The organism is Novacetimonas pomaceti (assembly GCF_003207955.1).
Taxonomy (GTDB): Bacteria; Pseudomonadota; Alphaproteobacteria; order Acetobacterales; family Acetobacteraceae; genus Novacetimonas; species Novacetimonas pomaceti.
Window position 1 is genome coordinate 113,380 of sequence record NZ_NOXG01000005.1, and the last position, 41,028, is coordinate 154,407.

The 41,028-nt window shown below is 63.4% G+C and carries 33 protein-coding genes (1 of these 33 only partly in view); 10 read left to right on the plus strand and 23 right to left on the minus strand.

Features of this window, described 5'->3' with window-relative positions; all coding sequences use genetic code 11:
* The 3 genes from CFR71_RS07470 to CFR71_RS07480 all read left to right on the plus strand — a co-directional run.
* Positions 1-62 carry the end of a molybdenum cofactor biosynthesis protein MoaE gene (locus CFR71_RS07470; protein ID WP_110529576.1) on the plus strand. Its footprint begins 403 nt before the window's first position, so the window shows 62 of its 465 coding nt (coding positions 404-465); the start codon falls outside the window, past its left edge; its stop codon occupies positions 60-62.
* Between the two features lie 246 nt (positions 63-308).
* The gene (locus CFR71_RS07475; protein ID WP_110529440.1) at positions 309-2,255 is read left to right on the plus strand and encodes a ribonucleoside-diphosphate reductase subunit alpha; all 1,947 of its coding nucleotides are present in this window, start codon (positions 309-311) and stop codon (positions 2,253-2,255) included.
* Positions 2,256-2,469: 214 nt separating this feature from the next.
* Positions 2,470-3,474, plus strand: a complete 1,005-nt coding sequence (locus tag CFR71_RS07480; RefSeq protein WP_110529443.1) for a ribonucleotide-diphosphate reductase subunit beta — start codon at positions 2,470-2,472, stop codon at positions 3,472-3,474.
* 12 nt (positions 3,475-3,486) lie between these two features.
* On the opposite strand, the gene CFR71_RS07485 is transcribed toward CFR71_RS07480, so the two are convergent.
* Entirely contained in the window at positions 3,487-4,245 is a 759-nt protein-coding gene (locus CFR71_RS07485; protein ID WP_239020301.1) for a tRNA1(Val) (adenine(37)-N6)-methyltransferase, read from the minus strand.
* Between the two features lie 194 nt (positions 4,246-4,439).
* Between CFR71_RS07485 and CFR71_RS07490 the strand changes: the two genes are divergently transcribed.
* Positions 4,440-5,444 carry a polyprenyl synthetase family protein gene (locus CFR71_RS07490; protein WP_110529449.1) on the plus strand — a complete coding sequence of 335 codons (1,005 nt, stop codon included), beginning with the start codon at positions 4,440-4,442 and terminating at the stop codon, positions 5,442-5,444.
* Positions 5,445-5,461: 17 nt separating this feature from the next.
* Here the strand turns inward: CFR71_RS07490 and CFR71_RS07495 are convergent, their stop codons facing one another.
* Together CFR71_RS07495 and CFR71_RS07500 are read right to left on the minus strand one after the other, a co-directional pair.
* Positions 5,462-6,271: a glutamate racemase gene (locus CFR71_RS07495; protein WP_110529452.1), complete on the minus strand. Its 810-nt coding sequence runs from the start codon at positions 6,269-6,271 to the stop codon at positions 5,462-5,464.
* A gap of 16 nt (positions 6,272-6,287) precedes the next feature.
* Positions 6,288-7,049 (minus strand): orotate phosphoribosyltransferase, encoded by a 762-nt coding sequence (locus CFR71_RS07500; RefSeq protein WP_110529455.1) that lies wholly within the window; start codon positions 7,047-7,049, stop codon positions 6,288-6,290.
* A gap of 234 nt (positions 7,050-7,283) precedes the next feature.
* Between CFR71_RS07500 and CFR71_RS07505 the strand changes: the two genes are divergently transcribed.
* Positions 7,284-7,523: a hypothetical protein gene (locus CFR71_RS07505; RefSeq protein WP_110529458.1), complete on the plus strand. Its 240-nt coding sequence runs from the start codon at positions 7,284-7,286 to the stop codon at positions 7,521-7,523.
* A 192-nt stretch (positions 7,524-7,715) separates the two neighbouring features.
* Here the strand turns inward: CFR71_RS07505 and gltA are convergent, their stop codons facing one another.
* The 4 genes from gltA to CFR71_RS07525 all read right to left on the minus strand — a co-directional run bounded on the left by gltA (position 7,716) and on the right by CFR71_RS07525 (position 10,930).
* Complete coding sequence (gene gltA / locus CFR71_RS07510; protein WP_110529461.1) at positions 7,716-9,014, minus strand: citrate synthase; 1,299 nt, start codon at positions 9,012-9,014, stop codon at positions 7,716-7,718.
* Positions 9,015-9,225: 211 nt separating this feature from the next.
* A complete protein-coding gene (locus CFR71_RS07515) occupies positions 9,226-9,777 on the minus strand; it encodes a SixA phosphatase family protein (protein WP_110529464.1) in 552 nt (183 codons plus the stop codon).
* An 11-nt stretch (positions 9,778-9,788) separates the two neighbouring features.
* Complete coding sequence (locus CFR71_RS07520; protein WP_110529467.1) at positions 9,789-10,124, minus strand: chorismate mutase; 336 nt, start codon at positions 10,122-10,124, stop codon at positions 9,789-9,791.
* Positions 10,125-10,183: 59 nt separating this feature from the next.
* Entirely contained in the window at positions 10,184-10,930 is a 747-nt protein-coding gene (locus CFR71_RS07525) for a metallophosphoesterase (RefSeq protein WP_110529579.1), read from the minus strand.
* 681 nt (positions 10,931-11,611) lie between these two features.
* Between CFR71_RS07525 and CFR71_RS07530 the strand changes: the two genes are divergently transcribed.
* Complete coding sequence (locus CFR71_RS07530; protein ID WP_110529582.1) at positions 11,612-13,132, plus strand: acetyl-CoA hydrolase/transferase family protein; 1,521 nt, start codon at positions 11,612-11,614, stop codon at positions 13,130-13,132.
* A gap of 87 nt (positions 13,133-13,219) precedes the next feature.
* Here the strand turns inward: CFR71_RS07530 and CFR71_RS07535 are convergent, their stop codons facing one another.
* From CFR71_RS07535 to miaB, 6 genes are all read right to left on the minus strand, one after another.
* Complete coding sequence (locus tag CFR71_RS07535; RefSeq protein ID WP_110529470.1) at positions 13,220-17,773, minus strand: AAA family ATPase; 4,554 nt, start codon at positions 17,771-17,773, stop codon at positions 13,220-13,222.
* 23 nt (positions 17,774-17,796) lie between these two features.
* Positions 17,797-18,417 (minus strand): thioredoxin domain-containing protein, encoded by a 621-nt coding sequence (locus CFR71_RS07540; protein WP_110529473.1) that lies wholly within the window; start codon positions 18,415-18,417, stop codon positions 17,797-17,799.
* A gap of 156 nt (positions 18,418-18,573) precedes the next feature.
* The gene (locus CFR71_RS07545) at positions 18,574-19,503 is read right to left on the minus strand and encodes a hemolysin family protein (protein ID WP_110529476.1); all 930 of its coding nucleotides are present in this window, start codon (positions 19,501-19,503) and stop codon (positions 18,574-18,576) included.
* Entirely contained in the window at positions 19,500-20,093 is a 594-nt protein-coding gene (gene ybeY, locus CFR71_RS07550) for an rRNA maturation RNase YbeY (protein WP_110529479.1), read from the minus strand. The genes CFR71_RS07545 and ybeY overlap by 4 nt, the downstream gene beginning before the upstream one ends.
* The gene (locus tag CFR71_RS07555) at positions 20,077-21,213 is read right to left on the minus strand and encodes a PhoH family protein (protein ID WP_206059791.1); all 1,137 of its coding nucleotides are present in this window, start codon (positions 21,211-21,213) and stop codon (positions 20,077-20,079) included. The genes ybeY and CFR71_RS07555 overlap by 17 nt, the downstream gene beginning before the upstream one ends.
* Before the next feature lie 17 nt (positions 21,214-21,230).
* On the minus strand, positions 21,231-22,625 hold the full coding sequence (gene miaB / locus CFR71_RS07560) for a tRNA (N6-isopentenyl adenosine(37)-C2)-methylthiotransferase MiaB (protein ID WP_110529588.1): 1,395 nt from the start codon (positions 22,623-22,625) through the stop codon (positions 21,231-21,233).
* A 900-nt stretch (positions 22,626-23,525) separates the two neighbouring features.
* Between miaB and CFR71_RS07565 the strand changes: the two genes are divergently transcribed.
* Both CFR71_RS07565 and CFR71_RS07570 read left to right on the plus strand, forming a co-directional pair.
* Positions 23,526-25,403: an autotransporter assembly complex protein TamA gene (locus CFR71_RS07565; protein WP_110529591.1), complete on the plus strand. Its 1,878-nt coding sequence runs from the start codon at positions 23,526-23,528 to the stop codon at positions 25,401-25,403.
* Entirely contained in the window at positions 25,403-29,593 is a 4,191-nt protein-coding gene (locus tag CFR71_RS07570; RefSeq protein WP_110529483.1) for a translocation/assembly module TamB domain-containing protein, read from the plus strand. Before CFR71_RS07565 ends, CFR71_RS07570 begins: the two co-directional genes overlap by 1 nt.
* A 108-nt stretch (positions 29,594-29,701) precedes the next feature.
* Here the strand turns inward: CFR71_RS07570 and CFR71_RS07575 are convergent, their stop codons facing one another.
* Both CFR71_RS07575 and CFR71_RS07580 read right to left on the minus strand, forming a co-directional pair.
* Positions 29,702-30,298, minus strand: coding sequence for a CarD family transcriptional regulator (locus CFR71_RS07575; protein WP_110529486.1), 597 nt, complete (start codon positions 30,296-30,298; stop codon positions 29,702-29,704).
* Between the two features lie 74 nt (positions 30,299-30,372).
* Positions 30,373-31,248, minus strand: coding sequence for a bestrophin family protein (locus CFR71_RS07580; protein ID WP_110529489.1), 876 nt, complete (start codon positions 31,246-31,248; stop codon positions 30,373-30,375).
* A 244-nt stretch (positions 31,249-31,492) separates the two neighbouring features.
* On the opposite strand from CFR71_RS07580, the gene CFR71_RS07585 reads away from it, so the two are divergent.
* Both CFR71_RS07585 and fghA read left to right on the plus strand, forming a co-directional pair.
* Entirely contained in the window at positions 31,493-32,608 is a 1,116-nt protein-coding gene (locus tag CFR71_RS07585) for an S-(hydroxymethyl)glutathione dehydrogenase/class III alcohol dehydrogenase (protein ID WP_110529492.1), read from the plus strand.
* 2 nt (positions 32,609-32,610) lie between these two features.
* The gene (fghA, locus tag CFR71_RS07590; protein ID WP_239019343.1) at positions 32,611-33,489 is read left to right on the plus strand and encodes an S-formylglutathione hydrolase; all 879 of its coding nucleotides are present in this window, start codon (positions 32,611-32,613) and stop codon (positions 33,487-33,489) included.
* A 56-nt stretch (positions 33,490-33,545) separates the two neighbouring features.
* Here the strand turns inward: fghA and CFR71_RS07595 are convergent, their stop codons facing one another.
* The 8 genes from CFR71_RS07595 to dxs form a co-directional block, all read right to left on the minus strand.
* Positions 33,546-33,965 (minus strand): secondary thiamine-phosphate synthase enzyme YjbQ, encoded by a 420-nt coding sequence (locus CFR71_RS07595; RefSeq protein ID WP_110529498.1) that lies wholly within the window; start codon positions 33,963-33,965, stop codon positions 33,546-33,548.
* A 14-nt stretch (positions 33,966-33,979) separates the two neighbouring features.
* Positions 33,980-34,975 carry a tryptophan--tRNA ligase gene (trpS, locus tag CFR71_RS07600; RefSeq protein WP_110529501.1) on the minus strand — a complete coding sequence of 332 codons (996 nt, stop codon included), beginning with the start codon at positions 34,973-34,975 and terminating at the stop codon, positions 33,980-33,982.
* Positions 34,976-35,022: 47 nt separating this feature from the next.
* Positions 35,023-35,508: a c-type cytochrome gene (locus CFR71_RS07605; protein ID WP_110529504.1), complete on the minus strand. Its 486-nt coding sequence runs from the start codon at positions 35,506-35,508 to the stop codon at positions 35,023-35,025.
* A 109-nt stretch (positions 35,509-35,617) separates the two neighbouring features.
* Entirely contained in the window at positions 35,618-36,112 is a 495-nt protein-coding gene (locus CFR71_RS07610; RefSeq protein WP_110529507.1) for an FKBP-type peptidyl-prolyl cis-trans isomerase, read from the minus strand.
* Positions 36,113-36,153: 41 nt separating this feature from the next.
* On the minus strand, positions 36,154-37,383 hold the full coding sequence (locus tag CFR71_RS07615) for an argininosuccinate synthase (RefSeq protein WP_110529511.1): 1,230 nt from the start codon (positions 37,381-37,383) through the stop codon (positions 36,154-36,156).
* A 156-nt stretch (positions 37,384-37,539) separates the two neighbouring features.
* Complete coding sequence (rlmN, locus tag CFR71_RS07620; protein ID WP_110529514.1) at positions 37,540-38,775, minus strand: 23S rRNA (adenine(2503)-C(2))-methyltransferase RlmN; 1,236 nt, start codon at positions 38,773-38,775, stop codon at positions 37,540-37,542.
* A 95-nt stretch (positions 38,776-38,870) separates the two neighbouring features.
* Complete coding sequence (locus CFR71_RS07625; RefSeq protein ID WP_110529517.1) at positions 38,871-39,611, minus strand: TlyA family RNA methyltransferase; 741 nt, start codon at positions 39,609-39,611, stop codon at positions 38,871-38,873.
* Between the two features lie 15 nt (positions 39,612-39,626).
* Positions 39,627-41,028 (minus strand): 1-deoxy-D-xylulose-5-phosphate synthase (dxs, locus tag CFR71_RS07630; protein WP_110529594.1); only part of this gene is annotated, 1,402 nt, incomplete at its 5' end.

The following is a 41,028-nucleotide window of genomic DNA, read 5'->3' on the forward strand; positions in this document are numbered from 1 at the left end:
GGGTGCAGCCCCGCGAACAGGATGCGCAGAACCTGATGCGATGGGGGGAGGGGGACGCCTGACGAGCGGGCGTTTCGCGAGATGGTTTCCCCAAAACCCGACTTAAAAATATCTTTTTTACCCTTGACGAGGATTGTCCAAGAGTCGGGAAAGCTGATCCCATCATGTAGCTGCTCCCGCTCATATATGTAGTGCGCGGGGCGGCGTTTTGGTCCATATATAGCGCCATAACGCAATGACCGGACAGACACGCCACGGGATTTTCCGATCCCGTGACGTGTCGCGGCCAGCTTATGGAGTTTAAGTGGATGAGTCTGGACGGCATCTCCGGTTCTACGGTCGAACATCACAGTGACGAACAGGATGTCATCCAGGGAAAGGACGCAGCCACCATGCCAGAGATGTTTGATGATGTCGTCCATCTGCCGGACGGCTTTCCCGTCCGCGTTGACCGCAGCCGTGACGCCCTGCTGACCGCTTTTGGCAAGGCGACGCTGGATAACCGCTATCTGCTGCCGGGCGAGGGGTATCAGGACCTGTTCGGGCGCGTGGCGTCCTATTACGGCGCGGACGAGGGACATGCGCAGCGGCTGTACGACTACATTTCGCGTCACTGGTTCATGCCGGCGACGCCCGTCCTGTCGAATGGGGGCACGACGCGCGGACTGCCGATCTCATGCTTCCTGAACGAGGCCAATGACAGCCTGCGCGGCATCGTTGACCTGTGGAATGAAAATGTCTGGCTGGCCTCCAAGGGGGGCGGGATCGGATCCTACTGGGGCAACCTGCGCTCGATCGGTGAAAATGTCGGGCGCAATGGCAAGACATCGGGAGTCATTCCGTTCATCCGGGTGATGGACAGCCTGACCCTGGCCATCAGTCAGGGCTCCCTGCGTCGCGGGTCGGCTGCCGTCTACCTGCCGGTCTGGCATCCGGAAATCGAGGAATTCATCGAACTGCGCCGCCCCACGGGCGGCGATCCCAACCGCAAGGCGCTCAACTTGCACCATGGGGTCCTGATTTCCGACGCGTTCATGCGCGCCGTTGCCGATGACGAGGAATGGGCCCTGCTGTCGCCAAAGGATGGCAGCCACATCCGCAAGGTTTCGGCCCGGGCGCTGTGGATCCGCATCCTGACCGCCCGCATGGAACAGGGCGAGCCCTACATCATCTATTCCGACCACGTGAACAACGCACGTCCCCAGCATCACAAGCTGGCGGGGCTGGAGGTCAAGACCTCCAACCTGTGCGCGGAAATCACCCTGCCCACCGGCATGGACCACCATGGCAAGGAGCGCACGGCCGTGTGCTGCCTGTCCTCGCTGAACCTCGAGACATGGGACGAGTGGAAAGACAATCCACAGTTCATCGAGGACGTGATGCTGTTCCTCGACAATGTCCTGCAGGATTTCATCGACCGCGCGCCCGACGACATGGCGCGGGCGAAATACGCCGCGGCGCGCGAACGCTCGGTCGGGCTGGGCGTCATGGGTTTCCACAGCTTCCTCCAGGCCAAGAACATCCCGTTCGAAAGCGTGATCGCCAAGGTGTGGAACAGGCGGATTTTCGAACATATCCGCAAGGAAGCCGACGCCGCGTCCCGCAATCTGGCCCAGACGCGCGGGGCCTGTCCGGATGCCGCCGAATATGGCGTCATGGAGCGGTTTTCCAACAAGATGGCCATTGCGCCCACGGCGTCCATTTCCATCATCGCGGGCAACGCGAGCCCCGGCATCGAACCGATCGCGGCCAATGTCTTCCTGCAAAAGACGCTGTCGGGATCGTTTACGGTGCGCAACCGCCACCTCGACCGGCTTCTGACGCAAAAGGGGCAGAACACTGACGAGGTCTGGTCCTCCATCACCCTGAACAAGGGCAGTGTCCAGCATCTCGATTTCCTGACACAGCATGAAAAGGACGTCTTCAAGACCGCCTTTGAACTGGACCAGCGCTGGGTTGTCGAACATGCAGCCGACCGCGCGCCCTTCATCTGCCAGGCGCAGTCGATCAACCTGTTCCTGCCGGCCAACGTGCACAAGCGCGACCTGCACCAGATCCACTACCTGGCATGGAAACGCGGCGTGAAATCGCTGTATTACTGTCGTTCGCTGTCGGTCCAGCGGGCCGACGCCGTCAGTGATGGCAAGGGAAAGAACGATATCATGCAGAAGGAAAGCGATGCCGTCCTGCCACCGCTGCCGCCTGCCGCTGCAGCGTCCTCGACCGATTACGAGGAATGCCTTGCCTGCCAGTAAGAGCATTCATGCCAAACAACCGTTTGATAAAAAATAAAAGTTCCCGGGCGCTGTCTTTTTTCAAAAAGACAGTGTTCTTCGAAGCTTTTTGAGAAAAGCTTCACCAAAACCCTGACAGTTTGCACAATGCTTCCCGAACCGGTTTTTCAGGTTGCGTCTGGCTACTCTAATCGATAAGCGGTGAACCTATTTGGCTTCAGATAGGGTGAGCACCATGAGCGATACATCATCCGGCCCGGGCATCCAGGCCGAGCAGCATTTCGACCTGCTGACCGCGAACCCGGTTTACAAGCCCTTCCGCTACCCCTGGGCATATGATGCGTGGCTGACGCAGCAGCAGGTCCACTGGCTGCCCGAAGAGGTGCCGCTGGCCGATGACGTCAAGGACTGGCATCGCAGCCTGACGGAAAGCGAACGCCATCTGGTCACGCAGATTTTCCGCTTCTTCACGCAGTCCGACGTGGAAGTGAACAACTGCTACATGAAGCATTACAGCCAGGTCTTCAAACCGACCGAAGTGCTGATGATGCTGTCGGCGTTTTCCAATATCGAGACGATCCATATCGCGGCCTACAGCCATCTGCTTGATACGATCGGCATGCCCGAAGCCGAATATTCCGCATTTCTGAAATACAAGGAAATGAAGGACAAATATGACTACATGCAGAAATTCTCGGTCACGAACAAATACGAAATCGCCCGCACGCTGGCGGCTTTCGGCGCGTTTACCGAGGGACTGCAGCTTTTCGCCTCGTTCGCGATCCTTCTGAATTTCCCACGTTTCAACAAGCTCAAGGGCATGGGGCAGATCGTTTCGTGGTCGGTGCGCGATGAAACGCTGCACTGCATCTCGATGGCGCGGCTATTTCGGGTCTTCATCCAGGAAAACCCCGAAATCTGGACGGACAGGCTGCAGGACGACATCCGCCAGATCTGCCGCGATATCGTGGAACACGAAGACGCCTTCATCGACCTGGCGTTCGAAATGGGGGCTGTCGAAGGGCTCGATGCGGATCAGGTCAAGCAGTATATCCGCTTTGTCGCCAATCGCAGGCTGGGACAACTGGGCCTGGACGGGCTGTATGACATCGCCACCAACCCGCTGCCTTGGGTGGACGAGATGGTCAATGCGGTGGAGCATGCCAACTTCTTCGAAAACCGTTCCACCGAATACAGCCGCGCGGCCACGGCCGGCACGTGGGACGAAGCCTTCAGCTGACACGACATCGCGTCAGGGCAGCAATGCCTGCCCGTCGCGCAGGATGGCGCGCGCTTCATCGGTAAAGGCACCATCCGCGTGATGCAGCACGATGCCCGGCAGCAGCCGGGCAGGGGCGCGGGATGCCATGCGCCCGCGAAGCAGGACGATCTTTGCCGCAACACCCTGACGGGGCCAGCAGGGGAAGACCGTAATATCGCCCAGCCGGCTGTCATCCATGGCGCTGATCGCGTGATCGAGCAGACGCGCCGGAAGGGCAAGCGTCAGCGTGCCGTGATGACGCAGCTGCGCCGACAGGCTGCCGACCCATTTTGCCAGATCCGCCCTGGGCAGCCGCCGCGCCATGTCCCGGCGCCCCACGGGGGAGGAGGTACTGGCATGGTCATGCCATGGGGGATTGGCAAAGGCATGGTCGATCCGACGGATGGCCGGACCACTCAGCAGGCTGTCATCGGGCATGAGCGGAAGGGTCGCATGCAGGATTCGAATCGAATCGAATCCATTCTCCCTCAGGTTGGCCTGCGCCAGCGCCACGGTGGGGGAATCGCATTCCAGGCCGATGCCCGCGATCGCCGGCACCCGCGATGCCAGACACATCAGTCCCGCACCCGCGCCACAGCCGCCCTCCACGACGCAGTCCCCGCGTCGGGCGGGCACACATGCGGCCATCAGGACGGGCTCCAGCCCCGTGCGGTTGCCATCACGAAACTGTTTGTAATGGATCCGCCCGTCAAGGAGCGTTCCCTGTGTCACTACGGGCATCGTATCCATGCGCGAGACCACCGTCATACGTGCGCATTGAGCATTCGGTTTCGTCCTCCGGCTTGACCGGCTTTCCGGCGCCGCTCATATACTCTGATACATCGAACCTTCGGAACCGGGAGAATAACCTTTTGGGCCTAGCAGTTACTCTGCCGGAAACCGACAGAACGGCAAGTCAGAAAGACAAAGGGGCCCGACGCCCGATGGCAGACGGATCTGAGGTTGCCCTGCGCGACCTGGCGGAATATCTCGCCGATGACATGGCAGCGTGCAATCGCGCGATCGTGGAGCGCATGGACAGTCCTGTCGCGCTGATCCCGCAGCTCGCCGCGCATCTCGTTGCGGCGGGGGGAAAGCGGCTGCGTCCGTTGCTGACACTGGCGTCGGCGCGACTGTGTGGATACAAATCCGATGCCACGCACCAGCGTCACGTCGCGCTGGCGGCGTGCGTGGAGTTCATCCATACCGCGACCCTGCTGCATGACGACGTCGTGGATGAAAGCACCCTGCGACGCGGGCTGGCCAGCGCCAATGCCATTTTCGGCAACAAGGCATCCGTCCTGGTGGGTGATTTCCTGTTCGCGCGGTCATTCCAGCTGATGACGGACGATGGTTCCCTGAAGGTCATGAACATCCTCTCCTCTGCCTCCGCGACCATCGCAGAAGGGGAGGTGCTGCAGATGTCCACGCAGAATGACCTTTCGACCAATGTGGAAAAATATCTGGAAGTCATTCACGGCAAGACGGCGGCCCTGTTCGCCGCCGCCTGCCGTGTCGGCGCCGTGGTCGCGGACCAGCCGCTGAAGGCGGAAGAGGCGCTTGATTCCTACGGCACCAATCTGGGCATGGCATTCCAGCTGGTGGATGACGCGCTGGATTACGCGGCCGATCAGGCCACATTGGGCAAGACGATCGGCGATGATTTCCGCGAAGGCAAAATCACCCTGCCGGTCCTGACCGCCTATGCCGCGGGCAATGAGGAAGACAGGGCCTTCTGGCGACGCGTCATTGAAGAAAGCGATCAGAAACCCGGCGATCTGGAACATGCCTTTGACCTGATCGCGCGGACGAACGCCATTGGCGTCACGCTCGACCATGCCACGCGCTATGCCACCGCGGCGTCAGAGGCGCTGGACATCTTCCCGCCATCGCGCCTGAAGCAGCTGCTGCAGGATACGGCTTCCTATACCGTCAGCCGCCTGCGCTAAAGGGCGGGCCCCGGTTTTCAGGTCCGTTCCGCAAAGGGACGGACCGCCGCGTATCCCATGCGCCGCAGCCCGGGCATCAGGGCCGACACATCATCGGGCAGGGCGGTAAAGAAAGCCTCGCCATGATGGGGAAAGGCTGTTTCCGTATTTCCGATATCGCGGCTCAGCCTTGCCGCCTGCCGGGATACCGCTTCCGCCGGATCAATCCATCTGATGCCCGGCCGTCCCAATCGTCGAAAGCGGTCCAGCAGGAAGGTGTAGTGGGTGCATCCCAGTCCCACGACATCAATGGCGTCGCCCCCCGGCTGGGAAAACAGTCCCTCCATCTCCGCCAGGACGGCATGATCGGAAACCGGTCGGCCCCGGAATGCCAGTTCAGCCAGATCCGCGAGATTGCGGGCCCCATAGGCGACAAGCCTGCGATCAGGGGCAAAGCGCGCCTGCAACATGCGCAGGTAGGGACGGCTTACGGTCGCCCGTGTCGCCAGCAGGCCGATCGTACCGCTGCGTGTCAGGTCGGCCGCCCATTTGATGGGCGGGACACATCCCACGAAGGGCAGCAGGCTGTAGCGCGCGCGCAACGCATCCAGCGCAAGCGTGCTGGCGGTGTTGCAGGCGATGACCACCAGATCCGGCCGTAACCGCTCCATGGCGCATCCCACAAGTGCCACGATATGGCTGACCAGGAAATCATCCGGCTGCTCCCCATAGGGAAAGACAGCCGTATCCGCGAGATAATCGATACAGGCATCGGGGATTTCGTTCCTGAGACACCTTACGATTCCCAGACCGCCAATCCCCGAGTCAAAAGCCAGGATCCGTACCACCGGTCACGCCGTAAGTTCAGGAGGCCTTGTCCGCCGCCACCTTGCGGGCCAGGGCTTCCTCGGCGCTGGCAACGCCGCCATGTTTTGCGGACCACGCACAGGGGTTTTCAAGGAAGCGCCTGACCTCCGTCGCGTCCTTTTCAGAGAAATAGGGCTTCCCCGCACAGGCTTCCAGAATATCCCACCATGTGCACAGGGCATGCAGGGTAATATTCATGTCGGCCAGCGTCTGGTACGCGCCGGGGAAGACACCATAGAAAAAGACAACGAAGGTATGGTCCACGATGGCGCCGGCATCACGCAGGGCCTGGGCGAAACGCACCTTCGACGATCCGTCTGTCGTCAGATCTTCGACCAGAAGGGTACGCATGTTTTCCGGCACATCGCCCTCGATCTGGGCATTGCGGCCAAAGCCCTTGGGTTTCTTGCGCACATAGGCCATCGGCGCCATCATGCGGTCGGCAATCCACGCCGCGAAGGGAATCCCCGCCGTTTCCCCGCCAACCACCGCATCGATGCTTTCATACCCGACATGGCGACCGATCTTCTCGACCCCCAGTTCCATGATCTTCTGGCGGGCACGAGGGAAGAAAATGATCCGGCGACAGTCGATATAGACAGGCGATTTCCAGCCGGACGTCAGGGTATAGGGTTCGTCAGGACGGAAATTGACGGCCTTGATTTCCAGCAGCAGACGCGCCGTTGTCAGCGCCGCATCCCGATCCCATGCGGTCGAACCGGTTGAAAGACCTGCGCCATTTCCTGTTGCGTCGTGCATTTACCCTGCCTCCGGACCAATGAATGTAAAATATTGCAAAGACGCTTACCGGGAAAGGCTTGGAAAATCCATAATTAGCGCGCGTCACTGGAACATTCTGCTCCCCCGCCTGCATTTTCCTGACAAAACATGAATTTGAAACCGGGAAAGAAGAGTTCTATTGATTTGTGGCAGGGTTATCCATTAAACTTCCGTCAGTTAATAATAATTCTCATTTTCGGGTGGTGTCTTATCGTGGGTTCTGAAACAAGCCATATCGTTCGCAATTGTGAACGGGCCGTTGTTACCGCCTATCAGGAACTGCGTCAGGTCGGGACAACTGATGTGTCCGCCTTTCACGCCTGTACGACGTTGTATCGCATTCACCATCCCGAAGCATCGCTGAACGAAGCACGACGCCTGGTGTCCGAATGGATCGACCATCATGTCGTCCATCACAAGCAGGGCCCCACCGCCGGCTGCGACTGCGGCTGAGGCATCCGGCATTGCCAGAACGTGTGGCAGCGGAACGGGCCGCCACACAGAAGGGCAGGGGCCAGTAATTTCCATACCTGCATGCATACTGAAAAGGGCCTTTCCCATATGGCGGGAAAGGCCCTTTTTCATTGACCACCTCATGACCGTCGCAACTCCCCGGCCCATTTCCGGGCCGGGGAACGCGCGATATCAGGGGCGTTCGGAGAAGGGGACGAAATCGCGCTGCGGCGATCCGACATACAGCTGACGGGGACGACCGATACGCTGGCCGGGTTCCTCGATCATTTCCTTCCACTGGCTGATCCAGCCCGTCGTGCGCGCGACCGCGAACAGCACGGTGAACATGCTGGTGGGAATGCCCATCGCCTTGAGGATGATGCCGGAATAGAAATCGACATTGGGATACAGGCTGCGCTTGACGAAATATTCGTCATGGATCGCGATCTTTTCCAGCTCGATCGCCAGGTCCAGCAACGGATCGTCCTTGATCCCCAGTTCGCCCAGAACCTCGTGACAGGTCGCCTGCATGATCTTGGCACGCGGATCGAAGTTCTTGTACACGCGATGGCCAAAGCCCATCAGCCGCACGCCGCTGCTCTTGTCCTTCACCTTGGCGATGAAGTCGGGGATGTTGTCCTTGTGCCCGATGGAGGCCAGCATCTTCAGCACGGCTTCGTTCGCGCCACCATGCGCGGGTCCCCACAGGGCCGCGATGCCAGCGGAAATGCACGCGAACGGATTGGCGCCCGTGGACCCGGCCAGCCGCACCGTCGAGGTGGAGGCATTCTGCTCATGATCGGCATGCAGGATCAGGATGCGGTCCATGGCGCGGGCCAGAACCGGATTGATCTTGTACGGTTCGCTGGGAACCGCGAACATCATGGACAGGAAGTTCTCGGCATAGGACAGGTCATTGCGCGGATAGATGAACGTATCACCCTGCGTATAGCGGTAGGCCCATGCCGCGATGGTCGGGATCTTGGCGATAATACGCATGGCCGACAGGTTGCGGCTGGCGGCATTCGAGATGTCGATCCCGTCATGATAGAAGGACGACAGCGCGCCAACGGTGCCACACAGGATGGCCATCGGATGCGCGTCACGACGGAACCCGTTGAAGAAGTTACGGATCTGTTCATGCAGCAGGGTATGATGCTTGATATCGGTTACAAACGCATCATAAGCCTTCTGGTCCGGAAGCTCCCCGTTCAGGAGGAGATAGGCGACCTCCATGAAGGTGGCCTTTTCCGCCAGCTGCGCGATCGGATACCCACGATGCAGCAGAATGCCCTTTTCACCGTCGATAAAGGTGATCTTGCTGGTGCACGACGCCGTTTCGCCATATCCGGGATCAAAGGTGAACACGCCAGCCTGGGCAGGCAGCTTGCGGATATCAACAACATCCGGCCCCAGCGTGCCGGACAGAACCGGCAGCGTTGCGCTTTTTTCGCCTAGCGAGATAGTCGCGGTTTTTCCTGACTCGCTCATCAAACACTTCCTCCTGGTCGTCCGCCGTCGCTGTCGCGGCATGGCGAAACGTGTCTCCAACCTTGGGGCAGTCTGTCGTTCTGGCGACAGTTTCGTTCCCGCCCGCATTTTATGTGCCTGCCGGCTCCATGCGGATGACGACAGGCGTTGAAATCGAGATAAGGACGAAATGCCACTCATGGCAATCCGGGGCAGCCATGCCCCTCAGGCATCAGTCACACAGGGCGCGATAGAACGTAATGGCGTGATTTTGGGCGGTATTCCACGGAATTGCGCTGAAAAAGCACGCTATCGCGGCAGGTGGGAAGCCAAGGGAGAGGGAAGGCGGGACATGGCCCGAACCATGACATCCCGCCAGTTCCATCGCCAGGTTACCGATCCCGGGATTGTGCGATAAGACGATGATATTATTGTATTTTTCGTCCACTTCCCACAGCATGTCCCGGATACGGTCCGCACTGGTTTCATAAAGTGCGTTCACATATTGGACATCGGGGGAATGATCTCCGAAAAATGATCCCATTTCCTCCCATGTCTGGCGCGTGCGCAGGGCGGGACTGACCAGTGCCAGATCGGGAACAAACCCGGCAGCACGCAGTTCCCGCCCCCGCAGATGCGCAACGGAACGTCCCTGCGGCGTCAGGGGCCGCCTGAAATCGGCATGCGGGCCAAAATCGCCAAAACCGGCGGGCGCCGCCTGCGCATGGCGCATCAGGACCAGTCGGTGCGCGGCCTGCCGCCAGGCATCATCGGGTTCGGACATGACGGAAAATATCAGGACTGTGGCCGTTCATCGGCGCGACGTGCGATCGCCTCATGATGGCGGATGACTTCGCGTATGATGAACGCAAGGAATTTTTCAGCGAAATCCGGGTCGAGGTTGGCGCTTTTCGCCAGTGCCCGCAGGCGCGCGACCTGTTGTGCCTCGCGCGCCGGATCGGCGGGGGGCATGTGATGCCGGGCCTTGAGGCGCCCGACCGCCTGGGTATGGCGAAAACGTTCCGCCAGCAGGTAAATCAGCGCGGCATCGATGTTATCAATGCTGCGGCGCAGTTCCAGCAGCGCATCACGTGCTTCATCCGGCGCCGTGGCAACGGGGGTTTCATTCATTATGGGTCAGGGCTCCCGACTGGACAGGTGGGTCATCTCTCTACTTTCTTTCGCAACGCTCACGACGCGGGAAAAGGAATATCGATCGCGGGAAGGTCGATCCATGCCAGATGCCCGCCCTTGCCGGCACCGGTGTCGGTAAAGATGGCGGTTCCCCCGTTGCGGCCGTTGCGCACCCACGGCCGTCCGTCGGTCGAACGCCGGTCATGTCCGCAATAGACGGTATAGCCCGCGGGGATATGATCGACCCAGTTCAGGCGCCGTTCGGGATAGCCGTCTTTCTGCATGCGCCCCGTCGTTTCGCCAAACAGGGCCCGCGAGAGCAGGGGGGTCACCGTTCCCAGGCCGGGCGGTGGCGCCTCATCAAGCATGCGGACGTGAAAGCCGCCATGAACGAAGACATATTTCCCCAGCACGATCCACGCCGGCGCCATGGCAAGGTCATCCAGCGCGCGCTGACGGACATCCTCGTTTTCCGGCAGCAGAAACTGGGTCAGGGTTTCCATCAGGGGCGGGTCGCGCCGCATCTTGCGCCCATGCAGCGCGCGGGCGAGCTTGCGGTCATGATTGCCCAGTACGAACAGCCCGCGCCGTTCATCGATCAGCTGCTGCATCAGGCGGAAGGTACCGACGCTGTCAGGCCCATAATCGACCAGATCGCCCAGCTGGATCAGGAACCTGTCGGTCGCCGCCGCGTGCCGGAAGGCGTGCAGGTCGCCATGCACGTCCCCCACGATCCGGATGCGACGCCCCCCGATCAGGCGGGCGATTGCCTCCCTGTCGGGGGCGGGCGCGTATTGCGGCATGGCGGGGGCGGCGAAGGCGGAAGAAAACATCCGGGCAGGGGCATCAGGGGAAACGCCACCCGTAACGACATGATGAGAGGGCAATCGACGTCTCAAACGAAAATCCTCTCCCTGCATTATGGCGGGCGGCCGTTCGCCGCCTGCCGACTGAAATACCCGACCGGATGCCCTCACAGGCGTTCATGGGAAACATTATCCATCAGGATAACGCTCCTTGCACCATCGGGAAACACAGGGATGCCGTGTTTCATGTTCCCACGATGCCGCATATCGACAGGAAATTAATGCTTCGGATGACCAAGCCCCGCGAAATACGCATATGAAAGTTGCAAATTATTATATCCGGTTCGGAAACTAGAGCAATCGTGAACTCCCCGACCGACATGGCGCCCGAGTGTCACACGCTTTTGTTGTGACGCATGGAACAAGACAGAGAACAGATATCAGGAGGGAAGCCGGGACGTATTCCTCCCGTTCGCCTGCCGCGTAACAATCCTGTAAGGGAGAGCGAAAGGGCATGGACCGATCCAACGGTCCGGCACAGGGAAATGCGTGAAGGTGGTTCGCGCGGAACATGGGATGGATGACAATCCCGCGCCGCGCGCCGGCCGCCACCAGGGACAACCAGCCCGGCGCGATACATGCGCTGGTGCAAACAAAAAAGACTTTGAGGGAAAGTTCATGATCGACCATACCCGAATCCGGAATGCGGCGCTCCGGGCCAAGATCACGACCGCTGAACAGGCCGCGTCGTTCATCAAGCCCGGAATGACGGTGGGTACCAGCGGCTTTACCGGGGCAGGCTACCCAAAGGCGGTCCCCGAGGCCCTGGCGGCCCTGATGGAAAGTGAACACGCGAGGGGGAACGATTTCCGGATCCGTCTTCTGACGGGTGCGTCCACCGGCCCGGAACTTGATGGCGCGCTGGCCAAGGTCAACGGCATCTCCTTCCGCATGCCCTACAACTCGGACCCGACGCTGCGCGCGCGCATCAACAAGGGCGAGACCGAATATCTCGACATGCATCTCAGCCATGTCGCGCCGATGGCATGGGCCGGATTCTTCGGACAGATCGACACCGCGATCATCGAGGCCACCGCCATCCGCGAAGATGGCAGCATTGTGCCGTCCTCTTCCGTCGGCAACAGCAAGACCTGGCTGGACACGGCCAAGCAGGTCATCATCGAAGTCAACAGCTGGCAGGACAGCGCGCTGGAGGGGATGCATGATATCTGGACCGGCACGGCCCTGCCGCCGCATCGCCAGCCCATCCCCCTGATCCGCCCGGATGATCGCATCGGCGATACGTTCCTGCGCGTCGATCCGGACAAGATCGTGGCGATTGTCGAAACCCACGCCCCCGACCGGAACGCCCCGTTCTCCCCCCCCGACGCCACGGCGAAGGCCATTGCCGGCCACCTGATGGAATTCTTCCGTCATGAGGTATCGCGTGGCCGCCTGCCGCCCTCGCTGCTGCCGCTGCAGTCCGGCGTGGGCAACGTCGCCAATGCCGTGATGGGCGGCCTTGAGGAAGGTCCCTTTGAAAACCTGACCGCGTTTACCGAGGTGATCCAGGACGGCATGCTGGGCATGCTGGAGACGGGCAAGATGCGCGTCGCGTCGGCCACCGCGTTCTCCCTCAGCCCCGATGCGGCGGAATCCCTGAACAAGCGCATGCGGGAATTCCAGAAAAAGATCATCCTGCGTCCGCAGGACATCAGCAACCATCCCGGCCTGATCCGTCGCCTGGGCTGCATCGCGATGAACGGCCTGATCGAATCCGACATCTATGGCAACGTCAATTCCACCCAGATCATGGGGTCGAAGATCCAGAACGGAATCGGCGGATCGGGTGATTTCGCCCGCAATGCCTACATCTCCGTCTTCATGACGCCTTCGACGGCAAAGGGTGGCAAGATTTCCGCAATCGTGCCGATGGCGTCGCATGTCGATCACATCACGCAGGATTCGCAGGTCCTGGTCACGGAACAGGGACTGGCGGACCTGCGTGGCCTGTCGCCGAAACAGCGCGCGGAAGTCATCATCGCCAACTGCGCGCATCCCGACTATCGCCCGATGCTGCAGGATTATTACAAGCGCGCCCGCGCGGGATCGTTCGGACAGCAGTCGCCGCACCTGCTGACCGAAGCCCTGTCGTGGCATCAGCGCTTTATCGAAACAGGCTCCATGCTGCCTGCCTGATCGATAACGACGTCAGCCCGCCCCCATTACAGGGGCGGGCTGGCCTGCCGTTTTTCATGATTGCCGGCGGCACGCCCGCCGCCGGCGCTATACGGTTTCCGGCGCGTTCGCCCTGTCCTGCGCGACCATTTCCGACGCGCGTTCAAGGTCGATCGACAGAACCCGGCTGACCCCGCGTTCCTGCATGGTCACGCCATACAGGCGGTCCATGTGCGCCATCGTCAGCTGATGATGCGTCACAACCAGGAACCGCGTCCCGGCTTCGGCCACCATGTCGCCCAGCAATCCGCAGAACCTGCCGACATTCGCATCGTCCAGCGGCGCGTCCACTTCGTCCAGCACGCAGATTGGCGCCGGATTGCAGCGGAATACCGCGAAAATCAGGGACAGGGCCGTCAGCGCCTGCTCCCCCCCCGACAGCAGCGACAGCGTCGCCAGCTTCTTGCCCGGCGGCTGCGCGTAGATTTCGAGGCCCGCCTGCAGCGGATCATCATTCCCGACCATTCCCAGATGAGCGCGCCCGCCGTTGAACATCCGGGTGAACAGCGCCTGAAAATGCTGATCGATCCGGGAAAAAACCGCCATCAGGCGCTCGCGTCCCTCACGGTTGAGGTTCCCGATCGTCCCGCGCAGCCGGGCAATGGCGGATTCCAGTTCGCCACGTTCCGTCATGATGGTGCCGATCTGCTCTTGCGCCTCGTTCGCTTCGATTTCCGCGCGCAGGTTCACCGGCCCCAGCTCGTCACGCTGACGCTCAAGACGACCGACCTTGCGCCGCAGGCCGGCCTCGGCCGTTTCACTCAGGTCGGTGGGGACAATCCCGGCGGGCGGCTGCGATTCCGCCAGAAGCTGCGCGAGGATGGCCTCGGCCTGTTCCTGCCGGCCCTCGGCGCGCAGCACGTCCTCACGCATGCGGATCATGGCCGCATCCGCCTTTTCGCGCGCGCCCTGCGCTGCGGACAGGACATTCTCCGCCGTCTTCAGGGCTTCGGCAGACTGGTTGTAACGGTGTTCCGCCGTGGACAGATCCGTGGAAATGGCTTCGCGCCGGTGAATGATCTCCTCCGGCTGGACGGCCACCCGTCCGTGTTCCTCCCCGGCGGTGCGCAGGCGGTCCTGCGTAACGGTGACCTCCTGCGAGGTGGTCGCGACGCGGCCGCGCCATTCCTCCATCCCAGCGCTGGAGGAAGCGAGGCGCTGCGTCAGGGCTGCTTCCTCGGTTTCGAGACGCCCCAGCAGGTCACGCAATTCCTGCTCCGCCTGGCGCGTACCGGCCAGACGGGTCCGCAGTTCCTCCACCTCGCGCGACAGCACCTCCGGATCGGGCAGGGCGGCCTGATCGGCGGCGAGACGGTCACAGACTTCCGTGGCGGCTGAAACTTCGCGTTTCAGCTCCTCGATACGGGGTTCCCGTGCGTCAAGGAGGCTCTGGATTTCATGCTGGCGATGACCCGCCTGCGTCCGCTCATGCGTGCTGGCCTCAAGGGTCCTGTGCGTCACATCGCGATTTTCCTGCGCGGCGGACAGGCCACGCGCTGCAGATTCCGCAGCGGCCTCCGCCTGCTGCTGCGCGGATGCCGCATGTTCTTGCGGGGGCAGGGCGGCCTGATAGGCACGCGCCTTTTCATGGTCCTGGCCGGCCTGCTCAAGGTCCTGCGCCATGCGCGCCAGCGCGGGCAGGATCGCCTGAAGACGGGTTTCCGCCTCCCCATGGCGGTTGATCGCCTCATTCAGGACACGCTGGGTAGTTTCCTGTGCGACCTGCGCCTTCTGGCGTGCCTGTCGCGCCGCCGTTTCATCCTGCCGCGCCTTTGCCGCCGCCTGCGCCGCGCGATCCATTTCCGCCTGCATCAGGGCAGGGGCGGGCAGGGCGGCTTCTTCCTGCTCAGCCCTTTCAAGGGTCTGGCGTGCTTCCGCATCAGCGCCACGCGCATTTTCCAGTTGCAGCGCAATGGTGTCGAGCCGCGCGCGAATGGCGGCGTCCTGCCGGCTGAGCTCCGCCTCCTGACGGCGCAGAAGCACCAGTTGCTCCTCCACACGGGCGCGTTGGCCACGCGCGTCGTTCATGGCCGCCGTCGCGGCTTCCATCGCCGATTTCGCATCCTGCGCGGCCTGCCTGCGGGCAGGCAGTTCATTGCGAAGACGCTCCTGCCCGGCACGGATATCGCGCAGGCGGCTGATCTGGCGCAGCTTCAGCGCCGCGCGGCTGGGCAGGGTATCCGACAGGCAATACCCGTCCCAGCGCCACAGCGCCCCACTGCGCGTCACCAGACATTGCCCGGGCGCAAGCTGCCCCTGCAGTGCATCGCCATCCGCCGTGTCGTCAATCAGGCCGGCAAAGGCCAGGATACGTCCCAGCGCGTCCGGCGCGTCGATCAACGTCGCCAGCGGGCGCACGCCGCCACCCGGAAAGGCGGGGGGCGCCAGTTCCGGCAGGTCACGCCACCGTCGCGCGGCAGCCGATGAAACCGATGCGTCGAGCCCTTCGGACAGGACCACGGCCAGCGCCGTTTCCAGTCCCTCGGGGATATGAAGCAGGGTCGCGACATCCTGTCCGTCCCGGCCATCTTCCGCTTCGCCATCCGCCGCCAGTGCCTTGGCCAGCCCATCGGCCTCCGCCTCCATGCCGGTCAGGGCGGTTTCCAGTTCAGCCAGACGTCGCGCCTGATCCTCGCTGTCGGTGCGGCAGCGGACAATGGCCTGTTCCGCCGCCTTCAGGGTTTCTTCGGCGCTGGCATGGTCCGCCTCGGCGGCTTCGCGCGCCATGACCGCCTGTTCCAGTTTTCCCGGCGGCAGGGCCTCGCGCCCGATCCGGGCGGATTCCTCCGTCAGCGAGGCAAGCTCCGCCCCCGCGCGGGCGCTGGCGGAGCGGGCGGAACGTGTCGCCTGTTCCAGCGCATCGCGCCGCGAGGTGGCCTGCTCCATCCGGGCCCGGACCTCGATTTCGGCGGCCGAGGTCTCGGCGCGGGCGATTTCGGCCTGTTCCAGCGCCTCACGCGCGGCGGCAAACGCATCCGCCGACGCGGCCGCGTCGGCCCGCAACCGCGCGAAATGGTCCTCGGGCACCAGCGCCTCACGCGCCCGTGCCTCGCGCTCGGATAATGCGGCATGATCGCGTTGCAGGGTTTCCAGACGCGTCGTGGCCTGCGCCAGCGCCTGGGCGGCCTGTTCATGCTGGCGCCGCGTTTCGGCGGCTTCGTTGCGCGCGATGTTCGCCTTCAGCACCGCGTCGGAATGAAGCTGCATCGCCTCATCAAGGTCCGTGCGGGCCTGCGTCGCGGCCTGCGTCGCGGCGGCGACCTGTGCATCCAGCGCCGCGAGTTTTTCCTCGCCGGGCATTTCGGTCCGCAGCCGTGCCACCTCGGCCGCGATTTCGTCATGCCGCGCCTGCAGGTGGGCACGGCGTTCGTTTGCCTCGGCCCGGGCCTGTTCCATCTGGGCAAAGCGCAGCTGTGCCTCACGCGCCATGACGCTGGCTTTTTCAAGGGCCCCGGCACATTCACGGGCCTGTGCCTCCGCATGCGCCAGTTCGTCACGCGCCTGCGTCCTGCGCTGCGGCAGCGTCTCAAGGGCGGCCTTCGTCTCGGCCTGTTCGGTTTCCAGCCGTTCCAGCATGGCGCGCGCATCGCCCTGACGCGCAAGGGCGGCCTCGTGATCGGCGCGGCACTGTTCCAGGCGGGCATGCGCGTCTTCCACGGCGGCATTGGCGCGCGCGACCTCGGCTGCGATGTTTTCCGCCATGACCCGGTGGCGTTCCAGCAGGCTGCGCTGGGTATCCGCCTGCGTGCGCAGTTCCGGCAGCGCCTGCGTCGCCTCGAACTGGGCGATGGTTGCGTCTTCGGCTTCCTGCTCTGCCGCGATCAGCGCCTGACGTGTCGCATGCAGGTGATCCCGGGCCTGAACGACGGCGTTGCGTGCCCGCGCGTGCAGCAGGGCGAGCAGCAGCGTCTCGCTCTCCCTCAACCCCTGGGAGAGTTCGCGATACCGCGCCGCCTGCGTTGCCTGCGCCTGAAGATCGCCCAGCCGCGCCTCCAGCTGCAGACGCAGGTCCTCGGCGCGTTCAAGGTTGGCTTCGGTGGCGCGTAATTTCAGTTCCGCCTCATGCCGCCGCCCATGCAGCCCGGTGATGCCGGCAGCTTCCTCAAGGATGGTGCGCCGCTCTTCGGGGCGGGCATTCACCAGCGCGGACACGCGTCCCTGGCTGACCATGGCCGACGAACGCGCGCCGGACGCCAGGTCGGCAAACAGCGTCTGCACGTCACGCGCGCGCATCGCCCTGCCATTGACGCGGTATCCACTGCCCGCGCCGCGTTCGGCACGGCGGGTGACCTGAAGTTCGTCCTGCCCCTGAAAAGGCGGCGGCGCGACCTGCGCCGTTCCCTCCAGCGACAGGGTGACTTCGGCCGTATTGCGCGCGGGCCGTGCCGCGGTGCCGGCGAAAATCAGGTCATCCATTTCCCCGCCGCGCAGGGACCGCGCGGACGTCTCGCCCATGGCCCAGCGCAGGGCCTCCACCACATTCGACTTGCCACAGCCATTCGGACCGACAATTCCCGTAAGCCCGGGAAGGATTTCGATGGAGGCCGGATCGGCGAAGCTCTTGAATCCGGCGATGCGAAGTCGGGCGAAACGTGCTGTCATGAAGGAACCGGCTGGCTTGGGGATCAGGAAAGGGACGCGACCTTCTGGGCGAACTGCTCGTACGTCAGTTCCTGCGACACCTGTTCCTTGTCATTGAAGCGGAAGGTCGGCGTGCCGTCGATCTTGTACTGGGCCTGCGCGCGATCTTCCTCGTCCATGATTGCATGGCGCAGCTTGTCATCGGCCAGCGTCTGCTGGAACTGGTCCGCCGACATGCCGGCCAGAGCCGCCATCTTGCGCAGTTCCTCCTGCGGATTGACATCCTTGCCAAAGGCCCAGCGATCCTGACTGGCGAGCAGGGCCAGCACGAAGGCCTCGTACCGTTCACCCGGCAACGCGCGCGCGATCATCGCGGCCGACAGCGCGACCTGGTCGAGGGGGAAGTCACGGAAAATGTAATAGACCTTTCCCGTATCGATCAGCTTGCTGCGGATCTCGGGGAAGACTTCCTCGGCAAAGCGGGCGCAATGGGTGCATGTCAGGGAAAACCATTCCTCCACATGCACCTTGGCCGACGGGTTGCCCAGCGCGCGGATGGCAAGGCGCGGATCACTGGCCTGCGCGTGCGCGACCGACGCCACGCCCGTGCCAAGCAGGAGGGCCGGGGCGGCGGAAGCAAGCAGTGTGCGACGTTTCATAAGCATTGCGGGGGACCCTCCGGGTGGGAAAATGCATCTCGATCAGGCAAAGAACTGTCAAAGTCCCGATGCGTCAAGGCCAATGACGCCATGTCGGCGCGAAGTCGCGGCCGACATGGCGTGGCCCCTGCCGCTGACGCACCGGACGGGGACGCGCGGCCTTCACTTCCCCGGCGCTGGCACCGGGTCGGGGACGGGGTCCACGACCGGGCGGACCCGCAGTTTGCGGATGTGACGCGCATCGGCATCCAGAATCCGGAATACGGTCCCGCTTTCATGCGTCACGACCTCGCCACGGGTGGGAACATGCCCGGCAAGGCGGAAGACAAGCCCACCCACCGTTTCAATTTCCGCCTCCCGCTCGTCCTGGGTCAGAATCGGGCCTGTGCGCAATTCGAACTGGGCGATGGGCAGGCGCGCATCGACGTCGAATGTCCCGTCGCTGCGTTCCTGCAGCATGGCCACCGTGGGTTCGTCATGTTCATCAGAAATGTCGCCCACGATGGTTTCGATCAGGTCCTCGATGGTGACCAGCCCATCGATGCCGCCATATTCATCGATCACCAGCGCCAGATGCACATGCCGAAGCCGCATCTGCAGCAGCAGGTCCAGCACCGGAAGCTGGGGCGCGACCATGAGGGGCTGGCGCAGCAGGGGTTCGATGCTGAAGGCCTCGCTGGTGCCGACATAGGCGATGAGGTCCTTTACGTGGATCATGCCGACGATATCGTCGAGCTGGTCGCGATAGACCGGCATGCGCGAATGGTTTTCCCGCCGCATCATGGCCAGTGCCTCGTCAAGGCTGATGGACACGGGCATGGCAACGATATCGGCGCGCGGGATCATGACGTCGTCGGCGGTAATGCCGCGCAGGCGCAGGACATTCGCCAGAAGCGCGCGTTCCTGTCGGTCCAGTTCCGATGACGGGGATTCCGTCGTGTCATCCGCCGCCGCGTCGGCTTCCTTGACCAGGGCCGCGATGGAATGGCGCAGGCCCTGTTCATTGCGTCGCCGGCCGAACAGGGACAGGAACCCCCGAGATCGCGGGGGAGGGGTGTCATCGCCGGGTTCCGAAGATGAAGGGCGGCTCATCGTGCGCCTCCATCCGCGCGGCCGCTGCGGTGCTTCCAGGGATTGGCAATCCCCATCCTTCCCAGAATGCGCGCCTCTTCCATCTCCATGGCGCGTGCATCGCCCGCGTGATGGTGGTCGTATCCCGAAAGATGCAGCACGCCATGGACCAGCAGGTGCAGCATGTGGCTGCGCACCGTGCGTCCCGCCGCCATGGCCTCGCGCCGGACCGTGGAGAAGGCGAGGATGATATCACCGCCCCACGCGCCCCCCTGCGGGCCGGCCGGGGCATATTCGAATGTCAGGACATTTGTCGGCCTGTTCCTGCCACGGTGAAGGTAATTCAGCCGTTGCACCATCCGGTCATCGGCAAGGATCACCGATACCGGTCCCGACACGCCAAGGTCATGCATCGTGGCCATGACCGCCCGCGTGACCTGTGCTGCCGGATCGCGCATCGCGCCATACCAGCGCCGGTCCATGATGCGGACGTCTATGTCCTCCCACAAGGGAGGTTGGGGAACCGGCCCGTCATCCGGACCGGTCGCCCTGCTGTCTTCATGCGCCCCGTCCACCTCGGGAAGGGGGGCTGTTCTACTTCGCGGTTCCATTGTTCTCCTGCCGCGATCTGGCGCGCGTGGCTTCCCTGCTTGCCTCGGCGCGCTGATCGTATGCGTCCACTATACGCGCAACCAGCGGGTGACGCACTACGTCACGCGATTCAAACCGTGTCATGGCGATCCCCGGCAGACCCTCCAGCGTCTCCACAGCCTCACGCAGGCCCGATGTCACGCCGCGTGGAAGGTCGATCTGGCTCAGATCGCCGGTGATGACCATGCGCGTGCCGGTACCCATGCGGGTAAGGAACATCTTCATCTGGGCCGATGTCGTATTCTGCGCCTCGTCAAGGATGACGAAGCTGTGGGCCAGCGTGCGCCCCCGCATGAAGGCGAGGGGGGCGACCTCGATCTCGCCCGTCGCCATGCGGCGCATGACCTGATCGCCCGGCATCATGTCATGCAGCGCGTCATAGAGCGGGCGCAGGTAGGGATCGATCTTGTCCTTCATGTCCCCCGGCAGGAAGCCCAGACGCTCCCCGGCTTCCACGGCAGGGCGCGACAGGACGATGCGGTCCACCTGTCCGGCCTGCAGCATCGCGACAGCCTGCGCGACGGCGAGATAGGTCTTCCCCGTGCCGGCCGGCCCGATGCCGAACACCATTTCCTGCCGCGCCAGCATGTCCATGTAACGCGCCTGCCCCGCCGAGCGCGGGGCGATCGCGCCACGGCGCGTCATGATGGTGGGCAGGTCCGCCATGCGGGGGGATGCGGCCTCCTGCCGCGCGACGGGGGAAGCTGGGGCCATGAATCTGACATCCTGATGGGAATCCGGGGCGGAAAAAAGCTGGGCCGACATGCGGATGGCGGCGTCCACCTCTCCGCTGTCGAGGGCATGGCCCGCCTGCAGCCTGCGGTAAAGGGAGGTAAGGGCGGACTGTGTCACCGCCACCCGTTCGGGGCCGCCGGTAATGGCGATCCGGTTGCCCCGGCATGACAGACGCACCTCGAACCCGCGCTCAAGATGCAGAAGATGACGGTCATGATCCCCGACAAGCTGGGCGAGGAGGATATTGTCATCGAACTGCATCGTTACCGTATGCCCCCCGGACGGGTGGGGCATGCCGGTAACGGAAGAAGACCGGCCGTCCTCGGGACGGCGGGACGGGATCATGGATGCCGCATGTTCTCTCAAGCCTTGCCTGTCTCCCCTGTCAGAACACCACCGAGCGAGTTGGTGTAGAGCTTCACGATATCGACTTCCGCCACCTGACCGATCAGGCTGTCGGGACCATCGACATGCACTGCCTGCAGATACGGGCTTTTTCCCGAAACCTGTCCCGGCTTGCGACCCCGGCCGGTGAACAGGACGGACACGCGCTGTCCCACCGTCGCCGCGTTGAAGGCATCCTGCTGTTCACGCAGCAGCGCCTGAAGTTTCTGCAACCGCGCGTCCTTGACCTCCTCGGGCACCTGTCCGCCCGCGCCCGACGCCGGGGTTCCGGGCCGGGGGGAATATTTGAACGAGTATGCCTGAGCAAAGCCCACGTCGCGGATCAGTTGCATCGTCTGTTCAAAATCATCCTCGGTTTCGCCCGGATGGCCGACGATGAAATCCGATGACAGGGCAAGGTCGGGTCGCGCCGCGCGCAGGCGCATCACCAGGTCACGGTATTCCTGCGCGGTATGTCCCCGGTTCATCGCCGCCAGCACCCGGTCCGACCCGGACTGCACCGGCAGGTGCAGGAACGGCATCAGGGCAGGCTGGTCGCCATGCGCCGCGATGAGGTCGCCTTCCATGTCGCGCGGATGCGATGTCGTGTAACGGATGCGTTCGACCCCGATCCCGTCAGCCAGTTCCGCCGTCAGGCGCGCCAGCCCCCAGATCGCGCCATCCGGTCCCTCGCCATGATAGGCGTTGACGTTCTGCCCCAGAAGCGTGATTTCCTTCACGCCATGCGCCACAAGCCTGCGCGCCTCCTCCAGCACGGCGGCCACGGGACGGCTGGCTTCCGCCCCACGGGTATAGGGCACGACGCAGAAGGAACAGAACTTGTCGCATCCTTCCTGAATGGTCAGGAAGGCGGCCCCTCCGGCCGGGACCTCGCGCTCGGGCGGCAGGAAGTCGAATTTCTGCTCCACAGGGAAATCCGTCTCGATGACGGCCCCTGCGGCGCGGGCGGCGCGGGCGACCATTTCGGGCAGGCGATGATAGGTCTGCGGCCCCAGCACGATGTCGACATACGGCGCGCGGGCCAGTATCTCCCGCCCCTCCGCCTGCGCCACGCATCCCGCGACGGCCAGGACGGTGTTGTGCCCGGCCTGCGCGCGCGCTTCCTTGACCAGACGCAGCCGGCCGAGTTCGGAAAACACCTTTTCCGCCGCGCGGTCGCGGATATGACATGTATTGAGGATGATCATGTCGGCGTCGTCGGGCGCGTCCACCGCCTTGTACCCAAGCGGACGCAGCACGTCGGTCATGCGCGCGCTGTCATAGACGTTCATCTGACAGCCCCATGTAATGACATGCAGCCCGCGTGCCTGTTTACCGGACTGCGCGCTGGGAACGCATGGAAGGGGGGACATCTCATTCACGCGAACGGGTTCCTTGACATCGTGCGGGACAATCCCGCGTGGCGGCGCAAACACATCGGGTGTGTCGTGCGGATGGTCAAGACCCGAAACCACATGTCATAAAGGATGAAGACCCCATATCGTGACATTATCCCCCGATCAGGACGATCGATCCAAATCTCCCGTCCCGCCAATCATGGCGGATGGGGCAGGGGATTTGTCAAGGACGCCGTGCATGCGGCGCACAGATTTCACGGCAATGACGCAAAGGGATGATCAGGGGCGGCGGATCATCACGTTGTGGCCATATTTTCCCTGTAGCCTGCGGCGGGGTCGAAATGTACCCCAGGGACTGCGGGGACCGGATCGCGCGTCCCGGCCTGACATCCGCCCCCGCATTCAGATGGTCACGGACATGTCGCCACCGACCGGCAGGGGGCATGTTGCAGGCGTCCATTACAAGGCAGGACGTTCCACAGTAACGTCATCATCTGGACACACGATGAATGCCTGATGGGGTCATCTGATTGAAAATTCTTCTCCATTCCACTGAAACCCGCCCATAATTCCATAATGTTCCAACGATACCGGCGCGGACCCTGTCGCAACCGGCGACCCGGCCGTTACCATCATCCCTCCACGACATGTCCGCAGCCGGCCGCAGGCGAATATGGGTTTGAATATGCATCACGGGAATGGCAGATATCGAAGGGAGGGGTTCCCTCCATCATCATGAGCAGACTCCATGTCTGAGCGGCATCACGCAGGTGGGCGAATGACAGAACCGAGAACGGGGACAACTTGACGTTTTTTCGTCATTTTCTGACGACACGGCGTTTCCGGCCTGCGCCGGACGAAACCGGAACTCCGATCTGTGGTTCACTGTGGCGGTCCCATGCACGGCTGTGGGGCATGGCCCTGACGGTTCTGTGGGCGGGCATGACGGGCGCGCGCGCGGCGGATCCGCAACCCTATGTCACGGTCATCCGTCCCACCGGCAATGCCGACCTTGACGCCGCCGTGCGGGCTTCGTCCGACCTGCTGGGCCTGCAGAAGACACATACCGTCAGCCCGTTCGCCCTGGTGGGACGCATCCACAATGACTATGCCCGCATCCGCAGCGCGCTGGAAAGCTTTGGCTATTACGCGCCGGACATACGCATCCAGGCGGCCATTGCCTCCAAGACCGGCGGGGGGACGCCACAGGACGGGCACGATCCCGACCTGCCGGAATGGATGCAGGCCATCCCGGCGGACCAGAAGCTCGAACTGACCATCTCCATCACCAGGGGAACGCAGTTCCATATCGGCGCCATAACCCTCAACCCGGCAAAGGGACAGCCGCCTGTGCGGCTGGACGATCATGAAAATGCCGCGCTGGGCATAAAGACGGGCGATCCCGCAATCGCCGCCAATATCCTCAGGGCGCAGTCACAGCTGCAGACGACACTGGCGGAAGAGGGTTACGCGCTGGCGGATGTCAGCACGCCGCAGGCCTGGCTTCGCCCGCAGACCAGGACCATCGACCTTGCCTTTACCATCATGCGCGGGCCGGTCGTCAATCTGGGGGCGTTCGGTTTCGGCGGCCTGCGCCGGACCCATCCCGCCTATGTCGTGCGGCGCCTGACCATTGCGCCGGGCGAACTGTACCAGCCCTCGCGCATCGAGGCCGCGCGGCAGGGCCTGTCGTCAATGGGGGTGTTTTCCGACGTTCAGGTGCGCCATGACCAGCACCTTGCCTCTGACGGGACGCTGCCGCTGGATTTCAGCTTCGTTGAATCAAAGCGCCACAGCGTGGGGGTCGAAGGCGGGTATTCGACGGATCTTGGCGGTCGCGCCGGCGTGTCGTGGACGCATCGCAACCTGTTTGGCAATGCCGAGCGCCTGCGCCTGACCGCGCTGGTGACGGGGCTGGGCGGTTCCGCGGAACAGGGGCTGGGCTATGACGTGTATGCGGACCTGATGAAGCCGGATTTCGGGTCGCGCAACCAGAATCTCAGCGCCCGGATCGAATGGATCCGCCAGCTTCTGTATTCCTATCGCCAGACGGCGCTTCTGGCCCGCGCGGGCGTGGTGCGACGCGTCAGCTCCCACTGGAACGTCGCCTTTGGCGGGGAGATCGAACAGGAACGCATCGACCAGATGTCGCAGACGAACGACTATTTCATCGCTTCGCTGCCGCTCAGCGCGACCTATGACGGGACTGGCGTCGACAACCCGATCACCCCCGCCACGCATGGCGTGCGCATCAACATGAACGTCACGCCTTCGGTGTCGCTGGAACACCGGACGTCCTTCTTCGCGATCATGCAGGCCACGATTTCCACCTATTTCGACCTGAAGCATCTGGGGCTGTCGCGGCCGGGACGCAGCGTTTTCGCCGTGCGCGGGACGATCGGCAACGTGGAAGGGGCGTCGACCTTCGACATCCCGCCCGACCAGCGGCTGTATGCCGGTGGCAGCGCGACGGTGCGCGGTTACCGTTACCAGGGGGTGGGGCCGCAGTTCCCCCACAGCCGCTATGCCATTGGCGGGACGTCCATGGATGCCGGCTCCCTTGAATACCGTCAGCGCATCTTGCAGAAATTCGGGGCTGTCGGCTTTATCGACGTGGGACAGGTCGCGGACGGCAGCACGCCGTTCAAGGGCACGCTGCGCGCAGGCGCGGGGGCGGGGGCACGCTATTACACGCCCATCGGCCCGGTACGCCTTGACATCGCCGTCCCGCTGAACCGTCCGCCCCGTGGCGACAAATGGGAGCTGTATGTCGGGCTGGGAGAAACGTTCTGATGAGCGATGAGCACAAGCCTGTCCGGACCTTCACCATGCGCGCGGTGCTGAAAATCGCGGGGCTGGTCATCGCAGTGCCGACAGGACTGGTGGTGCTGGCGGTTGCCCTGATCCTGGTGGGGGCCAATACCGGCATGGGCCGCCATGAAATCGAACGTCGCCTGCCCGGACTTACGGGGGGCAGCGTCCGGCTATCCGGGCTGTCGGGCCGGTTTCCCGACGCCCTGCGCATCGCGCATCTGGAACTCGACGACTATCGCGGCACATGGCTTGCGATCGACAATCTGGCGCTGGACTGGTCCCCCACGCGGCTGCTCCTGCGCCGGGCGGTGGTCGATGACATCTCCATCGCGCATCTCTCCATCCCGAGGCTGAGCGAGGAAGACCCCGCGCATCCTTCGCCGCCGTCCCGGCCGGGCAATGACAACCTCCATATCGGGGTTGATATCCGCCACGCCCATATCGCGCGCATCGACGTCGGCGCGCCGCTTGCACGCGTCCCATCGACATTCAGCCTGGATGGCCATGCCCGGCTGGCGGATATCGCCCCGGTCCTTGACGGCATCTCGGTCGCCACGCTGCCCTCGGCCGACATCGACCTTTCGGTCCGGCGCCTGGATCATCCGGGGCTGCTGTCGGTGCGCACCCGTCTGGATACCGGGACGCTTGCGCTGGACCTGCACGCGCATGAGGAACGCGAAGGCTTCCTGACCACGCTGAGCAACCTGCCCATGCTGGCGCCGCTGGACCTCGACCTGAGCATGAGCGGCCCGCGCGACCGCAGCAACCTTGTCTTTGCCATGCAGGCAGGCGCGGCGCAGGCCCATATCAGGGGACAGGTCGGCCTGATCCATCATGCGATGCACCTGAACGCCACGCTGGATGCGCCTGCGATGATGCTGGGACCGGACACGGGATGGCAGTCCATCGCCCTGCGGACCGATCTGGGCGGAACGCTGGAACGCCCCACGGGCCGGGGCAGCCTTGATATCGGGCAGCTGAATCAGGGGGCGATCGGATTCAATACGCTGCATGCCACCTTTAGCGGCCTGACGGGGCAGACGGCGCAGGATGCCGTGAACGTGCATGCGGACATTGACGGACTGCGCATACCCGGCGCGCATCCCACCATATTCGCGGCACGGCCCGTGTCGATCGATCTGGCATGGCATCCCGATGCGCAGGGATCACCTGCGGATATCACGCTGAATCACGACCTGCTGCGCATCAGGGGCAGCATCCGCACCGCCATCCCCCGGCGCGGAACGCTGGCGATCGACCTGCCTGACCTCTCCCCCCTTGCGGGGCTTGCCTCGACCACGCTGGATGGGAACGCGCATCTGCAGACGGACTTTGACGTGCCCGGCGCCAGAATGCCCGGCCATGCCGCGCTGGATGGTCAGGTATCGATCACGGGCGGGCAGCCTCAGGCGGTCGGCCTGATCGGCAGGGAAGGCCACCTGCAGGTCATGGCCGACCTGTCGCCTGCGGATGCCGCCCCACGCAGCGTGCATGTAAGAACCCTGAAGATAGATGGTCATGCGCTCCATCTGGATGCGGGCGACGGGACGATCACCCTGGCATCGCCGACACAGCTCGACCTGCGGGCCCGGCTCATGCTTGATGACCTTCAGAAACTTGCCCCCTCCCTGCGGGGGCAGAGCGACATGACCCTGACGGCCACGGGGCCTGTCGATGACCTTGCCGCCGTCCTGCACGCGGAAACGCAGATCGGGACACCCCAGATCCAGCCCGCGGGACACCTGACGACAGACCTGAATTTCCGGCACCTGCCTGCAGTAAGGGAAGGGGAGGCCAAGATAACGGGGACGCTGGACCACGCGCCGGTCGCCCTTGACGCCGCCCTTGCGACCGGCACGGACGAGGTGCGCCACCTGCGTCTGGCGCAGCTTTCATGGAAAAGCCTGTCGGGGCAGGCGGACATGTCCCTGCCAAAGGGACATCTGGTGCCATCGGGCACGATGGACGTGCGCATGGCACGGCTGGCGGACTGGCGTGACCTGCTGGGACACAGCATCACGGGATATGTCACGACTGGCATCCATACCAGCGCGCGGACCGATCAGGCCCCCCCGATCGTATCGGTGAAGCTGGATGGCGCCATCGGATCGCCCTGGGCGAATATCCGTCGCCTGACGCTGGGCGGCACCGTCAGGGACCCGGTGGATGCCCCGCATCCCGATCTGGACCTGGTGGTGGATGATGCCGACATATCCGACATCCACGCCAACGCCCATGTGACGGCCAGGGGGCCGCTGAATGCGCTGCTGGTCAGCGCGACATCGCGCCTGTCCACGAAACAGGTCGGCCCCGCCGCCCTTGATACCGCGATGCTGCTGGATGTGCCGGAACACAAGGTCACGGCCCGCACCCTGCTTGCCGAAGCACGGGGGGAACGGCTGCAGCTGCTGGGGCCCGCCACCATCAGTTATGGCGCGACGATGGGCGTCGACCATCTGCGCGCGACATTCTCCGCGCCACAGGGACAGGCCGCGGGCATTGATATCGCAGGCGGCATCAGGCCAGCGCTGGACCTGAAGGCTGATATCACGCACGTAACTCCGTCCCTGCTGCGCCCCTTCATGCCCACATTGCGCGCTGATGGCGAAATCTCCGCGCAGGCACGCCTGACCGGGACGCTGGCGCGTCCGGGGGGGCGCATCTCGCTTCGGGCGGATGGCCTGAAATACCATACGGATTATACGTCTTCCCTGGCGGCCGCCAACCTGGACGCCACTGCGATCCTGAATGGCGCGCAGGCCCAGATCGATGCCAGCCTGAATGCCGGCCGCCAGATCAGCCTGACGCTGAAGGGAAGCGCCCCGACAAACATGAACGGGGCGCTGGCGCTGCATTCTGGTGGCGTAATGGATCTGGCGGCGGCCAATGCCTATCTGGGGGCGCAGGCACGTCAGGCGGGGGGACAGCTGCGGATGAACGTGGACGTGCGCGGCACGCCACGCAGCCCCCTTGTCACAGGCACGCTCGACCTTGCGGACGGCACGTTCCATGACTACGCGCAGGGGATCCAGCTTTCCGACATAAAGGGAAGCGTGCTGGCGCAGGGCAGTCGCCTTGTCATACAGTCACTCGGCGCGAATGCGGGCAAAGGCACCATTACGGCGGCCGGCTCCTACGGCCTGCTGGAACCCGGGCAGCCCCTTGACCTGACGATCACGGCCAAAAATGCCCGCCCCCTGGCAAGCGACCTCATTACCGCGACGCTGGATACGAACCTCAGCATAAAGGGGCAGCTGGCCTCGCGCATCAATGTGGCCGGGGGCATCAACCTGTCGCGCGTGGATGTCAATATTCCGGATTCACTGCCCACGTCGGTCGCGCATCTGAATGTCATCCGCCCGACCGACATCTCGACCGTCGCGCAGCCCCATGAATCCCCGCTGGTTGTGGGGCTGAATCTGGATGTCCGTTCACCGGGACAGTTCTTCGTGCGTGGACACGGCCTGAATACGGAGATGCACGGTCACCTGCAGGTGGGCGGCACAAGCGATACCCCCCTGATCACCGGGGCATTCGCCATGACGCGGGGGAGCTTCGCACTGGGCGGGTTCTCGCTCAATTTCAGCAAGGGCAACGTGGGCTTCGACGGAATCGGCGTAACGCACAGCATCGACCCCAGCCTTGATTTCGTCGCGGAACGCAGTACGAACGAAGGGGTCGCGCGCCTCAATGTCGGAGGATATGCCAGCGCGCCGAAAATCACCTTTTCCTCCACCCCGCCACTGTCACAGGACCAGATACTGGCGATCCTGCTGTTCGGGACCGATTCACAGTCGCTGTCCGCCACGCAGATGGCGCAGGTCGCCTCTGCCATCGCCACGATCAGCGGCGGCTCGGCCTTTGACCCGCTGGGCATTGTCCGAAAGACGCTGCATCTCGACCGTCTTCAGATGAGCAGTTCGTCCAACGGTTCGGGCGGCAATGACACCGGCAGCATCGAGGCCGGGAAGTACGTCATGCGCGGGGTCTATGTCGGGGCCAAGCAGGCGACCTCCGGCTCGGGAACGCAGGCACAGGTGCAGGTGGACCTTACCAAACGGCTCAAGTTGAATACCACGGTGGGAACGGGGGGGAATGTCACCGGCTTCACCACGCCTGAAAATGACCCCGGCAGCAGCATCGGCCTTCTTTACCAGTTCAATTACTGAGAAAACCTGCTGCCCGGCACGTTCCCCGTCGCCAGCGCATGAAAAAGCCTGCCGGAATGTCATTCCGGCAGGCGTGGGGTTCTGGTCCGGGAATGGCCCGAAACGGGGTCAGGCGGCCTTCATGACGGCCGTCAGCGTTTCCAGGACGGCCGCGGGCTCCTTGCCCTCCAGCACGGCGACTTCCGCCACGAAACGTTCCTGCGCGGCCTCAAACAGCTTGCGTTCGCTGAAGCTGCCATCCAGGCTGTCGACATTGCGGCGCAGGTCACGCAGCACCTCCGCGATCTGGACCAGATCACCGGAATTGATCTTCTCCTGATAGGCGACGGCGCGGCGTGCCCACATGCCACGGCTGACATGCGGCTTGCCCTTGATGATCGCCATGGCCTTGTCCACGATCTCGCGCGAGACGATCTTGCGCAGCCCGGACTTGCGCGCCTTCGACAGGGGAATGCGCAGGGTCATCTGGTTGCCCGGAAACGAAATCTGGATCATCTCCAGCTTCGTGCCCGCGATTTCGTCAATGCCGATCCGGTCAACCCGTCCCACGCCATGCGCCGCATAGACGATGGCGTCACCTTCGCGGAACGGATCCTCGTCCTTTTCCGGCTTGCTGCTTTTGGCTTCGGCTGCGGTCACTGCTGCTGCGGTCCGCGCCATTGCATCGGTCACACTGCCCTTCGGGGTCGTTCTGAACATGCTCATGACATCTCTTGTAGCACAAATTTCCCCATATGTCTTGACCTGATCGAAAGCATCGACGATGCCCGCGCCGGTCTTCAGGACTGCACGCCGCGAACCGGCGCAAGGGACGGGGGCGCTTCCTCCCCGCAGGACTGCAGCAGGTCGATTTCGATGGTGCGCGCGATGGTGCGCATCGGCATGCCATGGGGCGTGGAGGCAAACGGTTCCTGCAGGTCGCTGCCGATCTTGTCGAGTGCTACGAACAAAAGCCCCACCAGCGACGACCCCAGCGGCGTGATCCATCCCAGCGTCTGCACCATCGAAAGCGGCAGGATAATGCAGAAAACCGCCGCCACCAGCTTTGGCAGCACGGAAAACTGGATGGCCAGCGGCGTGTTGCGTATACGCTCCAGTCCGCCCTGCGCGTTGCTCAGATCCGAAAGGATACGGTCGATCTGCCCCTGCAGCGCCCCGTCAATGCCCAGCATGCGCGCGCGCGCATCCACGCCACGGCCCAGCTGGAACAGGATCGCGGCGGGAATGTTCACGTGTCCCTCGATCCCGCGCAGCATGTCCTCCGACAGAAGCCGCCTGACATCCTCCATCGTGTCCGTGCGTCCCAGCGCGCCGCGCAGGGCATGGGGATAGGCGGCCATCGCGCGCGCCAGTTCAGGGCAGCCCTGCAGGATCGTGCCGACCTGACGGCCAAAGGAACGGCTGTTGTTGGTGACCGCCCCCCACAGCGTCCGGGCCTCCCACCAGCGGTTATAGGCCGTGTTGTTACGGAAACTCATGAACAGGACCAGCGCCGAGCCGATAAGCGAAATCGGCAGCGTTGGCTGTTCCATCCAGTCCTGGTGATAGATCTGGAACATGACGACAACCACGATGTCCCATGCCGCCAGCAGCACGAGGGACAGGAGGCTTTCGCGCATAAGGATCCACAATCCGATCCTGCGATTCACGATCATCTGGATAATGTCCCGAAAAGGATGAAGCCGACGAAAAAAGCCGGTCGCGCCACAAGGCGTACCAGTTTTGTGCACATACCATATCGTCGCGCGATAAAACGCCGCGGCCTCACGATTGTATAATTTGTAATACCCGCCATCAGCGGCGACGCTGTCCCAACATCATTGACGTATCCGGGCGGGAGCGTTTCTTATGACCGCCACAGCCACACCCGTTTCCTTATTGCAAAGGGTTTAAAGATCTATGGATGTCAGGGCAGCCGTCGCGTTCGAAGCTGGAAAACCACTGGAAATCGAGACCGTCCAGCTGGAAGGCCCCCGGGAGGGGGAGGTCCTGGTGGAAATCAAGGCAACAGGCCTGTGCCACACCGATAAGTACACCCTGTCCGGCGCGGATCCCGAAGGCCTGTTTCCCGCCATTCTGGGCCATGAAGGCGCGGGCGTCGTGATCGACGTCGGTTCGGGCGTGCGGCATCTGAAGCCCGGCGACCATGTCATCCCGCTCTACACGCCCGAATGTCGCGAATGCAAATCGTGCCTGTCGCGCAAGACCAACCTGTGCACCGCCATCCGCGCCACCCAGGGCAAGGGCGTCATGCCGGACGGCACATCGCGCTTTTCCTTCAGGGGGAAGCCGATCCACCATTACATGGGATGTTCCACCTTTGCGAACTATACGGTCCTGCCGGAAATCGCGCTGGCGAAAATCCGTCCCGACGCCCCCTTTGACAAGGTCTTCTATATCGGTTGCGGCGTAACCACCGGCATCGGCGCCGTGCTGTTCACCGCAAAGGTGGAGGCCGGGGCCTCGGTCGTTGTCTTCGGGCTTGGCGGGATCGGGCTGAATGTCATCCAGGGCGCCAAGATGGTCGGGGCGGACAAAATCATCGGCGTCGACATCAACCCCGCGCGCGAAGCCATTGCCCGGAAGTTCGGGATGACCGATTTCGTCAATCCCAACGACCTTGGCCCCAATGGCGACATCGTCGGGCACCTTGTCGAACTGACGGGCGGGGGCGCCGATTACTCGTTTGAATGTGTCGGCAATCCCACGCTGATGCGCCAGGCGCTGGAATGCGCGCATCGCGGCTGGGGGGTTTCCACCATTATTGGCGTCGCGGGCGCGGGACAGGAAATCAGCACGCGCCCGTTCCAGCTCGTGACCGGGCGGCGCTGGATCGGATCGGCCTTCGGTGGCGCGCGTGGCCGTACCGATGTGCCCAAGATCGTGGACTGGTACATGGAAAACCGCATCGATATCGATGACCTGATCACCCATCGCCTGCCGCTGGAGCGCATCAATGAAGGATTCGACATGATGGCGCGGGGCGAAAGCATCCGCACCGTGGTCGAATTCTGATCATGAGTGGCATGATCCTGTCCGATCCCGGCAAGGAACTGACGGTTCGCGCGGAACATGCCTGCTGCGGCGGACATGTGGGCTTTTACAGCCATGCCTCCCGCACGCTGGGGCTGGAGGCACGCTTCGCCGTCTTCATGCCAGCGGGGGCGACGCAGGCACGACGCGCGCCGGTCATCCATCTGCTTGCGGGGCTGACCTGTACCGAGGAAACATTCCTCATCAAGTCCAATGTCATCCGCTTCGCCGCGCGCCATGGCATCGCACTGGTGGCGACCGACACGTCCCCCCGTGGCGCGGGCGTGCCGGGAGAGGACGAGTCCTATGACCTCGGCACCGGGGCGGGGTTCTACCTTGACGCCACCCGCGCGCCATGGAGCACCCATTACCGCATGGGCAGCTATGTCGCCGAGGAACTGCCCGAACTTACGCAGCGGCTGTTCGCGCTGGACGGGACGCGCCGCGGCATCATGGGTCATTCCATGGGGGGACATGGGGCACTGGTCCATGCCCTTCGCGCGCCACAGGCATGGAAGTCCGTCTCCGCCTTCGCGCCGATCGTGCACCCGGCTGTCGTGCCATGGGGGGAAAAGGCCTTTTCGACCTATCTGGGGCAGGATCGCGCCGCCTGGGCCAGACATGATGCGACGCTGCTGCTGGAGGCAGGACATACGCATCCCACCACCATTCTGATCGATCAGGGGGATGCGGACCAGTTCCTCCAGACACAGCTGCGTCCCGACCTGTTCAGCGATGCCGCAGCAAAGGCGGGACAGCCGCTGCGGTTACGCCACCATAAGGGCTATGACCATTCCTACTGGTTCATCCAGTCATTCATCGAGGACCACGTCACCCATCATGCCGCCATCCTGACGGCATGATCCAACATATCCCTGCCGGAACAGGGCAGGGGATATGGGGCAGGGCAGGCGGCCGCTCAGCTCCCGATGATATGCAGGATGATTTCGCGCCGGTGCGCCATGCGCCGGTGTTCGAACAGGTACAGCCCCTGCCACGTCCCCAGCACCGGTCGGCCATCCGCCACTGGAATCGACATCTGCGTATTGGTCAGCATGGTACGCAGATGGGCGGGCATATCATCCGGCCCTTCGTCATCATGGATGTAACGGGTGGGATCCTCGGGCACCAGGGCCTCGAAATACCGTGCGATATCCTCCTGCACGGTGGGATCGGCATTTTCCTGCACCGTCAGGCTGGCTGACGTGTGGCGGCACCATAATGTCAGCAGCCCGGTCTCGATCCCCGTCGCCGCGACCCAGTCCAGCACCGCGCTGGTAATGGAAACCAGCCCCTTGCCATGCGTCCCGACATGCAGTCTGTGCAGTTCCTGACGCATGGCGCTCTCCCGGTTTATTTGAGGAACCCGACAAGGGATTCGGCTTCGGACACGATGGGTTCCGCGATCGTGCGGGCGCGCCGGGCGCCGTCGCGCAACGTATCCTGCAGAAAGCCCGGCTCCTTCAGCAGGCGGGTCGTCTCGTCCGCGATGGGGGCGATGTGCTGCACCAGCACGTCCGTCAGGGCTTTCTTGAAGGGGCCAAAACCCTCACCCCCATGCCGGTTCAGGACGTCCTGGATGCTGCATCCCTGCATCGTGGCATAAATCGTCACCAGATTACGGGCTTCCGGGCGGCTTTCCAGACCGGCCTCTTCGCTGGGCAGGGGTTCGGGGTCCGTCTTGGCGCGACGTATCTTCAACGCGATCGTATCGGCGTCATCCGTCATCTCGATCCGGCTCTGTGCGGACGGATCGGACTTGGACATCTTTTTCGTGCCGTCACGCAGGCTCATGACACGCGCGCCCTGCGGGGGGATCAGCGCTTCGACAATCGGGAAAAATTCAAGGCCGTAATCATGGTTGAACTTCTGCGCGATATCGTTGGTCAGTTCCAGATGCTGCCTCTGGTCGTCGCCGACGGGCACTGCCGTGGCCTTGTAGGTCAGGATATCCGCCGCCATCAGGTCGGGATAGACATACAGACCCGCCGAATGGTTTTCACGGTCCTTTCCCGCCTTGTCCTTGAACTGCGTCATGCGGTTCAGCCACCCCAGACGGGCGACGCAGTTGAAAATCCATGCAAGGCGCGCATGCGCCGTCACGGCGGACTGATTGAACAGGATATGGCGCTGCACATCGATGCCAGAGGCCAGCAGCACCGCCGTCTGCGCCAGCGTCTGCTCCCGCAGGGCCTTGGGGTCCTGCCAGACGGTGATGGCGTGCATGTCCACCAGGCAGAAGATACATTCGTTGTCGCGTTGCAGCCCGACCCAGTTGCGTATCGCACCGAGATAGTTGCCAAGCTGCGGAACACCAGTCGGCTGGATGCCGGAAAATATGCGTCGCATATCGCTGTTTTCCGCTCTTTACCGCCCCGACGTCAAGCGCGTTGATATCAAGGGAGACGATGAATCCCATCAAGGCGGCGACGCTCATCCGCCACGGCGCTGGGGGGCAGGGGATGCGCCCGCAGCGCCGCGATTTCCTCCGCCGTGAAAACGGGGGGACGTCCCGAATCCCCCCGTGCCGCCAGATATGTCAGGATGGAGGCGATTTCGTGATCGGACAGGCGGTTCCTGAAGGACGGCATGGAAAAATTGTAATGCACGCCCCGGATGTCCAGCGGGCCATTCAGGCCATTAAGCAGGACATCGGCCAGATAATGCCGTCCCTCGGCCGTGGCGGCGATCAGGTCGATGCGCCCGATCAGCGGGGGGATTTCCCCCTTCATGCCTTCGCCACCATGATGGCAGATCCCGCAATTGGTGCGATAGCGTGCCGCCCCCTCATGCTTGCCCGAACATGCCGTCAGTATCATGCCCCCCAGACAGAAGAGGGCAGCACGTCGCGCGACACGACGCATGTTTGTAAAAGTCAGCATGCGTTACAATAGCACGCACATTTGAAGAGGACATGAAAAACGCCACCAGAATCCCTTCTGGTGGCGTTTTATGGTCCGTCGCGGATCCCACCGGGCGGCCCGGGCGATATCAGCGCGTGCGCGAAACGCCCAGCAGCTGGATTTTGAAGATCAGGGGACTGTCGGGCGGGATGATTCCCATGGACCTGTGGCCGTAACCCAGTTCAGGCGGGACATACAGCATCCACGTGTCGCCCACATGCATCATGGGAACCGCTTCCTGCCAGCCCTTGATGACCATTTCCAGCGGCATCTGCATGTAGGCGCCATGCCCATGCTGGTCGGAGCTGTCGAAAATGCCACCGTCCGGCAGGCGCCCTTCGTAAATGACCATGACGCTGTCATTGACCGTGGCCTGCGCCCCGTCCTTCGGACCGGACTTCAGCACCTTGTAGGCCAGTCCGTCCGGCAGGACCTTCACGCCGGGCTGCGTCTTCACGTTCGCCATGAACTGGGCTGGGGTCAGGTCCGGCTCATCCTGTTTTTTGCTTCCACCACATGCGACCAGCGGCACCGCCAGCGCAGTCGCCAGAAGAAAGGGAATGACGCGTGAAAAACGTTTCATGACACCTCGGCTAATGGAGTGAAGATGAACGATGGAATGCCTCAGAGAGCGCCGCCACGACGCCCGATCTTGGCCCCGAGACGCAGGCGCAGGGCGTTAAGGCGGATGAAGCCCTGCGCATCGGCCTGATTGTACGCGCCTTCGTCATCCTCGAACGTGACGACGCGCGTGTCATACAGGCTGTTGGGGCTTTCGCGACCGACACAGATGACGTTGCCCTTGTACAGCTTCAGACGCACGCGCCCGCTTACCGAATGCTGGCTCTGGTCGATCAGCGCCTGGAGCATCCGACGCTCTGGCGAAAACCATAGGCCGTTATAGATGATCTCGGCATAACGCGGCATCAGGCTGTCCTTGAGGTGCATGGCCTCGCGGTCGAGCGTGATGCTTTCGATGCTGCGATGCGCCGTCAGCAGGATGGTGCCGCCGGGCGTTTCATAGATGCCGCGCGACTTCATGCCCACGAAACGGTTTTCCACCAGGTCCAGCCGTCCGATGCCGTTGGCGCGGCCCAGTTCATTCAGGCGCGTCAGCAGCGTTGCGGGCGAAAGGGCCTCGCCATTCAGGGCGACCGGATCGCCGGATACGAAATCGATCGTGATTTCCGTCGCCACGTCCGGCGCGGCTTCGGGCGAAATGGTCCGCTGGAAGACGATTTCGTCCGGCCCGATGGCCGGATCCTCCAGCAGCTTTCCTTCCGAGGAGGAATGCAGCAGGTTGGCATCGACAGAGAAGGGGGCCTCACCCCGCTTGTCCTTGGCGATGGGGATCTGGTGTTCCTCGGCAAAGGCCAGCAGGCGCGTGCGCGACGTCAGGTCCCATTCGCGCCATGGCGCGATCACGGTGATGTCGGGCTTCAGCGCGTAATAGGCCAGCTCGAAACGCACCTGGTCATTGCCCTTGCCGGTCGCGCCATGCGCCACCGCATCGGCGCCGACCTGCTCGGCAATCTCGATCTGGCGCTGCGCGATCAGCGGCCGCGCGATGGACGTGCCAAGCAGGTACTGCCCTTCGTACAGCGCATTCGCACGGAACATCGGGAAGACGAAATCCTTGACGAAGGTTTCGCGCAGATCCTCGACAAAGATCTCCTTCACGCCGAACATCTCGGCTTTCCTGCGCGCGGGTTCCAGTTCCTCGCCCTGACCAAGGTCGGCGGTAAAGGTCACGACCTCGCACCCATAGGTGGTCTGTAACCATCGAAGAATCACGGACGTATCGAGACCGCCTGAATAGGCGAGCACAACCTTCTTGACGTCCTTGGCGGCCATGGGGAGAGGTCTCCTGTCGACAAAACTGAAATTTCCTGCCGACCACCCTGTCGGCAGCATGCCGTCCTAGCATCACAAAGCCCCGACGACCAGAAGCCAGCCAGGGTTTTATGGGCATCCCGACGCGGCCGGGACCGTGCGGACGGCGATTATGGCCTAGGTCTTTTGCACATCCGGCGCGCCGGACGAACGACGCGCGCGCTGGCTTTCGGTGCGGAGCTGCCCGCAGGCGGCAAGGATATCGCGTCCACGCGGCATGCGGATGGGCGAGGCAAAGCCCGCATCCATGACGATTGCCGCGAAACGGTCGAGCTGTTCGCGGGTGGAGGGCTGGAAACGGCTGCCGGGCCACGGGTTGAAGGGGATGAGGTTGACCTTTGCCGGGATCCCCGAAATCAGGCGCACCAGTTCGCGGGCATCCGCCTCGCTGTCGTTCACGCCGCGCAGCATGATGTATTCAAAAGTGATGCGTCGCGCATTGCTGGCCGCCGGGTAACGGCGGCACGCGGCGATCAGCTCGGCAATCGGATATTTGCGGTTCAGCGGCACCAGTTCGTCGCGCAGGTCGTCACGCACCGCATGCAGGGAAATGGCCAGATTGATGCCAAGTTCCTCGCCACACTGATCCATCATCGGAATGACGCCGGACGTGGACAGGGTAATGCGCCGGCGCGACAGGCCGATCCCTTCGCCATCCATGATGATCTTCATGGCCTTGGCGATGTTTTCGTAATTGTACAGCGGCTCGCCCATGCCCATCAGCACGATGGTGGACAGCAGGCGGGGCGTTTCCCCCTTGGGGCTGGGCCATTCGCCATAGCTGTCGCGGGCGGCCATGAACTGCCCCACGATTTCAGCGGCACCCAGATTGCGGACAAGCCCCTGCGTGCCAGTATGACAGAACGTGCAGGACAGCGTGCATCCGACCTGCGATGAAATGCACACCGCGCCCCGATCCTCGCGCCGGTCGGGGATATAGACGGTCTCCGCCTCCTGTCCGTCGCGAAAACGGAACAGGAACTTGCGCGTCTCGTCGCGGGAGGTCTGGACCGTGGCGGCCTGCGGGCGTCCGACGACGAAACGTTCCGCCAGCTTTTCCTGCAAAGGTCTGGCAATCGAGCTCATCCGCGAAAAATCGGTCGCGCCCTGATGATAGATCCAGTGCCACAGCTGTTTGGTACGAAACGGCTTTTCGCCAATTTCCGTCAGGATTTCCGTCAGTTCCGCGCGCGACAGCCCTACCAGGTCGCGCCGGCCGTCCGGCAGCACGGCGGATGGCGGGGCGAACTGCGCCGACTTGGCAAGGATACGGCTACGTTCATCATCGGTAAGCGCCGCAGCCGATGCGGCCTCCCGAACGGGACGGGCATAAAGGGGAGGAGCGATGGACATAGCGAAAGACGCCTTAACGTTCAGACAGGGACAGGTGCGCGAAAGCCGGAATTGCCGCTCCCTACCACATCTGCCCGGTCAAAAGCGACCGTGGATCAGGCGTCCCTGCGCGCGGCGATCAGGAATTCACGATTTCCTTCCGGCCCGGTAATCGGGCTGGGTTCGATACCGACAACCGACCAGCCCTCCAGCGACTGCCACCACTCGCGGATCGTGGTGCATACGGCGTCATGAACTGCCGGGTCGCGCACGACGCCCTTGGGGCCGATCGCCTCGCGTCCCGCCTCGAACTGCGGCTTGATCAGGGCGATGGCCCATGCGCCGGGCATGCACAGATCAATCGCCGCGGGCAGGACGGTCCGCAGCCCGATAAAGCTGGCGTCACAGACCAGCGCGCCAATGGGATCAGGTATAACCTGCGGCGTCAGGTGACGGGCATTGCACTTTTCCAGCACCACAACCCTGGGATCATTGCGCAGTTTCCACGCGATCTGCCCATGTCCCACATCGACGGCGTAAACCTTCGCCGCGCCATTATGCAGCAGGACATCGGTAAAACCGCCCGTGGACGCGCCGACATCAAGGCAGGTCAGGCCTTCGGTCGAGAAACCGAAATGTTCCAGCCCGTGCGCCAGCTTGATCCCCCCACGCGAAACCCACGGGTGGTCCTGCCCCTTGAGGGTCAGCGGCACATCCTCAGGCAGCTGTTCGCCCGGCTTGTCGATACGGCGGTTGGGCGCGAATACCAGACCGGCCATTATCAGCGCCTGCGCACGCGTCCGCGTCTCGACAAGTCCCCGATCGACCAGCATCTGGTCCACGCGCCGCTTTGCCACTGCCGTTTTTCCGGATCAGGCCATCTGCTGCGACGGGGAACGCCCCAGCGCGCCCAGCGCCGTGTCCACGATCGCCTGCGCGTCGAGGCCTGCCTCATGATACTGTGCGGTCTGGGTGTTGTGGTCGATGAAGCGGTCGGGCAGGGCCATGGGGCGGAAGCGCACGCGGTCCAGCAGGCCGGTTTTCGCAAGGTGCATCATGACGAAGGCGCCGAACCCGCCGGGCGCGCCCTCCTCGATGGTGATCAGCACGGCATGGTTGCGCGCCAGCTGCTCGATCAGCGCGGTGTCCAGCGGCTTGGCAAAGCGCGCGTCGGCCACCGTCGGCGCCAGCCCCTGCGCCGCCAGCATGTCGGCCGCCTTCAGCGCCTCCGCCAGGCGCGGACCCAGCGACAGGATCGCGATCCCCCCGCGTTCCGGCCCCGACTGGCGCGCCATTTCGCGCACGATGCGCCCGCGCCCGATCTCCAGCACCTGGCCCGCCGCCGGCAGGTCGATGCCAATGCCGCCGCCGCGCGGGTAACGCAGGGCGATCGGCCCCTCGTCAAACGCCGCCGCCGTCGTGGTCATGTTCAGCAGTTCCAGCTCGTTGCTGGGCGCCATGATGGTGATGCCCGGCAGGCAGCCGAGATAGTTCAGGTCGAACGCCCCCGCATGCGTCGCGCCGTCCGCGCCGACCAGCCCCGCGCGGTCGATGGCGAAGCGCACCGGCAGGTTCTGCAGCACCACGTCATGCATCACCTGGTCATAGGCGCGCTGCAGGAAGGTGGAATAGATCGCGCAGAACGGGCGCATCCCCTCCGTCGCAAGGCCGGCCGCGAACGTCACGGCGTGCTGTTCGGCGATGCCGACATCGAAGAAGCGGTCGGGGAACGCCTTGGCGAACTTATCCAGCCCCGTGCCCGAGGGCATCGCCGCCGTGATCGCGACGATGCGGTCGTCCGCCTCCGCCTGGCGCAGCAGTTCGCGCGAGAAGACGGATGTATAGGACGGCGGCCCGGCCGGCCCCTTCTTCTGCTCGCCCGTGACGACGTTGAACTTGGAGACGGCATGGTACTTGTCGCCAGCCGACTCGGCCGGGGTATAGCCGCGTCCCTTTTCCGTGATGACATGCAGCAGCACGGGGCCAAGGTCGTCGGCATCGCGCAGGTTGCGCAGGATCTGCACCAGCTGCGTCATGTCATGCCCGTCGACGGGGCCGACATAGTAGAAGCCCAGCTCCTCGAACAGGGTGCCGCCGGTGATGATGCCGCGCGCGTATTCGTCGGCCTTCTTCGCCGTACGCTCCAGCCGGTCGGGCAGGCGCTTTGCCATCTTCGCGGCGAGGTCGCGCAGGCTGAGGAACTTGCGCGAGGACATCAGCCGCGAAAGGTAGCTCGACATCGCGCCCACGGGCGGGGCGATCGACATCTCGTTG

What these genes read in the sequence shown, in the direction of transcription:
- CFR71_RS07555 (WP_206059791.1), bottom strand. Translation starts at nt 21,213, where the DNA reads ATGATCCCGTCCCGCCGTCCCGAGGACGGCCGGTCTTCTTCCGTTACC.
- CFR71_RS07535 (WP_110529470.1), bottom strand. Translation starts at nt 17,773, where the DNA reads ATGACAGCACGTTTCGCCCGACTTCGCATCGCCGGATTCAAGAGCTTC.
- CFR71_RS07575 (WP_110529486.1), bottom strand. Translation starts at nt 30,298, where the DNA reads ATGAGCATGTTCAGAACGACCCCGAAGGGCAGTGTGACCGATGCAATG.
- CFR71_RS07500 (WP_110529455.1), bottom strand. Translation starts at nt 7,049, where the DNA reads ATGCACGACGCAACAGGAAATGGCGCAGGTCTTTCAACCGGTTCGACC.
- CFR71_RS07520 (WP_110529467.1), bottom strand. Translation starts at nt 10,124, where the DNA reads ATGAATGAAACCCCCGTTGCCACGGCGCCGGATGAAGCACGTGATGCG.
- ybeY (WP_110529479.1), bottom strand. Translation starts at nt 20,093, where the DNA reads ATGGAACCGCGAAGTAGAACAGCCCCCCTTCCCGAGGTGGACGGGGCG.
- CFR71_RS07580 (WP_110529489.1), bottom strand. Translation starts at nt 31,248, where the DNA reads ATGATCGTGAATCGCAGGATCGGATTGTGGATCCTTATGCGCGAAAGC.
- miaB (WP_110529588.1), bottom strand. Translation starts at nt 22,625, where the DNA reads ATGTCCCCCCTTCCATGCGTTCCCAGCGCGCAGTCCGGTAAACAGGCA.
- CFR71_RS07530 (WP_110529582.1), top strand. Translation starts at nt 11,612, where the DNA reads ATGATCGACCATACCCGAATCCGGAATGCGGCGCTCCGGGCCAAGATC.
- CFR71_RS07525 (WP_110529579.1), bottom strand. Translation starts at nt 10,930, where the DNA reads ATGCCGCAATACGCGCCCGCCCCCGACAGGGAGGCAATCGCCCGCCTG.
- CFR71_RS07490 (WP_110529449.1), top strand. Translation starts at nt 4,440, where the DNA reads ATGGCAGACGGATCTGAGGTTGCCCTGCGCGACCTGGCGGAATATCTC.
- CFR71_RS07595 (WP_110529498.1), bottom strand. Translation starts at nt 33,965, where the DNA reads ATGCGTCAGGAACTGCACAGACTGCATGTCGGGACGCATGGCAAGGGG.
- fghA (WP_239019343.1), top strand. Translation starts at nt 32,611, where the DNA reads ATGAGTGGCATGATCCTGTCCGATCCCGGCAAGGAACTGACGGTTCGC.
- CFR71_RS07545 (WP_110529476.1), bottom strand. Translation starts at nt 19,503, where the DNA reads ATGAGCCGCCCTTCATCTTCGGAACCCGGCGATGACACCCCTCCCCCG.
- trpS (WP_110529501.1), bottom strand. Translation starts at nt 34,975, where the DNA reads ATGCGACGCATATTTTCCGGCATCCAGCCGACTGGTGTTCCGCAGCTT.
- CFR71_RS07585 (WP_110529492.1), top strand. Translation starts at nt 31,493, where the DNA reads ATGGATGTCAGGGCAGCCGTCGCGTTCGAAGCTGGAAAACCACTGGAA.
- CFR71_RS07540 (WP_110529473.1), bottom strand. Translation starts at nt 18,417, where the DNA reads ATGCTTATGAAACGTCGCACACTGCTTGCTTCCGCCGCCCCGGCCCTC.
- CFR71_RS07480 (WP_110529443.1), top strand. Translation starts at nt 2,470, where the DNA reads ATGAGCGATACATCATCCGGCCCGGGCATCCAGGCCGAGCAGCATTTC.
- gltA (WP_110529461.1), bottom strand. Translation starts at nt 9,014, where the DNA reads ATGAGCGAGTCAGGAAAAACCGCGACTATCTCGCTAGGCGAAAAAAGC.
- CFR71_RS07610 (WP_110529507.1), bottom strand. Translation starts at nt 36,112, where the DNA reads ATGAAACGTTTTTCACGCGTCATTCCCTTTCTTCTGGCGACTGCGCTG.
- CFR71_RS07605 (WP_110529504.1), bottom strand. Translation starts at nt 35,508, where the DNA reads ATGCTGACTTTTACAAACATGCGTCGTGTCGCGCGACGTGCTGCCCTC.
- CFR71_RS07565 (WP_110529591.1), top strand. Translation starts at nt 23,526, where the DNA reads ATGGCCCTGACGGTTCTGTGGGCGGGCATGACGGGCGCGCGCGCGGCG.
- CFR71_RS07615 (WP_110529511.1), bottom strand. Translation starts at nt 37,383, where the DNA reads ATGGCCGCCAAGGACGTCAAGAAGGTTGTGCTCGCCTATTCAGGCGGT.
- CFR71_RS07515 (WP_110529464.1), bottom strand. Translation starts at nt 9,777, where the DNA reads ATGTCCGAACCCGATGATGCCTGGCGGCAGGCCGCGCACCGACTGGTC.
- CFR71_RS07475 (WP_110529440.1), top strand. Translation starts at nt 309, where the DNA reads ATGAGTCTGGACGGCATCTCCGGTTCTACGGTCGAACATCACAGTGAC.
- rlmN (WP_110529514.1), bottom strand. Translation starts at nt 38,775, where the DNA reads ATGTCCATCGCTCCTCCCCTTTATGCCCGTCCCGTTCGGGAGGCCGCA.
- CFR71_RS07485 (WP_239020301.1), bottom strand. Translation starts at nt 4,245, where the DNA reads ATGGATACGATGCCCGTAGTGACACAGGGAACGCTCCTTGACGGGCGG.
- CFR71_RS07570 (WP_110529483.1), top strand. Translation starts at nt 25,403, where the DNA reads ATGAGCGATGAGCACAAGCCTGTCCGGACCTTCACCATGCGCGCGGTG.